At 71.0% G+C, this 56,245-nt stretch carries 54 protein-coding genes and 1 riboswitch; of the genes, 12 read left to right on the forward strand and 42 right to left on the reverse strand.

The features are described 5' to 3' along the window. Positions 1 to 33: 33 nt before the first annotated feature. Positions 34 to 1,473, reverse strand: a complete 1,440-nt coding sequence (locus ACFXAE_RS02560; protein ID WP_384706895.1) for a gamma-aminobutyraldehyde dehydrogenase — start codon at positions 1,471 to 1,473, stop codon at positions 34 to 36. A 207-nt stretch (positions 1,474 to 1,680) separates the two neighbouring features. Between ACFXAE_RS02560 and ACFXAE_RS02565 the strand changes: the two genes are divergently transcribed. The 7 genes from ACFXAE_RS02565 to ACFXAE_RS02595 all read left to right on the forward strand — a co-directional run bounded on the left by ACFXAE_RS02565 (position 1,681) and on the right by ACFXAE_RS02595 (position 8,342). After that, positions 1,681 to 2,199 carry an Lrp/AsnC family transcriptional regulator gene (locus tag ACFXAE_RS02565; protein WP_384706897.1) on the forward strand — a complete coding sequence of 173 codons (519 nt, stop codon included), beginning with the start codon at positions 1,681 to 1,683 and terminating at the stop codon, positions 2,197 to 2,199. Between the two features lie 2 nt (positions 2,200 to 2,201). Further along, positions 2,202 to 3,575 (forward strand): aspartate aminotransferase family protein, encoded by a 1,374-nt coding sequence (locus tag ACFXAE_RS02570; RefSeq protein ID WP_384706899.1) that lies wholly within the window; start codon positions 2,202 to 2,204, stop codon positions 3,573 to 3,575. Between the two features lie 218 nt (positions 3,576 to 3,793). Further along, positions 3,794 to 4,543 (forward strand): ABC transporter ATP-binding protein, encoded by a 750-nt coding sequence (locus tag ACFXAE_RS02575; protein WP_384706901.1) that lies wholly within the window; start codon positions 3,794 to 3,796, stop codon positions 4,541 to 4,543. Continuing rightward, the gene (locus ACFXAE_RS02580) at positions 4,525 to 5,832 is read left to right on the forward strand and encodes a hypothetical protein (RefSeq protein WP_384706903.1); all 1,308 of its coding nucleotides are present in this window, start codon (positions 4,525 to 4,527) and stop codon (positions 5,830 to 5,832) included. Before ACFXAE_RS02575 ends, ACFXAE_RS02580 begins: the two co-directional genes overlap by 19 nt. Before the next feature lie 111 nt (positions 5,833 to 5,943). Then, positions 5,944 to 6,351, forward strand: a complete 408-nt coding sequence (locus ACFXAE_RS02585; RefSeq protein ID WP_384707375.1) for a VOC family protein — start codon at positions 5,944 to 5,946, stop codon at positions 6,349 to 6,351. Between the two features lie 26 nt (positions 6,352 to 6,377). Continuing rightward, positions 6,378 to 7,499, forward strand: a complete 1,122-nt coding sequence (locus ACFXAE_RS02590; RefSeq protein WP_384706905.1) for an LOG family protein — start codon at positions 6,378 to 6,380, stop codon at positions 7,497 to 7,499. 147 nt (positions 7,500 to 7,646) lie between these two features. Next, positions 7,647 to 8,342, forward strand: a complete 696-nt coding sequence (locus tag ACFXAE_RS02595) for an LAETG motif-containing sortase-dependent surface protein (RefSeq protein ID WP_384706907.1) — start codon at positions 7,647 to 7,649, stop codon at positions 8,340 to 8,342. 65 nt (positions 8,343 to 8,407) lie between these two features. Here ACFXAE_RS02595 and ACFXAE_RS02600 read toward each other — a convergent pair whose 3' ends face one another. From ACFXAE_RS02600 to rpsB, 10 genes are all read right to left on the reverse strand, one after another. After that, on the reverse strand, positions 8,408 to 9,205 hold the full coding sequence (locus tag ACFXAE_RS02600) for a maleylpyruvate isomerase family mycothiol-dependent enzyme (RefSeq protein WP_384706909.1): 798 nt from the start codon (positions 9,203 to 9,205) through the stop codon (positions 8,408 to 8,410). Positions 9,206 to 9,229: 24 nt separating this feature from the next. Beyond that, complete coding sequence (locus tag ACFXAE_RS02605; protein WP_384706911.1) at positions 9,230 to 10,249, reverse strand: ABC transporter ATP-binding protein; 1,020 nt, start codon at positions 10,247 to 10,249, stop codon at positions 9,230 to 9,232. After that, entirely contained in the window at positions 10,250 to 11,923 is a 1,674-nt protein-coding gene (locus tag ACFXAE_RS02610) for an ABC transporter permease (RefSeq protein ID WP_384706913.1), read from the reverse strand. Next, entirely contained in the window at positions 11,899 to 12,981 is a 1,083-nt protein-coding gene (locus ACFXAE_RS02615) for a thiamine ABC transporter substrate binding subunit (RefSeq protein ID WP_384706915.1), read from the reverse strand. Before ACFXAE_RS02615 ends, ACFXAE_RS02610 begins: the two co-directional genes overlap by 25 nt. An 80-nt stretch (positions 12,982 to 13,061) precedes the next feature. Then, positions 13,062 to 13,167, reverse strand: a riboswitch (TPP riboswitch). 24 nt (positions 13,168 to 13,191) lie between these two features. Then, the gene (gene rlmN, locus ACFXAE_RS02620; protein ID WP_384706917.1) at positions 13,192 to 14,298 is read right to left on the reverse strand and encodes a 23S rRNA (adenine(2503)-C(2))-methyltransferase RlmN; all 1,107 of its coding nucleotides are present in this window, start codon (positions 14,296 to 14,298) and stop codon (positions 13,192 to 13,194) included. Between the two features lie 303 nt (positions 14,299 to 14,601). Next, positions 14,602 to 15,726 (reverse strand): phosphatidate cytidylyltransferase, encoded by a 1,125-nt coding sequence (locus ACFXAE_RS02625; protein WP_384706919.1) that lies wholly within the window; start codon positions 15,724 to 15,726, stop codon positions 14,602 to 14,604. Further along, positions 15,726 to 16,283, reverse strand: a complete 558-nt coding sequence (frr, locus tag ACFXAE_RS02630; RefSeq protein ID WP_384706921.1) for a ribosome recycling factor — start codon at positions 16,281 to 16,283, stop codon at positions 15,726 to 15,728. The genes ACFXAE_RS02625 and frr overlap by 1 nt, the downstream gene beginning before the upstream one ends. 121 nt (positions 16,284 to 16,404) lie before the next feature. After that, positions 16,405 to 17,163, reverse strand: coding sequence for a UMP kinase (gene pyrH / locus ACFXAE_RS02635; protein ID WP_361739044.1), 759 nt, complete (start codon positions 17,161 to 17,163; stop codon positions 16,405 to 16,407). A 190-nt stretch (positions 17,164 to 17,353) separates the two neighbouring features. Continuing rightward, positions 17,354 to 18,190, reverse strand: a complete 837-nt coding sequence (gene tsf / locus ACFXAE_RS02640; protein WP_384706924.1) for a translation elongation factor Ts — start codon at positions 18,188 to 18,190, stop codon at positions 17,354 to 17,356. Between the two features lie 156 nt (positions 18,191 to 18,346). Then, positions 18,347 to 19,264 carry a 30S ribosomal protein S2 gene (gene rpsB, locus ACFXAE_RS02645; RefSeq protein WP_384706926.1) on the reverse strand — a complete coding sequence of 306 codons (918 nt, stop codon included), beginning with the start codon at positions 19,262 to 19,264 and terminating at the stop codon, positions 18,347 to 18,349. Between the two features lie 282 nt (positions 19,265 to 19,546). On the opposite strand from rpsB, the gene ACFXAE_RS02650 reads away from it, so the two are divergent. Further along, positions 19,547 to 20,146 carry a M23 family metallopeptidase gene (locus ACFXAE_RS02650; protein WP_384706928.1) on the forward strand — a complete coding sequence of 200 codons (600 nt, stop codon included), beginning with the start codon at positions 19,547 to 19,549 and terminating at the stop codon, positions 20,144 to 20,146. 24 nt (positions 20,147 to 20,170) lie between these two features. Here ACFXAE_RS02650 and ACFXAE_RS02655 read toward each other — a convergent pair whose 3' ends face one another. The 17 genes from ACFXAE_RS02655 to ACFXAE_RS02735 form a co-directional block, all read right to left on the reverse strand. Continuing rightward, positions 20,171 to 20,728 carry a TetR/AcrR family transcriptional regulator gene (locus tag ACFXAE_RS02655; protein WP_384707378.1) on the reverse strand — a complete coding sequence of 186 codons (558 nt, stop codon included), beginning with the start codon at positions 20,726 to 20,728 and terminating at the stop codon, positions 20,171 to 20,173. Positions 20,729 to 20,819: 91 nt separating this feature from the next. After that, positions 20,820 to 21,662: an RNA polymerase sigma factor WhiG gene (gene whiG, locus ACFXAE_RS02660; RefSeq protein WP_384706930.1), complete on the reverse strand. Its 843-nt coding sequence runs from the start codon at positions 21,660 to 21,662 to the stop codon at positions 20,820 to 20,822. Positions 21,663 to 21,944: 282 nt separating this feature from the next. Further along, positions 21,945 to 23,105: a DNA-processing protein DprA gene (dprA, locus tag ACFXAE_RS02665; protein WP_384706932.1), complete on the reverse strand. Its 1,161-nt coding sequence runs from the start codon at positions 23,103 to 23,105 to the stop codon at positions 21,945 to 21,947. After that, on the reverse strand, positions 23,102 to 24,727 hold the full coding sequence (locus tag ACFXAE_RS02670) for a YifB family Mg chelatase-like AAA ATPase (protein WP_384706934.1): 1,626 nt from the start codon (positions 24,725 to 24,727) through the stop codon (positions 23,102 to 23,104). The genes dprA and ACFXAE_RS02670 overlap by 4 nt, the downstream gene beginning before the upstream one ends. A gap of 1 nt (position 24,728) precedes the next feature. Continuing rightward, positions 24,729 to 25,139: a YraN family protein gene (locus ACFXAE_RS02675; RefSeq protein ID WP_384706936.1), complete on the reverse strand. Its 411-nt coding sequence runs from the start codon at positions 25,137 to 25,139 to the stop codon at positions 24,729 to 24,731. Between the two features lie 79 nt (positions 25,140 to 25,218). Further along, positions 25,219 to 25,527, reverse strand: coding sequence for a DUF2469 domain-containing protein (locus tag ACFXAE_RS02680; protein WP_003965949.1), 309 nt, complete (start codon positions 25,525 to 25,527; stop codon positions 25,219 to 25,221). A gap of 53 nt (positions 25,528 to 25,580) precedes the next feature. Next, positions 25,581 to 26,108 carry an NUDIX hydrolase gene (locus ACFXAE_RS02685; RefSeq protein ID WP_384706938.1) on the reverse strand — a complete coding sequence of 176 codons (528 nt, stop codon included), beginning with the start codon at positions 26,106 to 26,108 and terminating at the stop codon, positions 25,581 to 25,583. Continuing rightward, positions 26,098 to 26,874, reverse strand: a complete 777-nt coding sequence (gene lepB, locus ACFXAE_RS02690) for a signal peptidase I (RefSeq protein WP_384706940.1) — start codon at positions 26,872 to 26,874, stop codon at positions 26,098 to 26,100. Before lepB (ACFXAE_RS02690) ends, ACFXAE_RS02685 begins: the two co-directional genes overlap by 11 nt. 33 nt (positions 26,875 to 26,907) lie before the next feature. Next, complete coding sequence (gene lepB, locus ACFXAE_RS02695) at positions 26,908 to 27,897, reverse strand: signal peptidase I (RefSeq protein ID WP_384706942.1); 990 nt, start codon at positions 27,895 to 27,897, stop codon at positions 26,908 to 26,910. Further along, positions 27,809 to 28,876, reverse strand: coding sequence for a signal peptidase I (gene lepB, locus ACFXAE_RS02700; protein ID WP_384706944.1), 1,068 nt, complete (start codon positions 28,874 to 28,876; stop codon positions 27,809 to 27,811). The genes lepB (ACFXAE_RS02695) and lepB (ACFXAE_RS02700) overlap by 89 nt, the downstream gene beginning before the upstream one ends. Continuing rightward, on the reverse strand, positions 28,869 to 29,600 hold the full coding sequence (lepB, locus tag ACFXAE_RS02705; protein ID WP_384706946.1) for a signal peptidase I: 732 nt from the start codon (positions 29,598 to 29,600) through the stop codon (positions 28,869 to 28,871). Before lepB (ACFXAE_RS02705) ends, lepB (ACFXAE_RS02700) begins: the two co-directional genes overlap by 8 nt. Before the next feature lie 45 nt (positions 29,601 to 29,645). Then, positions 29,646 to 29,996 (reverse strand): 50S ribosomal protein L19, encoded by a 351-nt coding sequence (gene rplS, locus ACFXAE_RS02710; RefSeq protein WP_190098062.1) that lies wholly within the window; start codon positions 29,994 to 29,996, stop codon positions 29,646 to 29,648. A gap of 133 nt (positions 29,997 to 30,129) precedes the next feature. Further along, positions 30,130 to 30,963, reverse strand: coding sequence for a tRNA (guanosine(37)-N1)-methyltransferase TrmD (trmD, locus tag ACFXAE_RS02715; RefSeq protein ID WP_384706948.1), 834 nt, complete (start codon positions 30,961 to 30,963; stop codon positions 30,130 to 30,132). Further along, a complete protein-coding gene (rimM, locus tag ACFXAE_RS02720) occupies positions 30,963 to 31,541 on the reverse strand; it encodes a ribosome maturation factor RimM (RefSeq protein WP_384706950.1) in 579 nt (192 codons plus the stop codon). The genes trmD and rimM overlap by 1 nt, the downstream gene beginning before the upstream one ends. Before the next feature lie 109 nt (positions 31,542 to 31,650). After that, positions 31,651 to 31,890: an RNA-binding protein gene (locus tag ACFXAE_RS02725; RefSeq protein WP_005479813.1), complete on the reverse strand. Its 240-nt coding sequence runs from the start codon at positions 31,888 to 31,890 to the stop codon at positions 31,651 to 31,653. A gap of 2 nt (positions 31,891 to 31,892) precedes the next feature. Further along, positions 31,893 to 32,312, reverse strand: a complete 420-nt coding sequence (gene rpsP, locus ACFXAE_RS02730) for a 30S ribosomal protein S16 (RefSeq protein ID WP_384706952.1) — start codon at positions 32,310 to 32,312, stop codon at positions 31,893 to 31,895. Positions 32,313 to 32,686: 374 nt separating this feature from the next. After that, positions 32,687 to 33,286, reverse strand: coding sequence for a hypothetical protein (locus ACFXAE_RS02735; RefSeq protein WP_073937032.1), 600 nt, complete (start codon positions 33,284 to 33,286; stop codon positions 32,687 to 32,689). 582 nt (positions 33,287 to 33,868) lie between these two features. Here ACFXAE_RS02735 and ACFXAE_RS02740 point away from each other — a divergent pair. Further along, the gene (locus ACFXAE_RS02740; RefSeq protein ID WP_384706954.1) at positions 33,869 to 34,723 is read left to right on the forward strand and encodes a methyltransferase domain-containing protein; all 855 of its coding nucleotides are present in this window, start codon (positions 33,869 to 33,871) and stop codon (positions 34,721 to 34,723) included. Between the two features lie 58 nt (positions 34,724 to 34,781). On the opposite strand, the gene ffh is transcribed toward ACFXAE_RS02740, so the two are convergent. The 5 genes from ffh to ACFXAE_RS02765 all read right to left on the reverse strand — a co-directional run bounded on the left by ffh (position 34,782) and on the right by ACFXAE_RS02765 (position 42,545). Beyond that, a complete protein-coding gene (gene ffh, locus ACFXAE_RS02745; protein WP_384706956.1) occupies positions 34,782 to 36,332 on the reverse strand; it encodes a signal recognition particle protein in 1,551 nt (516 codons plus the stop codon). A gap of 221 nt (positions 36,333 to 36,553) precedes the next feature. Beyond that, a complete protein-coding gene (locus ACFXAE_RS02750) occupies positions 36,554 to 38,980 on the reverse strand; it encodes a [protein-PII] uridylyltransferase (RefSeq protein ID WP_384706958.1) in 2,427 nt (808 codons plus the stop codon). A gap of 44 nt (positions 38,981 to 39,024) precedes the next feature. Continuing rightward, entirely contained in the window at positions 39,025 to 39,363 is a 339-nt protein-coding gene (locus ACFXAE_RS02755; RefSeq protein ID WP_384706960.1) for a P-II family nitrogen regulator, read from the reverse strand. Further along, entirely contained in the window at positions 39,360 to 40,700 is a 1,341-nt protein-coding gene (locus tag ACFXAE_RS02760) for an ammonium transporter (protein WP_384706962.1), read from the reverse strand. Before ACFXAE_RS02760 ends, ACFXAE_RS02755 begins: the two co-directional genes overlap by 4 nt. 348 nt (positions 40,701 to 41,048) lie before the next feature. Continuing rightward, positions 41,049 to 42,545 (reverse strand): hypothetical protein, encoded by a 1,497-nt coding sequence (locus tag ACFXAE_RS02765; protein WP_384706964.1) that lies wholly within the window; start codon positions 42,543 to 42,545, stop codon positions 41,049 to 41,051. Between the two features lie 447 nt (positions 42,546 to 42,992). On the opposite strand from ACFXAE_RS02765, the gene ACFXAE_RS02770 reads away from it, so the two are divergent. After that, on the forward strand, positions 42,993 to 43,661 hold the full coding sequence (locus tag ACFXAE_RS02770) for a bifunctional DNA primase/polymerase (protein ID WP_384706966.1): 669 nt from the start codon (positions 42,993 to 42,995) through the stop codon (positions 43,659 to 43,661). A 275-nt stretch (positions 43,662 to 43,936) separates the two neighbouring features. Here the strand turns inward: ACFXAE_RS02770 and ftsY are convergent, their stop codons facing one another. The 5 genes from ftsY to ACFXAE_RS02795 all read right to left on the reverse strand — a co-directional run bounded on the left by ftsY (position 43,937) and on the right by ACFXAE_RS02795 (position 51,739). Next, complete coding sequence (gene ftsY / locus ACFXAE_RS02775; RefSeq protein ID WP_384706968.1) at positions 43,937 to 45,139, reverse strand: signal recognition particle-docking protein FtsY; 1,203 nt, start codon at positions 45,137 to 45,139, stop codon at positions 43,937 to 43,939. Between the two features lie 200 nt (positions 45,140 to 45,339). Further along, positions 45,340 to 46,758, reverse strand: coding sequence for a sugar porter family MFS transporter (locus ACFXAE_RS02780; protein ID WP_384706970.1), 1,419 nt, complete (start codon positions 46,756 to 46,758; stop codon positions 45,340 to 45,342). A gap of 194 nt (positions 46,759 to 46,952) precedes the next feature. Next, positions 46,953 to 50,603: a chromosome segregation protein SMC gene (gene smc, locus ACFXAE_RS02785; protein WP_384706971.1), complete on the reverse strand. Its 3,651-nt coding sequence runs from the start codon at positions 50,601 to 50,603 to the stop codon at positions 46,953 to 46,955. Between the two features lie 273 nt (positions 50,604 to 50,876). Continuing rightward, entirely contained in the window at positions 50,877 to 51,080 is a 204-nt protein-coding gene (locus ACFXAE_RS02790; RefSeq protein ID WP_384706973.1) for a hypothetical protein, read from the reverse strand. A gap of 377 nt (positions 51,081 to 51,457) precedes the next feature. Beyond that, the gene (locus tag ACFXAE_RS02795) at positions 51,458 to 51,739 is read right to left on the reverse strand and encodes an acylphosphatase (RefSeq protein ID WP_351996008.1); all 282 of its coding nucleotides are present in this window, start codon (positions 51,737 to 51,739) and stop codon (positions 51,458 to 51,460) included. A 176-nt stretch (positions 51,740 to 51,915) separates the two neighbouring features. Between ACFXAE_RS02795 and ACFXAE_RS02800 the strand changes: the two genes are divergently transcribed. After that, positions 51,916 to 53,115, forward strand: coding sequence for a CAP domain-containing protein (locus tag ACFXAE_RS02800; RefSeq protein ID WP_384706975.1), 1,200 nt, complete (start codon positions 51,916 to 51,918; stop codon positions 53,113 to 53,115). Between the two features lie 53 nt (positions 53,116 to 53,168). Beyond that, complete coding sequence (locus tag ACFXAE_RS02805) at positions 53,169 to 53,567, forward strand: winged helix-turn-helix transcriptional regulator (protein WP_384706977.1); 399 nt, start codon at positions 53,169 to 53,171, stop codon at positions 53,565 to 53,567. Here ACFXAE_RS02805 and mutM read toward each other — a convergent pair. The 4 genes from mutM to ACFXAE_RS02825 all read right to left on the reverse strand — a co-directional run bounded on the left by mutM (position 53,540) and on the right by ACFXAE_RS02825 (position 56,138). Continuing rightward, positions 53,540 to 54,400: a bifunctional DNA-formamidopyrimidine glycosylase/DNA-(apurinic or apyrimidinic site) lyase gene (gene mutM / locus ACFXAE_RS02810; protein ID WP_384706979.1), complete on the reverse strand. Its 861-nt coding sequence runs from the start codon at positions 54,398 to 54,400 to the stop codon at positions 53,540 to 53,542. The two genes, ACFXAE_RS02805 and mutM, sit on opposite strands and share 28 nt — an antisense overlap. A 79-nt stretch (positions 54,401 to 54,479) precedes the next feature. Further along, positions 54,480 to 55,298, reverse strand: coding sequence for a ribonuclease III (rnc, locus tag ACFXAE_RS02815; protein WP_384707381.1), 819 nt, complete (start codon positions 55,296 to 55,298; stop codon positions 54,480 to 54,482). 19 nt (positions 55,299 to 55,317) lie between these two features. Beyond that, a complete protein-coding gene (gene rpmF, locus ACFXAE_RS02820) occupies positions 55,318 to 55,491 on the reverse strand; it encodes a 50S ribosomal protein L32 (protein ID WP_007493396.1) in 174 nt (57 codons plus the stop codon). Between the two features lie 2 nt (positions 55,492 to 55,493). Beyond that, entirely contained in the window at positions 55,494 to 56,138 is a 645-nt protein-coding gene (locus ACFXAE_RS02825) for a YceD family protein (protein ID WP_384706981.1), read from the reverse strand. Positions 56,139 to 56,245 lie beyond the last annotated feature (107 nt).

A 56,245-nucleotide genomic window follows, 5' to 3' on the forward strand; every position in this document is an offset into this window, starting at 1 on the left:
GTGGTTCACCGTCCGGGGCCGACGCTTCGACGCCTATCCGTCGAGGGACGTCATCACGTGCTTGATGCGCGTGTAGTCGTCGAAGCCGTACCCCGAGAGGTCCTTGCCGTAGCCCGACTTCTTGAAGCCGCCGTGCGGCATCTCCGCGACCAGCGGGATGTGGGTGTTGATCCACACGCAGCCGAAGTCCAGCTTCTTGGACATCCGCATCGCGCGGGAGTGGTCCTTGGTCCACACCGAGGAGGCCAGCGCGTACTCGACGCCGTTGGCGTACTCGACGGCCTGGTCCTCGTCGGTGAAGCGCTGGACGGTGATGACCGGGCCGAAGACCTCCTTCTGGACGATCTCGTCGTCCTGGTCGAGGCCGGAGACGACGGTCGGGGCGTAGAAGAAGCCCTTGTCGCCGACGCGCTTGCCGCCGGCGACCACGCGCGCGTGCGCCGGCAGCCGCTCGATGAAGCCCTCGACCTGCTTGAGCTGGTTGGGGTTGTTGAGCGGGCCGAAGAGGACGTCCTCGTCGTCGGGCATGCCGGTCTTCGTGTCGGCGGCGGCCTTGGCGAGCGCGGAGACGAACTCGTCGTGGATCGCCTCGTGGACCAGCACGCGCGTGGCGGCCGTGCAGTCCTGGCCGGCGTTGAAGAAGCCCGCGACGGAGATGCCCTCGACGGCCTTGGCGATGTCGGTGTCCTCGAAGACGACGACCGGAGCCTTGCCGCCCAGCTCCAGGTGGACCCGCTTGAGGTCCTTGGACGCGGACTCGGCGACGGACATGCCCGCGCGCACCGAACCGGTGATGGACGCCATCGCCGGGGTGGGGTGCTCGACCATGAGGCGGCCGGTGTCGCGGTCGCCGCAGATGACGTTGAAGACGCCCTTGGGCAGGATCGAGCCGAGGATCTCGGCGAGCAGGACCGTGGAGGCCGGGGTGGTGTCCGAGGGCTTCAGGACGACGGTGTTGCCCGCGGCGATCGCCGGGGCGAACTTCCACACGGCCATCATCATCGGGTAGTTCCAGGGCGCGACCTGCGCGCAGACGCCGACCGGCTCGCGGCGCACGATGGAGGTCAGGCCCTCCATGTACTCACCGGCCGACCGGCCCTCGAGCATCCGCGCCGCGCCCGCGAAGAAGCGGATCTGGTCCACCATCGGCGGGATCTCCTCGGTGCGGGTCAGCCCGATGGGCTTGCCCGTGTTCTCCACCTCGGCCGCGATGAGTTCCTCGGCGCGCTCCTCGAAGGCGTCCGCGATCTTCAGCAGGGCCTTCTGGCGCTCGGCCGGGGTGGTGTCGCGCCAGCCCGGAAACGCCTCGGCGGCGGCCGCCATCGCGGCGTCCACATCCGCCTGCCCGGACAGCGGAGCGGTCGCGTACGCCTCGCCCGTCGCGGGGTTGACCACCTCGGTGGTCCGGCCGTCGGCGGCGTCCCGGAACTCACCGCCGATGTAGTTGCGCAGACGACGCAGCTCGGTGCTCACTGCAGGCCCTCCTGGTGTTCCTCGTGGGTGTCCGAGGTGTCTGGGTTGTCGATGAATGTCGAGTGTCCAGCCTCTGAGACACCCACCCTAGACCGACAGCTGACGTTTTCAACACCCCCACCCGCCCTACTCCTGCGAAATCCGCAAGCAGAGGCGTCTCAGACAACGAAATTCATCGATTGAGCCTTGCAAAACTGCCGATACGTCGTGCACAGTGACCCCGTGGCCAGTCGAAGCGCAGACCCGAAGGACTCCCGCGAGTCCAAGAACGGCGGCGGTCCCCAGTTGGACGCCGTCTCCCTCGCCATCATCGAGCAGCTCCAGGAGGACGGCCGCCGGCCGTACGCCGCCATCGGCAAGGCCGTGGGCCTGTCGGAGGCCGCCGTGCGCCAGCGCGTCCAGAAGCTGCTCGACCAGGGCGTGATGCAGATCGTCGCCGTCACGGACCCGCTCACCGTGGGCTTCCGCCGCCAGGCCATGGTCGGGGTCAACGTCGAGGGCGACGTGGAGTCCGTGGCCGACGCGCTGACCGCCATGGACGAGTGCGAGTACGTGGTGATGACCGCGGGGTCCTTCGACCTCATGGTCGAGATCGTCTGCGAGGACGACGACCACCTTCTGGAGGTCATCAACGGACGCATCCGGGCCGTTCCCGGAGTGCGCTCCACCGAGAGTTTCGTCTACCTCAAGCTCAAGAAGCAGACCTACATGTGGGGAACCCGATAACCGTGAGCACCGACAGCACCGAGGATCTCAGCAAGTCCGCGTACGACCACCTGTGGATGCACTTCACCCGCATGTCCTCGTACGAGAACTCCCCCGTCCCCACCATCGTCCGCGGTGAGGGCACCCACATCTACGACGACAAGGGCAGGCGCTACCTCGACGGCCTCGCGGGCCTGTTCGTGGTGCAGGCGGGCCACGGCCGTACGGAACTCGCGGAGACCGCGTTCAAGCAGGCCCAGGAACTGGCCTTCTTCCCCGTGTGGTCCTACGCCCACCCCAAGGCCGTGGAGCTGGCGGAGCGGCTCGCGCACGAGGCGCCGGGCGACCTCAACAAGGTCTTCTTCACCACCGGCGGCGGCGAGGCGGTGGAGACCGCCTGGAAGCTCGCCAAGCAGTACTTCAAGCTCGTCGGCAAGCCGACCAAGTACAAGGTCATATCCCGCGCGGTGGCGTACCACGGCACCCCGCAGGGCGCCCTGTCCATCACCGGACTGCCGGCCCTGAAGGCCCCGTTCGAGCCCCTCGTCCCGGGCGCGCACAAGGTGCCCAACACCAACATCTACCGGGCGCCGATCCACGGCGACGACCCGGAGGCGTTCGGCCGCTGGGCCGCCGACCAGATCGAGCAGCAGATCCTCTTCGAGGGCCCGGACACCGTCGCGGCCGTCTTCCTGGAGCCCGTGCAGAACGCCGGCGGCTGCTTCCCGCCCCCGCCCGGCTACTTCCGGCGGGTGCGCGAGATCTGCGACCAGTACGACGTGCTGCTCGTCTCCGACGAGGTCATCTGCGCCTTCGGCCGGCTGGGCACGACGTTCGCCTGCGACAAGTTCGGCTACGTGCCGGACATGATCACCTGCGCCAAGGGCATGACCTCGGGCTACTCCCCCATCGGCGCGTGCATCGTCTCCGACCGCCTCGCCGAGCCGTTCTACAAGGGCGACAACACCTTCCTGCACGGCTACACCTTCGGCGGCCACCCGGTCTCCGCCGCGGTCGGCATCGCCAACCTCGACCTGTTCGAGCGCGAGGGCCTCAACCAGCACGTGCTCGACAACGAGGGCGCCTTCCGCGCGACCCTGGAGAAGCTGCACGACCTGCCGATCGTCGGCGACGTCCGCGGCAACGGCTTCTTCTACGGCATCGAACTGGTCAAGGACAAGAACACCAAGGAGTCCTTCGACGCGGACGAGACCGAGCGCGTGCTGTACGGCTTCCTGTCGAAGAAGCTCTTCGAGAACGGCCTGTACTGCCGGGCCGACGACCGCGGCGACCCGGTGATCCAGCTCGCCCCGCCGCTGATCTCCGACCAGGGGACCTTCGACGAGATCGAGCAGATCCTGCGCGCGACCCTCTCCGAGGCCTGGACCAAGCTGTAGGCCGTCCGAGGTTCCGATCTTCCTTCTGGATGATCAACACCGGTCCCGGTGCCGCCCGTTCGAGTGAGAAACGGGCGCCCGGGGCCGTGTGCTGTCCGGCCTCCCGCCGCGGCCTGCCTAGCGTTCCGAGTGACCGATCGGCCCTGCCTTCGTTCCCCCGGACGGGGGACTTACCCGAATAGCGCACGGCATTTCCGATCCGAACCGAGGTGTACGCCATGGTGGCCCCACCGGACAACGACGTGCTCTGGGCGCGAGCCCTGCACCACCGGTACGACGACGGCTCACCCGGGCTGAGCGGGGTCTCGCTCGGCGTCCGGGAGGGCGAGATCCTCGCCGTCGGCGGCCCGCGCGGCAGCGGCAAGACGACCCTGCTGCGCTGCCTGTCCGGGCTGCTGCCCGCCCGCAGCGGCGAGGTCTGGTTCAACAGCGTGCCCGTGCACACCATGAGCCCCGGCGCCCGTGAGCGGCTGCGCCGGGACCGCTTCGGCTGGATCGACCCGGCCCCGGTGCTGGTGCCCGAGCTGAACGTCTGGGAGAACACCGCGCTGCCCCTGATGCTGCGCGGCGCCGGCCGACGCCGGGCCAGGACGGCGGCCCTGGAGTGGCTGGAGCGCGTCGACATCGGTGACAGGGCCCGCAAGCACCCCGGGGAGCTGACGCAGGCCGAGCGGCAGCGGGTGTGCATCGCCCGTGCCCTCGCCCCGGCGCCCTCGGTGCTGTTCGCCGACGAGCCGACCGCCCCGCTGCACCGCGTCGACCGCGCCCACGTGCTGCGCACGCTCACCACGGCGGCCCGCTCGCACGGCATCACCGTGGTCCTCGCGACCCACGACGCGCAGACCGCGGCCCTCGCCGACCGCACGGTGTCGCTGCTCGACGGGCGGCGCGTGCGCACCGTACATCTGCCGCCGGTCGCCGGGGCGGCCGAGACGGAAGGCCGGGCGGCGTGCTCGCTCTCCGTCTGACCCGAGGCGCCCATCCCGCCGTCCAGCTGCGCCGTCTCCTGGTCGCGGCCGCGTCCGCGGGCACGGGCTTTCTGCTGCTCAGCGTCCTCGGCCACGCGCTGGGCCACCCCGACCCGCCCTCCTCGGCGCTCCGGCTGGCCTGGTGCGCGGTCCCGATGGCGGCCACGGTGCACTTCGCGGTCGCGGTCGCCCGCACCGATCCGGGCACCCGGCCCCGGCCCGGCCTGTCGGCGATCGGTCTCGGTCCCGTCCGGCTGATGGCGATCTCCGCGGCCACCACGGCGCTGTCCTGCGTGCTGGGCTCGGCGCTGGCCCTGCTGGTCTTCCTCCATCTGCGCGGCGACCTCACCGGCACGCCCTTCGACGGCGCCGCGACGGACTTCCTCGCCGCCGGCCGGCCGCTTCCGCTGCCGGCCGCCCTGACCCTGCTGGCGCTTGTGCCGCTGAGCGCGTCGGCGGCCGTGGCGGTGGCGCTGCGGCCGCGTGAGCCGGCGGCGGAGGCGGACCGCGCGGGGCGGGCGTACGGCCGGTTCGGCGCGTACCGGCGTACGGCGGCACACGAGTCCTTCGGGGCGTACGGACGGTTCGGCAAGCAGCTGGGGGCGGCGGCGCGGGGCCGGCGTACGGCCCGGGCGGCACCGGAGCCGGACGGGGGTGAGGACGGTCCCGAGAACTCCGCCGACGCCCGGCCCGCCGTGCCGCTCACGCCGCCGTCCGGGCTGCCGTGGGGGATCACGGTACTGGCGGTGGGTCTGGCCGTGGAGGCCTTCGCGAGCCGCACGGGCGGCGGGGGCGCGCCGGGTGACCGGCCCTCCGCGCTGCTCGGTCTGGCCCTGACCGCCGTCGGTCTCGCCCTGGCCGGTCCCGGCCTCACCCATCTGTGCGGCAGGCTGCTGCAGACGGTACGGCCCGGCGCGCTGCGCCTGCTGGCCGGGCGGGTCCTCATGACCGAGGCCACGCGCATCGGACGCCCGCTGGGCGTGGTCTGCGCGGTGCTGTCGGCCGCGTACGCCATGGCCTCGCTGCACGACCGCGAGGACGCCTCCACCGGCCCGCTCGTCGTGCTCGGGGCGCTGCTGGTGGCAGGCTGCACGACGGCGACACTGCTGACGGCCGCCGTCGAGGCCAGGCAGGCCCGCGCCGGCACCACCGCCGCGCTGCGGCGCCTCGGGGCGGCCACGGGGACGCTGCGCCGGGCCGCCGTGCTCCGCGCGGGTGCGCTGCTCGCCCTGTTCGGGCCGCTGACCCTGGTCGTGGCCGAGCTGTCGGCGTGGCCGCTGGCCCACTGACGGGCCCGGCGGAAAACCGGTCCGGAAAAATCTTCGCGGACCGATGAGTTCCACGCGGGCCCTCCGTCTACCCTCACGAACACCATGGAACCGAACGGGAGAGGCCCCGCCATGTACCAGCAGATGATCTTCGTGAACCTGGCCGTCGACGACCTCGACGCCTCGAAGAAGTTCTTCACGGAGCTCGGCTACTCGATCAACCCTCAGTTCAGCGACGAGACCGCCGCGTCGGTCGTGATCAGCGACACGATCATCGCGATGCTGCTGACCAAGGAGAAGTACGCGGGGTTCACCAAGAAGGAGATCGTGGACGCCACGAAGGGCAGCGAGGTGCTGCTGGGGCTGAGCGCGGAAAGCCGCGAGAAGGTCGACGAGCTGGTGGAGAAGGCCGTCGCGGCGGGCGGCTCGATCGCCGGCGAGACCCAGGATTACGGCTTCATGTACGGCCGCGCCTTCGACGACCTCGACGGCCACACCTGGGAGGTCATCTGGATGGACCCGGCCGCGGTGCAGGACTGACCAACGAGCGGGCCTAGCATGGGCGGGTGCAGACGAGTCCCGCCCATGCCGTCCATCACGGGGACCGCGAGATAGAGACGCTCGAGGAATTCGACGCGATCGTCTCGTCCCGCGGCACGCTCTCCGGATTCCGTGTCCAGTCCGTCGATCTGACCGATCGGACAAGGGAGTTGCTCACCACCGACACCGCCGGGGCCGTCTTCCTCGGCTGCCGGATGCGCCCCGACGCGGCGGAGAAGCTCCGCGCCGACGGCGCCCTGGTCCTCCCACCCGTCCCGGACCTGCCCTTCGACCCGTACCGAGGGCATCTCTACACGCCCGGCGACTTGTTCGCCTCGCTCGACAAGGGCTACGAGGCGACCCCGGACGCGCTGGCCTACGCCTGGTTCCAGCGGACCAAGACGGACGGCGACATCCTCGCCTCCATGCTGCGCGCGGTCCACGACGACTCCATGTCCGACGCCCTCGACGAACTCCTGCGCGGAGCGCGGGTCGTGGGCGTGATGGGCGGGCACGCGATGGCCCGTGGCACCGAGGAGTTCCGGGGCGCCGCCCGGCTCGGACGGGCGCTGACCCACGCCGGCTTCACGGTGGCGACGGGTGGCGGCCCGGGCGCGATGGAGGCGGCGAACCTCGGCGCCTACGCGGCTCCGTACGACGACGCCATGCTGGACGAGGCCTGCGAACTCCTCACGTCCGCCCCCTCGTTCACGCCATCGGTCACCGACTGGGCGCGTGCCGCCTTCGAGGTGCGCACCCGCTGGCCGAAGGGCAACCACTCGATCGGCATCCCCACCTGGTTCTACGGCCACGAGCCGCCGAACGCCTTCGCCTCGCACATCGCGAAGTACTTCGCCAACGCCACCCGTGAGGACGGGCTGCTGGCCCGCTGCAACGCGGGCGTGGTCTTCCTGCCGGGCGCCGCCGGCACCGTACAGGAGGTCTTCGACAACGCGACGCCGAACTACTACGAGTCGCGCGGTGAGCCCACGCCCATGGTGCTGGTGAACCGGGCCCACTGGACGGAGAAGCTGCCGGCCTGGCCGCTGCTGCGGTCGCTCGCCCGGGAGCGCTCGATGGAGGCCCGGATCGCTCTGGTCGACCGGATCGAGGAGGCTCCGGAGGCCTTGAAACGTCTGGGTGGTTAATAAGAAGGCAAAGTCCGGGGGCACTGTAGGCATATGCGTTGACACTACTTATGCGGCGCTTATAGACCTGGGAGCCGCATGGGAGTGCTGATGCTTCATCAACACTCCCTCAACCCCCCGCATTTACGCTCTCCGTAAAGGACAAACGTGGCAGTTCTGTCCGTATCCCGCCGTACCGTCACGCGCTCCGTGCGCGCCCTCGGTGTCGTCTCCGCGTCCGCCGCCCTCGTGCTCGGTGTCGCCGGCAGCGCGGCGGCCTGCAACATCAACGAGTTCTCGGCCGACGCCAAGTGCGTCGGCGACAAGGGCGTCATCACCGTCACCGACGTGGACCCGGCCGGCGTCCCCGCCACCATCACCGTGTTCCTGCAGGACAAGCAGGTCGGCGAGCAGGTGGTCAAGGGCTCCCGTGAGGGCACCACCATCACCTTCGAGGAGGACTGGAAGCCGAACGCCGAGTACCGCATCCACGTCGACGCGAAGCCTTACGTCGACGAGGACATCAAGCCGAACCTGGTCACTCCGGCGACGGCCTGCAAGACGGAAGAGGAGCCCCCGGCCGAGGAGGAGCCCACGCCGACCCCGTCGACGTCCTCCTCCACCCCGGCCGAGGAGCCCGGCTCTCCGACCCCGGCCCCGTCGGAGTCGGAGAGCGAGAGCACCCCTCCGGCGGACACCGCGAGCAACGCGCCGTCCCCGGCCGGTGGTGAGTCGAACCTCGCCGAGACCGGCGCCGACTCCAACACCGGTCTGATCGCCGGCGTCGCGGCCGCCCTGGTCGTGGCCGGCGGTGGCGCGGTCTTCTTCGGTATGCGCCGTCGCGGGGCGAACAGCCAGCGCTGACGCCTCACGCACACAGCGGTGGCCCGTCCCCTCCCCGGGGGCGGGCCACTTCCGTCGCCCTCCGCTCAGCCGAACGTCGCCCGCTCCAGCCAGAACTCCAGCAGCTCCCGGTCGCCGAGCACTTCGAGCCCGGGGGCGGCCGGCGGCAGCCGGCGGTAGAAGGCGAGGAGCACGGAAGTGAGCGGGCCGCGCAGGGCGACCGTGGCCTTCTCGTGGCCGTGGTGCCAGGAGAAACCGTCCTCGTCGAGCTCGATCACCCACTCCGCGTTGACCCCCGCCCCCGCGCCGGTGGCGTGCAGATGGATGGTCCGCCGGGGCCCACGCAGGTCATGCACCGTGTCGTCCGGCAGCGTCCGCTGCGCCCACTCCACGATCTCCAGCCACTCGTCGATCGCGTCCGCGGCGACCTCGGGCGCGACCTCATAGGGCAGCCCGGCGGCCAGGGTGGCGTCCGCGCGGTGGACGGTCACCTCGTGCGTCATACGACGGGCCCAGAACCCGGCGTTGTCGATCCCGGCCCAGCTCCACACCTTCGCGTCCGGCCCGGCCTCCCGCAGCGCGCCGACGACCAGTTCGCCGGACTCCGCCAGCCAGGCGTCCAGCGCGCCGGGATCGCCCCACGACTCGGGCCCGTCGAACCCCGGCACCCGATCCTCGGGGACGTCGTCCTCGGCCCCGGTCCGCACCATGACGTCCACCCAGCGCAGGGCGCCGCCGGTATGCCGTACGAGCTGCTCCAGGGACCAGTCGGGCGTGGTGGGCACGGTGCCGGACAGATCGGCGCCGGACGTCACGACCGTCCGCAACTGCCCTATCTGGTATGCGATTTCCTCGCAGTAGCGGTCATGCGCGAGTTGTGTCATGCCGTACACCCTAGGCAGCCGCGCTCATCCCAGCACGGCGATATCCGCCGCGTCGAACTCCACGCCCACCTCGTCCCCGACCTCCGGCGCGGCCCTGAGCGCGCAGGCCGCCTCCAGGCGGGGCGCGTCCTCGGGCTGGAGGTGGACGGTGACATGGGTGCCGCGGAAGGTGCGCGCGGCCACCGTGCAGCGCAGGCCCTCGCCGGCCGGGACCAGGCGGACACCGGCGGGGCGGACGAGGAGGGTTCGCGTGCCCCGCGGGGCGCCTTCCGGAACGGGGAGCCTGCCCCAGGGGGTCACCGCGACATCGTCGCCCACCGTCGCCCCGACGACGTTCTCGAAGCCGAGGAAGCGGGCCACGAACGCGTCGGCCGGACGCTGCCACACCTCGAGTGGCGTACCGGACTGGGCGATCCGCCCGTCCCGCATCACCACCACCCGGTCGGCCAGCGCGAACGCCTCACCCTGGTCGTGCGTCACGGCGAGCACCGTGGTACCCAACCGGCCGAACAGCTCGCGCAGTTCGACGACCAGCCGTTCCCTGAGCGACCGGTCGAGCTGCCCGAGCGGCTCGTCGAGCATCAGCAGCCGGGGGCTGGGGGCGAGAGCGCGGGCGAGCGCGACGCGCTGCTGCTCGCCGCCGGACAACGCGGCGACGGCGCGTCCGGCCGCGTCCGGCAGTCCCACGAGATCCAGCAACTCCTGTACGCGGTCCCCCTGTTCGCCCCGCGACGCGCCGTGCATGCGCAGGCCGAAGGCGACATTGCCGCCCACGTCCCGCTGCGGGAAGAGCTGGTGGTCCTGGAACATCAGTCCGACGCCGCGCCGGTGCGCCGGCACACCCGCCTGGTCGTGTCCGTCGAGCCGGATCCGCCCGGAGTCGAGCGGCTGCAGCCCGGCCACCGCCCGCAGCAGCGTGGACTTGCCGCTGCCGCTGGGGCCGAGCACACAGACGATCTCGTGCTCGGCGACCTCCAGGTCGACGGCGTCCAGCACCGCCCGCCCACCGAAGCGGACGGTCGCGGCCTGAAGGCTCAGCAGCATCTAGAACTCCCCGGTCCGGTCGGTCCGCAGCCGCTCCAGCACGAGCAGCGCCACCGCGCACACGATCATCAGAATCGTCGACAGGGCCATCGCCTGGCCGTAGTTGAGGTCCCCGGGCCGCCCCAGCAGCCGTGCCACGGCGACCGGCAGCGTCGGATTGTCCGGCCGCGCGATGAACACCGTCGCCCCGAACTCCCCGAGCGACACCGCGAAGGCGAACCCGGCCGCGATCAGCAGCGCCCGCCGCACCAACGGCAGGTCCACCTCCCGCCACGCCCGCCACGGCGACGCCCCGAGCACCGCCGCCGCCTCCCGCAGCCGTACGTCCACGGCCCGCAGCACCGGCAGCATGGTCCGTACGACGAAGGGGACGCCGACCAGCGCCTGCGCGAGCGGGACCAGGATCCAGGAGGCGCGGAGGTCCAGCGGCGGCTCGTCGAGGGCGATCAGGAAACCGAAGCCGACGGTCACCGCGGACACCCCGAGCGGCAGCATCAGCAGCGCGTCGAAGCCGCGCACCAGCCGTCCCGCGTCCCGCCGGGTCAGCGCCACGGCCGCGAGCCCTCCGATCACCACGGCGATGGCGGTGGCGGTGACGGCGTACTGCAGCGAGTTGCCGACCGCCTCGATCGGCGCGACGAGGAACACTCCCCCGTCGTCCTGGGTCAGCTCCCGGTAGTAGCCGAAATCGGCTGCTTCGAAGGAGCGTTCCACCAGTACGGCGAGCGGCAGCAGGAGCAGGACGGCGACGGTGGCGACGACCGAGCCCAGCAGTGCCCACTGTCCGGTGCCGCGCGGCCGGCGTGCGGTCGCCGAGGCGTCCACCAGCCGCAGCGCGGTCTCCCGCCGCCGTACGGTCCAGGCGTGCAGGGCGAGGATCGCGCCCACGGCGAAGAACTGGATCATCGTCAGGACGGCGGCCGTGGACAGGTCGAAGATCTCGGAGGTCTGCCGGTAGATCTCCACTTCGAGAGTGGAGAAGGTGGGCCCGCCCAGGATCTGCACCACGCCGAAGGAGGTGAAGGTGAACAGGAAGACCATCAGCGCGGCCGCCGCCACGGCGGGCGCGAGCGCGGGCAGGGTGACGGACCGCCAGGCCGCGAACCGTGAGGCGCCGAGCATCCGCGCGGCCTCCTCCTGCCGCGGGTCGAGCTGCGACCAGAGCCCGCCCACGGTGCGTACGACGACGGCGTAGTTGAAGAAGACGTGCGCGAGCAGGATCGCCCACACGGTGGTGTCCAGGCGCAGGCCCCACAGCTCGTCGAGGAGTCCGCCGCGTCCGACGAGCGCCATGAACGCCGTACCGACGACGACCGTGGGCAGCACGAACGGCACGGTGACCACGGCCCGCAGCACCTGCTTGCCGGGAAAGTCGAAGCGGGCGAGGACATACGCGCCGGGCAGGGCGACCAGCAGGGTGAGGGCGGTGGAGACGAGGGCCTGCCAGGTGGTGAACCACAGGACCTGACGGACGTCGGACTGCGCCAGTACGTCCCCGATCCGCCCGAGCTGCCAGGCCCCGTCGGCCTTCAGCCCGCGCGCGACGATCGCGGTGACGGGGTAGGCGAAGAAGACGGCGAAGAACGCGACGGGCACGGCCAGCAGACCGAGCCGCGCCGCGCTCCCGCGCCGTTTCGCCGCGGCTCGCGTCACTTCAGTACGAGCGAGGTCCACGACTTGACCCACTGGTCACGGTTGTCGGCGATCTTCGCCGGGTCCATGGTCTGCGGGTCCTTCGCCTGCGGCCCGAACTTCACGAACTCCTCGGGCACCTGGGCGGCCTCCCGCACCGGGTAGACGAACATGTTGAGCGGCATGTCGTCCTGGAACGTCTTGCTGATCAGGAAGTCGAGCAGCGCCTTGCCGCCCTCGGGGTTCTCGGCGTTGCTCAGCAGCCCCGCGTACTCGACCTGCCGGAAGCAGGTGCCCTCGGCGACGCCGGTGGGCGCGGTCTCCGGCTTCGGGTCGGCGTAGATGACCTCGGCGGGCGGCGAAGAGGCGTACGACACCACCAGCGGCCGGTCGGCCTTGGCCTGCTTGCCGCCCGCCGAGCCGGAGAACTCCTCGTTGTAGGCCTGCTCCCAGCCGTCGACCGCCTTCACGCCGTTGGCCTTGAGCTTCTTCCAGTAGTCCTGCCAGCCCTCGTCCCCGTACTTGGCGGCGGTGCCGAGCAGGAAGCCGAGGCCGGGCGAGGAGGTGGAGGCGTTCTCGACGACGAGGAGGTCCTTGTACGCGGGCTTGATCAGGTCGTCGAAGGTCTTCGGCGGGGTCAGGTCGTGCTCGCTGAACCACGCCTTGTCGTAGTTGACGCAGACGTCACCGGTGTCGACGGGGGTGACCCGGTGCTTGTCCTGGTCCACGCGGAACTCGTCCAGGATCAGGTCGGATCCCTTCGCCTCGTACGACTGGAACAGCCCGTTGTCGAGGGCGCGGGAGAGCAGGGTGTTGTCGACGCCGAAGAAGACGTCGCCCTGCGGGTTGTCCTTGGTCAGAACGGCCTTGTTCACGGCCTGCCCGGCGTCGCCGTCCTCGAGGACCCTGAGCTTGTATCCGGACTGCTTCTCGAAGGCGGCGACGACGTCCTTCGACACGGCCCACGAATTGTGGCTGACGAGGGTCACGGTCCTGGACCCGCCACCGCTCGCGCCGTCCCCGTCGGACGACCCGCACGCGGACAGCGTGACCAGCCCCAGCCCGACGGCCAGGACCGTGACCTTCTTGGTGATGCCCACTTGATTCCTCCTGGAGTGACCAGGAAGAGACGCGGCCCTGCCCGGGACCCCTGGGCGAGGTCCCGGGCAGGGCGCAACAGCTCGAGTGATGACCGATCTCCCTACCCAGAATGACCTGGGCCAGGTTCGGAGGGTCTGCGGCCGGTGCCGCACTCTCAGCGCTGTGGCGCTCCCCTGTCGGAATATGAAGATGTGCTTACGCGAGTCACATTACCTCTCGCTCGCGGCGAGCTGACCACACGCCCCGTCGATCTCCTGTCCACGGGTGTCCCGGACCGTCACCGGCACACCGTGCGCGGCGATCGCCTCCACGAACGCCTTCTCGTCCTCGGGCCGGGAGGCGGTCCACTTGGAGCCGGGCGTGGGGTTGAGCGGGATCAGGTTGACGTGCACAGGCCGACCCTTGAGCATCCGCCCGAGTCGGTCACCGCGCCAGGCCTGGTCGTTGATGTCCCGGATGAGCGCGTACTCGATGGACAGTCGCCGCCCGGACCTGGCCGCGTACTCGAACCCGGAGTCGAGCACCTCGCGCACCTTCCACCGCGTGTTCACGGGAACGAGGGTGTCGCGCAGTTCGTCGTCGGGGGCGTGCAGCGAGATGGCGAGCCGGCACTTGAAGCCCTCGTCGGAGAACCGGTGGATCGCCGGGACGAGACCGACGGTGGACACGGTGATCCCGCGCTGCGACAGCCCGAGCCCGTCCGGCTCGGGGTCGGTGAGCCGGCGGATCGCCCCGACCACCCGGTTGTAGTTGGCGAGCGGCTCCCCCATGCCCATGAACACGATGTTGCTGAGCCGCGCCGGGCCTCCCGGCACCTCGCCGTCCCTGAGCGCCCGCATGCCGTCCACAATCTGGTGCACGATCTCGGCGGTCGACAGGTTGCGGTCCAGCCCGGCCTGCCCGGTCGCGCAGAACGGGCAGTTCATACCGCAGCCCGCCTGGGAGCTGATGCACATGGTCACCCGGTCCGGGTAGCGCATCAGCACGGACTCGACGAGCGTGCCGTCGAACAGCTTCCACAGCGTCTTGCGGGTGGTGCCCTGGTCGGTCGACAGATGCCGTACGACCGTCATCAGCTCCGGAAGCAGCGCCTCCTGCAACGTGCCGCGGGAACCGGCGGGGATGTCGGTCCACTGCTCCGGTTCGTGCGCGTACCGCGCGAAGTAGTGCTGGGACAGCTGCTTGGCGCGGAACGGCTTCTCACCGACCGCGGCGACCGCCTCCTTGCGCTCGGCGGGCGTGAGATCGGCGAGGTGCCGCGGCGGCTTCTTGGCTCCGCGCGGCGCGACAAAGGTGAGTTCTCCGGGCTTAGGCATGGCTGTACCAGTGTCGCAGATCCACACGGGTGACCCGGTCGGGCTCGGAACAGGCCTGCGATCACCACGAAGAGAGGGGAGACGTAGCTCTTCGTGCGGTGCCACGGGCCGCAGCAGCGGCGCGGTCCGCGGCGGCCCTTCCGGTCGAGGAGCGCATCGCACCACCGGCAGGGCAGGGCACCGTGGTACCTGCCGTCGTCCCCCCGCCTCGCCTGCGCCGTGGAACGGCCTTGGCCCTCCCGGACAGCGGCGGGCCCCCGCCCGGAGAGGACGGGGGCCCGAATCCGGCCACGCGGGTACGGGTCAGCCGGAGCCGACGAACAGGACCAACAGCAGCCACACCACCGGTGCCGTCGGCAGCAGGGAGTCCAGGCGGTCCATGATGCCGCCGTGGCCGGGGAGCAGCGTGCCCATGTCCTTGATGCCCAGATCACGTTTGATCATGGACTCGCCCAGGTCGCCCAGTGTGGCGCTGGCCGCGACCGCGAGGCCCAGCAGCAGGCCCTGCCACCAGCTGCCGCCGTCGATCAGGAACTCCATGCACAGCGCGCCGACGGCCATCGCGAACGACACCGCGCCCAGCAGGCCCTCGCGGGTCTTTCCGGGACTGATGCGCGGGGCGAGCTTGGTCTTGCCGAAGCGCCAGCCGACCGCGTACGCGCCGGTGTCGCTGACGACCGTCAGCAGCAGGAAGGTCAGGACGCGCCACGCGCCGTCGCCCGCGGTGAGCATCATCGCGACGAAGGTCGCCAGGAACGGCACGTAGAACGCCGCGAAGACACCCGCCGTGACGTCCTTGAGGTAGCCCTCGGGCGGCGCCGCCATACGCCAGACCAGCACCGCCAGCGCGGTGAGCGCCATGGCGATCCACGCCCCCTCGGCCCCCCGGGCGTACCCGGCGGCGACCATGGCCGCACCGCCCAGCGCGAGCGGAACGAGGGGCGCCTTGATGCCCTTGCGCTCCCGCAGCCGCGACGTCAGCTCCCACAGGCCCACCACCACGGCGAGGGCGACCACGCCGACGAAGACCGCCTTGACGACGAACAGCGACGCGACGATCACCACGCCGAGTCCGACGCCGACGCCTATCGCGGCACCCAGGTCCCGCCCCGCGCTCTTCTTCTGCGGTGCGGGGGCCGGCTGCGGGGCGTCGGGCATGGGCTCCGGATTCTGCGGCACCTCCCCCGGAAGGGGGCGGGCCCGCGTCGGCTCGTCTCGGAACAAGGGGCCGCTCAGCCGAGCGGCCCCTTGTTCCACATCCTGGCCTCCGCCGTGTTCGGGTACGTCGGGCACGATGGGCATGGGACGCGTGTGCTGCGCGTTGTGCGCATCGTACGCGGGACCCGCCGGAGCGGCCCCCCAGCCCTGCCCGTGGTCGGACGGCCCCCAGTACCCGGTCTGCGGCGTCCCCCAGGAAGAGTCGTTCATCAGACCTCGAGCAGCTCCGCTTCCTTGTGCTTCAGGAGCTCGTCCACCTGGGCGACGTACTTCGCGGTGGTGTCGTCGAGCTCCTTCTCCGCACGGCGGCCCTCGTCCTCGCCGACCTCGCCGTCCTTGACCATCTTGTCGATGGCGTCCTTGGCCTTGCGGCGGACGGAGCGGATGGAGACCTTCGCGTCCTCGCCCTTGGTCTTGGCGACCTTGATGTAGTCACGGCGGCGCTCCTCGGTGAGCTCGGGGAACACCACCCGGATGATGTTGCCGTCGTTGCTCGGGTTGACGCCCAGGTCGGAGTCGCGGATCGCCTGCTCGATGTTGCGCAGCGCGCTCTTGTCGAACGGGGTCACCACGGCCATGCGCGGCTCGGGCACGGAGAACGAGGCCAGCTGGTTGATCGGCGTCAGCGCGCCGTAGTAGTCGGCCACGATCTTGTTGAACATCGCCGGGTGCGCACGGCCGGTGCGGATCGCGGCGAAGTCCTCCTTGGCGACCACGACGGCCTTCTCCATCTTCTCCTCGGCCTCGAGGAGGGTCTCTTCGATCACCACTTGCTCCTGCGTGTCTTGAGTAGGCCCGGCCACGGTTCCTTTTCAGGGACGGAGGCCGGCTGCGTCGCGTCTTCTTCCTGCACGGTTCCCGACCGGCAGGACATTGTCCATCCCCCGGTCAGCTGCGGCCGGCTTGGTCGCCCACCAGCGTGCCGATCTTCTCACCCTTGACGGCGCGGGCGATATTGCCCTCCTTCAGGAGCTCGAAGACGACGATCGGGAGGCTGTTGTCACGGCAGAGCGTGACGGCCGTGGCGTCGGCGACCTTCAGGTCCCGGGTGATGACCTCGCCGTAGCCGAGCGCGTCGAACTTCACGGCGTCCGGGTTGGTCTTCGGGTCGGAGTCGTAGACGCCGTCCACACCGTTCTTGCCCATGAGCAGCGCCTCGGCGTCGATCTCCAGGGCGCGCTGGGCGGCGGTGGTGTCGGTGGAGAAGTACGGCATGCCCATACCGGCGCCGAAGATGACCACGCGGCCCTTCTCCAGGTGCCGTACGGCGCGCAGCGGGATGTAGGGCTCGGCGACCTGCCCCATGGTGATGGCGGTCTGCACGCGGCAGTCGACGCCCTCCTTCTCCAGGAAGTCCTGGAGGGCGAGGCAGTTCATCACGGTGCCGAGCATGCCCATGTAGTCGGAGCGGGCGCGGTCCATGCCGCGCACCTGGAGCTCGGCGCCGCGGAAGAAGTTGCCGCCACCGATGACGATCGCAATCTGCGCGCCGTCCCGGACGACGGCCGCGATCTCACGCGCGATGGCGTGCACCACGTCGGGGTCGACGCCCAGTCCCCCGCCACCGGAGAAGGCCTCTCCGGACAGCTTCAGCAGAAACCGGCCGCGTACTTTGCCGTCGTCGCTCTTCTCAGCCTTGGTGGTCATCGGGGATCCCGCCTCTTTCGCGTGTTGCACATACGAAGAAGGCCATTGCCGGTGGGGCGTGGTTCGCATCCCATGCGGCAATGGCCTCCTCGTCAGATCTGCTGTCGCCCGGCACGCGCCGTCGCGTGGACGCGTGTCCGAACGACTGCTGTCGACCCTATCGGGGTCGCGCGCCCGTCGCGGTACGGACTCAGATGCCGACCTTGATGCGCGTGAAGCGCTTCAGGGTGACACCGGCCTCGTCCAGGACCTTCTGGACGGACTTCTTGTTGTCGAGCGCGTAGGGCTGGCCGAGCAGCGTGGCGTCCTTGAAGAAGCCGTTGAGGCGACCCTCGACGATCTTCGGCAGGGCGGCCTCGGGCTTGCCCTCGGCGCGGGTGGTCTCCTCGGCGACGCGGCGCTCGGACTCGACGACCTCGGCCGGCACGTCCTCCTTGGAGAGGTACTTCGGCGCGAAGGCGGCGATGTGCTGGGCGACGCCCTTGGCGATCTCGGCGTTCGGCTTGTCGAACTCGACCAGGACACCGATCTGCGGGGGCAGGTCGGGCATGGTGCGGTGCATGTACGCCGACACGTAGCCGTCGGCGAACTGGGCGAAGCGGTCCAGGACGATCTTCTCGCCCAGGTTGGCGTTGGCCTCGTCCACGAACGCCTGGACGGTCTTGCCCGCCTCGATCTCGGAGGCGAGCAGGGCCTCGAGGTCGGCCGGGGAGGTCTTGACGACGTGCTCGGCGATGGTGGCGGCCACGGCCTGGAACTTGTCGCCCTTGGCGACGAAGTCCGTCTCGCACTTCAGCTCGACGAGGACGCCGGAGGAGTTGTCGTCAGCGATGATCGAGACCACGGCGCCGTTCTCGGCGGAGCGGCCCTCGCGCTTGGCGACGCCCTTCTGGCCCTTGATGCGGAGCGCCTCGACGGCCTTCTCGACGTTGCCCTCGGCCTCGTCCAGCGCCTTCTTGCAGTCCATCATGCCGGCGCCGGTGAGCTCCCGGAGCTTCTTGACGTCGGCGGCGGTGTAGTTCGCCATGAGTCTGTGAGTCTTTCTCGAAGTCTGGAGGTTCGGAGATCTGCGGGATCAGGACCTACTCGAGGGCAGGTGTGCGACACGCCGCCGACCTACGGGTGAACGGCGGGAGCGGATCACTTGTCACCGCTCCCGCCGTCATCGCCTGTGACGGGGCGGTCAGGCCTGCTCGGCCTCGGCGGCCGGAGCGGCCTCCTCGGCAGCGGCCTCCTCGGCAGCGGGGGCCTCGACCGGCTGCTCGGCCTCGGCGGCCGGAGCGGCCTCCTCGGCCTTGTTCTCGTCGGCCTTGTTCTCGTCGGCCTTCTTCTCACCCGCGAGCAGGTCGCGCTCCCACTCGGCCAGCGGCTCGCCGGCGGCCTTCTCGCCCTTGCCGGCCTCGGCGGCACCGGAGCGGGACATCAGGCCCTCGGCGACGGCGTCGGCGATCACGCGGGTGAGCAGGGTGACGGAGCGGATCGCGTCGTCGTTGCCCGGGATCTTGTAGTCGACCTCGTCGGGGTCGCAGTTGGTGTCGAGGATGGCGACGACCGGGATGTTGAGCTTCCGGGCCTCGCCGACCGCGATGTGCTCCTTCTTGGTGTCCACGATCCAGACGGCGCTGGGCACCTTGGACATCTCGCGGATACCGCCGAGGGTCTTCTCCAGCTTGGCCTTCTCGCGGGAGAGGACCAGCAGCTCCTTCTTGGTGAGGCCGGAGGCGGCCACGTCCTCGAAGTCGATCTGCTCGAGCTCCTTCAGGCGCTGCAGGCGCTTGTAGACGGTCGAGAAGTTGGTGAGCATGCCGCCCAGCCAGCGCTGGTTGACGTAGGGCATGCCGACGCGGGTGGCCTGCTCGGCGATGGCCTCCTGCGCCTGCTTCTTCGTGCCGACGAACATGACCGTGCCGCCGTGGGCGACGGTCTCCTTGACGAACTCGTAGGCGCGGTCGATGTACGACAGCGACTGGAGCAGGTCGATGATGTAGATGCCGTTGCGCTCCGTGAAGATGAAGCGCTTCATCTTCGGGTTCCAACGACGGGTCTGGTGACCGAAGTGGACGCCGCTCTCCAGCAGCTCCCGCATCGTGACGACGGCCATGGCCGTATCTCCTTGAATTTCTCGGTTGTGCCGCGGATGCCGGACGGCTTCCGCGCCTGACGCCCACGACGCGCCGTTGCCACGAAGGACCGAGGGGCGCTGACATCCGGGTTCCGGCCGTGACCGGTCCTGATGTCGGGGCGTGCGAAGTCGACCCGGTGGCCCGGGTCGCCACCAGAAGTGTACGGGACCCGCGAGGCGCCGGGTGACGCCGCTGTCCACAAACGGCCGATGGTCCACAGGTCCGGGCGGTGATCACGGTTGTCCGGAAAGCTCTGCGGCATGCGAAAGAGTGCATTCACGAGAGCGTGTACGCGGCTGGTCCTTCTGGTGGTCCTGACCCTGGCGGCACTGCTGGCCCCGCCTCCACCGGGCCTGTCCGCGGCGGGGGCGGTGACCCCGGCGGGTGAGGACGCCGGGATGCCGGCCGTCGGACGGACGTGGCCGGTGGGGGTACGGCCGCGGGTGCTGCGCGGCTGGGAGCCGCCGGCGACGGTGTACGCCCGCGGGCACCGGGGTGTGGACCTGGCGGCTCCACCGGGGACGCCGGTACGGGCGGTGGCCGCGGGCCGGGTCTCCTTCGCGGGCCGGGTGGCCGGAAAGGGCGTCGTCTCGGTGGAGCTCACCGGCACGGGCGATCCCCCGTTGCGCACCACCTACGAACCGGTCCGCGCGTCGGTGACCGAGGACGACGAGGTGACGGCGGGCGAGGTGATCGGCACGGTGGCCCCCACGGGCTCCCACTGCACGGCCCCGTGCGTCCACTGGGGCCTGCTGAGGGGTGACACCTACCTGGATCCGCTCGCCCTGCTGCCCCCGTGGCTCCTGCGCAGAGGGCCGTCGAGACTGCTGCCGGTGCTGGGCGTGCCGGTGCCGGAGTGAGGGCCCTGCCCCGGAACGCGCCCGTCAGCCCCGTACGCCGCGGAGTGCCATCGAGACCGCCGCTTCCGTGATCGCGTCCGGGTGTTCCGCCGCACCCAGCTCGATGCGGCGTACGGCCGCGTCGACCACGCCCTGGAGGAGCATCGCCGCGAGGCGGGGCTCCGCGTGCCCCAGGCCGGCCAGGGCCTCGACGATCATCGCGATGAGGCCGCCGTGCGCGGCACGGATCTTCTCGCGCGCACCCGCGTCGAGCTCGCTCGCGGAGATCGCGACCACGGCGCGGTGCCGCCGGTCCCCGACCAGTTCCAGCTGCTTGCGGACGTACGCCTCGATCTTGGCCTCGGTCCCGTCGGCGGTCGCCATGGCCGCCTCGACCTCCGCCGCCCAGACCGGGAAGTCGACCTCGCACAACTCCTCGACCACGGCGGCCCGCGAGCGGAAGTACTCGTACACGGACGAACGCGCGAGACCCGTGCGCTCGGCGAGAGCCGGGAAGGTCAGCGCCTCCGTACCGCCCTCGGACAGCAGGGAGCGTGCCGCGTCCAGCAGGGCGGCTCGCTGCATCGACCGGTGCTCGGCCACGGAGGCCGCTCGAATCCTTGGCACGTCATCCACTTTACGGACGCCCCGCCCGCGGCGGCCAGAGGATCGGCCGGCTCTCCGCCGGAAGGGCTCAGCGGCCGAAACCCGCCAGCTTCGCGCGCAGCTGCAGCACGGACTTGGTGTGGATCTGACTGACCCGGCTCTCGGTCACGCCCAGCACATTGCCGATCTCGGCGAGGGTGAGTCCTTCGTAGTAGTACAGGGTGACCACCGTCTTCTCCCGCTCCGGCAGTGTGTTGATGGCCCGCGCCAGGAACCTCCGCAGCTCCCGGTCCTCGGCCACCTCCACCGGATTGTCGGCGGCGGTGTCCTCCAGGGTGTCCATGAAACTCAGCTGATCGCCACTGTCGCCCCCGGCGTGCAGCAGCTCCTCCAGGGCGACGACGTTCGCCAGCGACAACTGGCTGAAAACCGCGTGCAGCTCGGCCACCGTGATGTCCATCTCCTCGGCGACCTCGCTCTCGGAGGGGGTGCGCCGCAACCGCGCCTCCAGCGTGGCGTAGGCGCGCTCCACGTTGCGCGCCTTCTGCCGTACCGAGCGCGGGATCCAGTCCAGTGCCCGCAGCTCGTCGATCATCGCGCCCCGGATACGGGTGATCGCGTAGGTCTCGAACTTGATCTCGCGGTCGACGTCGAACTTCTCGATCGCGTCGATCAGCCCGAAGACCCCGGAGGAGACGAAGTCCGCCTGGTCGACATTGGGCGGCAGCCCCACACTGACCCGGCCGGCCACGTACTTCACCAACGGCGAGTAGTGCAGGATCAGCTGTTCCCGCAGCCGCTCGTCCCCCGTCGCCTTGTACGACCGCCACAGCTCGTCGAGCGTCGAGGGAGCGGGCGGCCGCACGCTGCCACCGTCGCGGGCGGCTGGGGGGATCGCCGCCCGGTCGGACCCGGAGGTGTGCTGGGGCATTCGTCGCCTTGTGCCGTTCTGCCGTGGACCGGTACTGCCTGGGTGCGCTGTCTGTCCGATGTCTGAGTGCCTGTCCTTGCCTGTCCGCGTCGGGACCCTCGTGAGCGTAGCGTGACTGCGGCGTCGCGGTGTGCGAAGGGGCGAGGTGGAACCGTGCGCAGATTCGTTCCGGGTGCCGTCCCGCCGGGGCACACCCGTCGCTCTGAGTGATCGACGGGGTAGCCCAACTGACGTAAATCCCAAGGGGTGTCGGGGTTCCCCCGGACGGCCGAACACGCTGTGTCAGCGAGGCTCGGGACCGTCCCGGACCGGGATCACCGCCTGGCGCGTCAACTTCCAGCCGTCGCCGTGTCGTTCGACGTAACCAAGTGCTCGTAGTTCGTACAGTCGCGCGATCACGTCGTCCGGGGTGGTCTGCGCGGCGGGCGCGATCTCCTCCGGCCGGGCCGTTCCGCGCCCCGGCAGCGCGGCGAGGACCTGCCGTCCGGCCGGGTCGAGCAGGTCCCGGGGCAGCACCGGCCCCCGGCGTTCCGGCGCGAGTTCGCCCATGTCGCCGACCAGTTCGACGACCTCGTCGGCGTCGGTGACCAGCACCGCGTCCTGCCGCAGCAGTTCGTGCACCCCGGCGGAGAGCCCGCTGGTGGCCGGCCCCGGTACTCCCATCGTGTGGCGTCCCAGACGGCGGGCCGCCCGGGCGGTCACCAGGGAGCCGCTGCGGTGGGCGGCCTCGACGACGACGGTGCCCCGGGTGAGCGCGGCGATCACTCTGTTGCGGAGGATGAATCTGCTCGGTGTCGGATGATCTCCGGGCGGCAGCTCGCCGATGACGAGGCCCTGTTCCGCGATTCTGCCGATCAGCCCGGTGTGGCCGCGCGGGTAGGGCCGGTCGACTCCGCAGGCGAGTACGGCGATGGTGGCACCGCTCGAGCCGAGGGCGCCGCGGTGGGCCGCGCCGTCGACCCCGTAGGCGCCGCCGGAGACCACGATCCAGCCGCGTTCGGCGAGGCCGGCGGAGAGGGTGGCGGCCATGTGCGCGCCGTACTCGGTGCAGGCTCGGGCGCCGACGACGGCGACCGAGCGCAGCGCCCACATCCGCAGGTCCGCTCCCCCGCGCACCCACAGCCCGAGCGGCCGGGCGTCGCCCAGGTCGTCGAGCTGTCCGGGCCATTGCGGGGCGCCGGGGCCCACGAAGCGCACTCCGGCGTCCCGCGCGACGGCGAGGTCCCTGCGCGGTTCGGCCTGCTCCGCCCGGGCCAGTAACCCGGCCCACCGCTTGCCGCTCGCCCCCGGCAGCGGATCCCCCCGTTTCCGCAGCCGTCGGACCACGGCGTCCACGCCGAGCTCCCGCACCCAGCGCCCGCCGGTCTCGTCACCGGGTTCGATGACCCGGGTGAGGAAGACCCGGCCGAGCAGTTCGTCACCGGCTCCGTCCACGGCGCTCACACCCCCGCCCCGATGGCCATGGGCACGCCGCGCGGGACGCCGGTGCGCAGTTGCAGGGCGAGGGCGACGTCCCCGGCGTCAGGCCGCTCGTGGCCGGTCAGGTCGGCGACGGTCCAGGCGACCCGCAGGACCCGGTCGAGTCCCCGGGCGGTGAGCACGCCCCGTTCCAGGCTGCGCTCGGCGTCGTCCATGGCGCCGGGGGCGGCGTGCCAGCGGCTGCGCAGCTCCCGTCCGGGGACCTCGCTGTTGGTGCGCCACGGAGTGCCGGTGAGTCGCGCCGCGGCGCGGTCCCGGGCCGTCCGCACCCGGTCGGCGACCGTGGCGGTGGTGTCGCCCCGGGCACCGCTCGCCGTCAGTTCGTCACGCGTGACGCGGTCGACCTCGACCCGCAGGTCGACCCGGTCGAGCAGCGGCCCGGACAGTCTGGCCTGGTAGCGGCGGATCGCCGAGGGAGGGCACTCGCACTGCTCGTTCGTCCGCGAGAAGCGCCCGCAGGGGCACGGGTTGGCGGCGAGGACCATCAGGAAGCGCGCGGGGAAGCGCACGACACCGGCGCTGCGCGCGATGATCACGTGCCCGGCCTCCAGCGGCTGCCGCAGCGCGTCCAGGGCCCGGCTGCTGAACTCCGGTGTCTCGTCCAGGAAGAGCACGCCCCGGTGCGAGAGGGACACCGCTCCCGGCCGGGCCGTACCGGGGCCGCCGCCGACGAGTGCCTGCATGGTGGCCGAGTGGTGCGGGGCGCAGTAGGGAGCCGTGTCGATCAGGGGTTTGCCCGGGGGCAGCAGTCCCGCCACCGAGTGCACGGCCGTCACCTCCAGTGAGGCCTGCCGGTCCAGCGGCGGCAGGATCGACGGCAGCCGCTCCGCGAGCATGGTCTTGCCGGCGCCCGGCGGTCCTTCCAGGAAGAGGTGGTGTCCGCCCGCCGCGGCCACCTCCACGGCCGTTCGCGCCGAGAGCTGGCCCACGACGTCCGCGAGGTCATGGCCCTGCTCGTGCGATGCCGCGCCGACGCCGTGCATCCCGGTGTCCGCTCCGGTGCCCGGGGCGCGCAGCCCCGCCAGCAGCGGGTCGGGCCGCGCCTGGTCCTCGGTGTCCTCCTCCGGTACGGGCTCGTCGGTGAGCACCGCGATCAGCTGGCGCAGACTGCGGATGCCCAGGACGGACACCCCCGGCACCAGTGAGGCCTCTGCGGCGGCGCACTCGGGCACCACCACCTGCTCGTATCCCGCGTCGGCCGCGGCCAGTACGGCCGGCAGGATGCCGCGCACCGGCCGCACCCGGCCGTCAAGGCCCAGCTCGCCGATCATGACGATGTCGCCGAGTACCCGCGGATCGATCCGTTCGGCGGCGCCGAGCACCGCGCAGGCGACCGCCAGATCGAAACCGCTGCCGGCCTTCGGGACCGATGCCGGGCTGAGTCCCACGGTGAGTTTCTTCTGCGGCCACTCGCCGCCGGAATTCACCACGGCCGCCCTGACCCGGTCCCTGCTCTCCGACAGGCTCTTGTCCGGCAGCCCCACCAGTGTGAAGGCCGCGACCCCGGGCTCCAGGTCGGCCTGGACCTCCACGACCACGCCCTCGACGCCCACCAGCGTCACCGAGCACGTGCGCGCGAACCCCATGTCAGGCCACCCCCCGGACGTGCTCGACCACGGGTGCGCCGCGGGCCGGCAGCAGCACGCCGACCAGGTCGATGCGGACCCCGCCGGGCGGCGCTCCCCCGTGTTCCCGGAGCCAGCGTTCGGCGAGGTCCCGCAGGCGGTCGGCCTTGGCCGTCGTGACCGCCTCCATGGGGTGCTGGAAGGGGCCTGCCCTGCGGGTCTTCACCTCGCAGACGACCAGGGCGTCCCCGTCCCGGGCCACGATGTCGATCTCGCCGGTCCTGCCGCAGCGCCAGTTGCGCTGCAGGACCGTCATCCCGGACTGGGTCAGCCGCCGTGCGGCCAGTGTCTCGCCGTACCTGCCGAGTGCGCTGCGTGCGCGATGTGCGTTCTGTGCGTTCATGTCGGCACCACCTCCGGCGCCAACGGTCACGCATCCCGCCCGACGGAGTGGATCTTGGTGCAGAACTCGGCGACTGTGGACAACTCCGTCACCCGCACGAGTACGCCGGTTACCCGCCCGGCAGCTCCAGATCGCTCTTGTTGAGCTCCTCGATGTTCACGTCCTTGAACGTCAGGACGCGTACCTGTTTCACGAACCGGGCCGGCCGGTACATGTCCCAGACCCAGGCGTCCGCCATCGACACCTCGAAGAACACCTCGCCCTGGACCGAGTGCACCTGCATCTCGTAGTCGTTGGTGAGATAGAAACGCCGCTCGGTCTCGATCACGTATTTGAACAGACCGACGACATCGCGGTACTCCCGGTAGAGCTTGAGCTCCATCTCGGTCTCGTACTTCTCGAGGTCCTCGGCGCTCATGGCATGTTCCCCTTCAGCCTTGCGATCCCACCATTGTGCGCCAGTCCCGGGAGTCACTGGACGATTTCGGTGTCCAGGGTCACGGGTCCGGCCGGGGGACCTTCGTCGAGCAGTACGCGCAGCAGCTCGGCGAGTCTGGTCGGATACACCGTCTCATGCGCCCGAGCGAGTTCCGGGCACGTCCACCAGCGTGCTCCGGCGACACTGCGCCGTTCCAGCTCGGTCAGCGCCGTGGCCGCGGTCGCGGTCTGGGTGGTGCGGGCGAGGTAGTACCACTCGTCCTGGTCCCAGCGGCGGCCGGCGAACGGGAAGGAGCACCTCCGCCGCCACAGCACGGGCCCGAGCTCGACCTCGGTGATGCCGGTCTCCTCGACGAGTTCCCGCAGGGCGGCCTGTTCACGGGTCTCGTCGCCCTCCACGCCGCCGCCGGGCGTGAACCACCAGTCGTCGGCCGGGTCGTCCGGCTCATGGCCGTGCAGCAGCAGGATGCGGTCCAGCGGGTCGAGCAGAACGACCCGGGCGACCCTGCGCAGCCCGCCCTCGTAGGAGCCCTCGACCGCCGGGACCGGCTCAGCGGACACCGGCGGCCCCCGTGCTCGCCCGGCCCCGGGACGCGGTCGCCCGCTTGGCGAAGGGACCGTACGCGGCCCCGCCGAGAACGAGCACGGCACCGGCGATCACCAGCGCGACGACGGTCCTGAGCGGTCCCGGAGAGGAGAGCGCACCGAGCTGTTCGAATCCGGTGGGTGCCTGGAGCATGCCGTTCATCGGCCAGACCACGGCGTCGACCCTGGCCTGGACCGTGTCGCGGGAGACGGTGCCGCCGGCGGCGTCGGTCAGATGGGCCGTGGAGTCCAGCGACCCGGAGCGCTCGTCACCGAGCAGGAACAGCCGCCCCTTCGGCACGGTCACCTCGGGGATGGCACCGAACCCGGCCGCCGCGCCCTCGGCGAGATACGGTTCGTCGATCTCCTTGCCGTTGACCTTCAGCTTGCCGTCCTGGCAGCAGGAGACCGTGTCACCGCCGACGGCGACCACCCGCTTCACCATGGGGGTGGTCGACCAGGTCGCGTCCGTGAAGACGATGACGTCACCGCGGCGGACGTCGCCGCCGTCGACGCGCTCGGCCAGCACCCGGTCACCGGCACCGATCGTCGGCGCCATCGACGGGGTGGGCACGGTGTACGGCCGGTACAGCAGCGCTCCCCAGACGAATCCGCCGAGGAACAGCACCATGCCCAGGGCCACGGCCAGCCCGGACAGCCGCTGCCCGGTCCGGCCACCCGCCCGGGCGGTGCCCGAGCCGGCGTTGCCGGGGACCGTACGCGTCGTGCTCTGACCACTCATGGGCGGCACCCTACCCGGCGGTACCGGAGCGGGTCAGCCCTCCCGCCGGCCCTCTCCGGCGCCGTACCGCCGGCGCCGCCAGAGCACCAGCGGCACCGCGCCCGCGAGCGCGAGTGTCTGGGGCGCGGCCGTCAGGACCGCGGCGGAGGAGGACCCGGCGGCCAGACCGGGCTGGTCGAAGGTGTCCGGGACGGGCAGGTTGTTCCAGCGGTTGACCGGCCAGGCGATGACGACGGCTCGGCCGACGACCTTGTCCACAGGGACGAAACCGTCGTTCCTGTCGGCCTGGTTGTACCGCGAGTCCCGGGAGTTCTGCCGGTGGTCGCCCATGACCCAGATGTGGTCCTCGGGGACCTTCACCTTGAACTGGCCGCCCTGGTCGTCCTGGCTGCACGGAGTGTTGCCGGGATACACATACGGCTCGTTCAGCGCCATGCCGTTGACCTTCAGCGGGCCGGTGCCCTTGCACTCGATCGTGTCACCGCCGACCCCGACGACCCGCTTGATCAGGTCCTTCTCCTCCGCGGACGGCATCAGACCGATCCAGCTGAGGACCTTCTGCAACGGGTTCGGGTCGGGGGTCGGCTCGCCCGCCAGCCAGTTGTCGGGGTCGTGGAAGACGACGACCTCACCGCGCTCGGGCTCGGAGCCGAACCAGGGGGTGAGCTTGTCGACGAGCACCCGGTCGCCCTGCTGGAGGGTGTTCTGCATCGAGTCGGAGGGGATGGAGAACGCCTGCACCAGGAACGTCTTGATCAGCAGCGCCAGCACCAGCGCGATGCCGATCAGGATCGGCAGCTCCTTCCAGAAGGAGCGGGGCTGCTTCGCCTGGGGGGTGCCGTCGCCCGAACCGCCTTGCGCCGTGGGGGGCTGATTGTCCCCGGGTCCGTCGCCGCCACCCGCCGGGGAGTCGTTCCCGGAGGTCATGAAGTCGTCAGCCGCCGGACCGGCCGCTTCCACGGGACGCCCGCGGTGCTCCTCGCCCTCGCGCCCGGACCGTGCGCCAACCGCCGCATCCCCCACGCCAACTCCTCACTCTCTGCCGCCGCCCGCGCCATGCCCGGCGCAGGCCCACCACTCCCATAACGAGCGGGAGTTCCGCAGGGCTCGGGAGCTGGACCATTCCATCGGGATCGTCCGGGGCAACCCTATGCGACAGCGGGGCGGCAGCGGTCGACCCAGGTGCCGAGTCCGACACGGACGCGTAGGTCGTCGGCTCCTCCAGCGTGCTCCAGTGGCCGAGCGGCCAGGCGATGACCATGGCCCGGCCCACCACCTCGTCCTCGGAGACGGTGCCGCCGTAGTCGGTGTCCTGGTGGGAACGGGAGTCGGCGGAGTTCGCCCGGTGGTCGCCCATCACCCACAGCCGCCCCTCGGGGACGGTGATGTCGAACGGAGTCGTGGACGGGGCGTTGCCGGGATACAGGTAGTCCTCGTTCAGGGGAACGCCGTTGACGGTGACCCGGCCCTGCTCGTCGCAGCACTGGACGCGGTCCCCGCCGACGCCGACGACCCGCTTGATGAGGTCCTTCTCGTTCTCGGACGGCAGCAGTCCGATGAAGGTGAGCCCGTCCTTGATCTGCTTGATCCCGACGGGGTCGTCCTTCTTCGGCGTGGTCCGCTCGTCCTGGAGCCAGCCGCCGGGGTCCTTGAACACGACGACGTCCCCGCGCTGCGGCTTGGAGCCGAACCACGGGGTGAGCTTGTCGACCAGCACCCGGTCACCGATCCGGATCGTCTGCTCCATGGAGCCCGACGGGATGACGAAGGCCTGGACGAGGAACGTCTTCAGCACCAGCGCTATCACGACGGCGACACCCACGAGGAGGGGGATCTCCTTGACGGCGCTGCGCCTGCGGCGCCGCTTGACCTTGCGCTGGAGCTTGCGCCGTTCGGCCCGGCTGCGTCCGGGGGCCGGGCCGGTCGCGCGGCGGGAGCCGGTGGGCAGCAGGTTCTCCGCTGCGCTGTCCGGGGCGCCGCGCGGTTTGCCGCGGTTACCCATGGGCGCCCTCCGCCGCGTTCGTCGCCGGGGCGGGCACGCGCGCGTAGGCGTCGGGCCGGTGCAGCCGGGCGGCGTGGCCGAAGGGCCAGACGATCCCGTCGGCGCGGCCGATCACGCTGTCCACCGGGATCATGCCGCCGCCGGGCGAGCCGAGGTGGTCACGGGAGTCGCTGGAGGCACTGCGGTGGTCCCCGAGGACGAACAGGCGCCCGTCGGGCACGACGACGTCGAAGGACACCGTGGAGGGGCTGTCGCCGGGGAACAGGAAGCCCGACTCGTCGACCGACCGGCCGTTCACCCGGATCCTCCCCTCCCCGTCACAGCAGACCACATGGTCCCCGCCCACCCCGACGACCCGTTTGACGTAGTCGGCGTCACCGAAATACCCGGTGCCGTCGAACACAATCACGTCGCCGCGCCGCGGCCCGGCGTCGAAGCGGTACGCCAACTTATTTACGAGCACGCGGTCCCCGACCCTCAATCCGTGTTCCATCGATCCGCTGGGGATCTGGAACGGCCGCGCCACGAACGTGCTCAGCGCCAGCGGGAACAGCAGGCAGAGCAGCAGGGTCAGGGTAATCCGCCCGCCGGGCAGCCATTGCGTGAGACGCGACACCAACGCGGAACGCGACCGCCCCTCCGGCCCCGCCGTCCCCGAGGTGTCCTCGGGTCCGGCCGGGGGGAGGGAGCGGTCGCGCTCCGTCGGCTGTGCTTCGGTGTCCATCGGGGCCAGATGCTATCCGGCCGCGATATGACGCCGGTAAAGCGCTCAGTTCTCGCGCTTCTCCTTGATCTTCGCCGCCTTGCCGCGCAGCTCGCGCAGGTAGTACAGCTTGGCGCGGCGCACGTCACCCTTGGTGACGAGCTCGATCTTCTCCACGATCGGGGTGTGCACCGGGAAGGTGCGCTCGACGCCGACGGAGAAGGAGACCTTGCGGACCGTGAAGGTCTCGCGCACGCCGGCGCCCTGGCGGCGGATGACCACGCCCTTGAACTGCTGCACACGGGAGCGGTTGCCCTCGATGACACGCACGTGGACGTTGACGGTGTCGCCGGGACGGAAGGCGGGGACGTCGCTGCGCAGCGACGCGGAGTCGACGGAGTCGAGCAGGTGAGACATTTCGTCTGCTTTCTTCGCTGATGCCGCAGGTCATCAACGGCAACTGGAGGCTGGGACCGGTGCCGTGCGGTTCGGGACGGGCGTCGTGTCCCCCTGCGGCAGGGGCGCACGCCGGACGACGCACAGCAGCGGCCTATTCTTCCACGCCGTCGGTCCTGCGCCAAAATCGGCCGTACGGCTCTCCGGCGGGGTCCGGTTCCCAGCCCAGGACGGACAGCATCTCGCGGTCCTTCTTGTCGAAGGCCTTCGGATCACAGCGCTCGATGAGGTCGGGCCGGTTGGCTGTGGTCCGGCGCAGCGCCTCGTCGCGCCGCCAGCGGGCGATCTTCCCGTGGTGGCCGCTGAGCAGCACGTCCGGGATGCCGCGTCCGCGCCACTGCGGCGGCTTGGTGTGGACGGGACCCTCCAGAAGGCTCGCCATGGCCCCGGGCGCGAAGGAGTCGTCGCGGTGCGACTCGGCGTTGCCGAGGACGCCGGGGAGCAGCCGTGCGACGGCCTCCGTGACGACGAGGACCGCCGCCTCGCCGCCGGCCAGCACGTAGTCGCCGATGGACACCTCGTACACGGGCATCCGGGTGGCGTATTCGTCGATGACACGGCGGTCGATGCCCTCGTAGCGGGCCGGGGTGAAGACCAGCCAGGGGCGCTCGGAGAGCTCGACGGCCAGTTCCTGGGTGAAGGGACGGCCGCTGGGAGTGGGAACGATCAGGGCCGGCTCGCGGGAGCCGGTCTCGTAACCGTCCGCCAGGACAGAGTCGAGCGCGTCGCCCCACGGCTCGGTCTTCATGACCATGCCGGGGCCACCACCGTACGGGGTGTCGTCGACGGTGTTGTGGCGGTCGTAGGTCCAGTCACGCAGATCGTGCACGTGGACGTTCAGCTGTCCGCGTGCGCGTGCCTTGCCGACGAGGGAGACGTTCAGCGGCTCGAGGTACTCGGGGAAGATCGTGACGACGTCGAGACGCATTACGCCTCTTCCCCGGCGGCGTCCGGCGCGGAGGCACTGTGTCCATCAACGACTTCGTCGCGGTCCGCGCGGTCGTCGATCAGGCCCGGCGGCGGGTCGATGACCGCGCGCTGCTCCTCCAGATCGATCTCGGTGACGATCTCCTCGACGAACGGCACGTACACCTCGGTGCCGTCGGGGCGCTCGACCACGAAGAGGTCCTGGCTGGGCAGGTGCGAGATCTCGGTGATCCGGCCGACCTGTTCGCCGTCCTTCGTGACGACGTCGAGGTCGATCAGCTGGTGGTCGTAGTACTCGTCCTCGTCCTCGGGCCGCTCGTCCGGGTCGACGTCGGCGATGAGGAGGGTGTTGCGCAGGGCCTCGGCGCCGTTGCGGTCGTGGACGCCCTCGAAGCGCAGCAGGAGACGGCCGCTGTGGACGCGGCCGGTCTCGATGGTGAGCGGCCCGGCGGAGGCGGGGTCGGTGGTCAGGACGGCGCCGGGCCCGAGCCTCAGCTCCGGTTCGTCGGTGCGGACCTCCACGGTGACTTCGCCCTTGATGCCATGGGCGCGGCCGATGCGAGCGACTACCAGCTGCACTGTGCTTGATCTCCTGTCGAACTGCGACGAGCCACTCACGGCTCATACGACTGCGGGCCGGGGACGGCCCAGTGGCCCTCCCCGGCCCGAGCCGGTGCTGCGTTCGGCGTCAGCGGACGTGGTCCACGTCGACGAGGTCGACGCGGACACCGCGGCCGCCGATGGCGCCCACGACGGTACGCAGAGCGCGTGCGGTGCGGCCGTTGCGGCCGATCACCTTGCCGAGGTCGTCCGGGTGGACCCGGACCTCGAGCACACGTCCACGGCGCAGGTCGCGCGAGGCGACCTGCACATCGTCAGGGTTGTCGACGATGCCCTTCACGAGGTGCTCGAGAGCCTCCTCGAGCATGCTCAGGCCTCGGTCGACGCGGACTCGGCCGGGGCCTCGTCCTTCTTCTCAGCCTTCTTCTTCTGGGTGATCGCCTCACCCTTGCCCTCGTCGTCGCCGCCGAGCGCCTCGAAGGACGGACGGGCCGACTTCTCGGCCGGCTGCAGCAGCGGAGCCGGGGCGGGCTCGCCCTTGAACTTCTGCCAGTCGCCGGTCTTCTTCAGGATGGCGAGCACGGGCTCGGTCGGCTGAGCGCCGACACCGAGCCAGTACGCCACGCGCTCGGCGTCGACCTCCATCACCGACGGGTTGTACGTCGGGTGGTACTTGCCGATCTCCTCGATGGCCCGGCCGTCACGGCGGGTACGGGAGTCGGCGACGACGATGCGGTAGTGAGGCGAACGGATCTTGCCCAGACGCTTCAGCTTGATCTTGACTGCCACGGGAGTGGGTTCTCCTGGTTTTGACGTGGTTGGGCACGGCGAGAGTTGCCGCGTGGGGTTGCGGTACCCGAGTGCCCGATGGACGCGTCAGCCGGAGGAGAGAGGGGTCCTGTGCGACTGTCGAGTACAGCTAGTCATTGTGCCACACCCTGTGGGGCGGGGGTGACCGAGGGGTGGGCGCGGTTGACGGGCGCCCGGCGCCGGTGCGGCACGGGGCACCCCGCGTCGGTGTTGGCCGGGAGGTTCGCGCAGCCCGGCGCCTACGGGGCGCCGTCGCGCCCACCCGCGCCGCCCCAGCGGCACGACTGCCCGCGAGGACGGCGCGAGAGCAACGGCGCCCCGCGTCTCCGGCACCCACGAGATGCCTGAGACGATCAGCTTGCCGCTGCTACCACTTCCGGGATCTGGAAGGGTTTGCCGCAGCCGCCGCAGACGATGGGGGCCTGGGCGAGGACCGAGGGAACGACACGGACGTTGCGGCCGCAGTCACAGACGGCCTTGACGCGGACGCCGCCCCCGGAGGAGCCGTGCCGCGCGGCCGGGCCGCGAAAGCTGCGGGCCGTGTCGCCCGCGGTCGCCGCGGAGTGGGCCTTCAGGGCGCGCTGGAGGCGTTCCGTCGTCGGGCGGTAGCGGCGCTTCGCCTCGGGAGTGAGCGTGACCAGTGAGAAGCCGCTGCTGGGGTGCGGTTCCTCGGGGTGGTCCAGGCCCAGTTCCTCGGCGATCGCGAGGAATCTGCGGTTGTGGTAGCGGCCGGCGCGGGATGTGTCGCGTACACCGCGCGCGGCGGCGACGCCGTGGACTGCCTCGTGCAGCAGTCGCTCGAAGGAGAGTTCGTGACCGCACGCGGACGACGACTCCCCGATCAGTGACTCGGGCGCGGCAAGATCGGGCAGCTCGGGGTGGTACCGCTGAATGTCGGCCCACGCCTGTGCCAGCTCTGCGGCGAGAACAGGTGGTGTCTGTGTCGTGCTCACGTAATGACAACGAGGCGGGGTGCCTCTGTGTTCCGATTCCGGGGCATCCCAAATAATTTGCACGTACCCGTCAGTTGCCGCTGATGCGTCCTGACGAGTACGGGTGCGCTGATCTGCGGAGAAGCCTCGCAGCTCACCTCAAGGTGGTGCGTAGGCTGACGTACGCCCCCGCGCGTAAGCGGTCTCCGCGCGCCGGTGCGCGTGAGGCTCGTGGATGCGCAAGAGACATTTCGGTCGCTCTCGCGGGGACACGGCGTCCGGCTCGGCGGGCACGCCACGGGCGCGACGTTACCGGGTCCGCCCTCGCAGCCGCGCACCGCCCCGCCACAAGTCGCTCCCGACTTCGTCGACCTTGGCCGGAATCGGCTACGGGTGCCTTCGCCATGGCGGATCGGGCGGCCCGGGATTACCGGAATGTGAATTCTTGCCACTGGCACAGGCGACTACCAAGCCGCCGCCGCATTCCACTGGACGACACGACGAGGGCGGAGTTTCCTGGCATACGGGGGGTGCGGGGCGCACTGCACGGGGGCCAGGGAATCAGGCACTGCGGCAACTCTCGGCTGATTGGGGCGCTTACCTATGACACCTACGCTCGTGCGGCAGCACCCGCCTCGTACGGGGGCCGTCCCCCGCGTGGACCTGCGTGCACGCGCGCGTGACTGGTCCGAGATCCAGGAGCGGATGCTCGTACCGCTCTACGAGGCCGTCTACGAGCGACTGGACGTGGGACCCGCGACACGACTGCTCGGTCTCGGCTGCGGTTCCGGGCTGGCCCTGCTGATGGCGGCCTCGCGCGGTGCCGCGGTCACCGGTGTCGACACCTGTGCCGACCGGCTGGCCCTCGCACGGGAGCGGTTGCTGCCCGACGAGCGGGACGCACGCGCGCGTGACGACACCCGGATCGTGCGGGGCTCGCCCGGGGAGGCCGCCCGCGCGGACGCGCCGGCGTACACCGTGGTGACCGCCTTCGAGCCGATCGGCTGCCGCGCGGGCGACGCGGAGAGACTGGGCGATCTGCTCACCGAGGCGGTGCCGCTCGCCGGGCGCGGAGCGGCCGTGGTGCTGGCCGGCTGGGGTCCGCCGGAGCGGTGCGCCACGGCGTCCGTGCTCCGAGTGGCGACCAAGCCGGCGGAGCCGCTGCGCGGAGCGTGCACCTGGCGTCCCACGGACCGCGACGACCTGGAGCGGGTCGCCGCGCGGGCGGGGTTGCGGCCGGACGGCTCCGGGCGGGTGGCCTGTCCGTTCGGCTACGCCGACGCGGACAGCGCGGTACGGGGCCTGAAGTCGACCGGGCTGTTCGACCCGGCGGTCACGGCCACGGACCAGGCGCAGGTCGACAAGGAGCTGGCGGAGGCCCTGCATCCGTACCAGCGGCAGGACGGAACCGTGTGGATGCCGAACGTGTTCCGGTACCTCGTCGCGCGCACACCCTGACACGTCGTTGGGGCGCCCTTCGCGTGAGGGGCGCCCCAGTGACGTACCGGCGTAGGTCTCAGCCCATGAACTTCTTGAACTCGTCGGGCAGCTCGAAGTCCTTGCCGCCCTGCTGCGGCAGCCCGAAGGCGCCCGCGCCCTCCGCGGCGGCGGCGCGGCGCGCGGCCTCCTCCTGCTCCTGCTGCTTGCGCTTCATCGGGTTGCCGGAGCGCTGCTTGCCCTTGGCCTGCTTCTGCTTCTTCTTCGTCCGGCCCGGACCGCCGCCCATGCCCGGCATCCCGGGCATCCCCGGCATGCCGCCGCCCTGAGCCATGCGGGACATCATCTTCCGGGCCTCGAAGAACCGCTCGACCAGGCCCTTCACGGCGCTGACCTCGACACCGGAACCCTTGGCGATACGGGCACGGCGCGAGCCGTTGATGATCGTCGGCTCCTGGCGCTCGGCCGGGGTCATCGACTTGATGATCGCGGCGGTGCGGTCGACGTCGCGCTCGTCGAGGTTGTTGATCTGGTCCTTGATCTGGCCCATGCCGGGGAGCATGCCGAGCAGCTTGCTGATGCTGCCCATCTTCCGGACCTGCTCCATCTGGGCCAGGAAGTCGTCCAGGGTGAAGTCCTGGCCCTTCTTCGACGCCAGCTTGGAGGCCATCTTCTCGGCCTCTTCCTGACTGAACGTCTTCTCCGCCTGCTCGATCAGGGTGAGCAGGTCACCCATGTCGAGGATGCGGGAGGCCATCCGGTCCGGGTGGAAGGCGTCGAACTCGTCGAGCTTCTCACCGTTGGACGCGAACATGATCGGCTTGCCGGTGACCTGGCGGATCGACAGGGCGGCACCACCGCGGGCGTCGCCGTCGAGCTTGGAGAGCACCACACCGTCGAAGCCGACGCCGTCGCGGAACGCCTCGGCGGTGTTGACGGCGTCCTGACCGATCATGGCGTCGACGACGAACAGGATCTCGTCGGGCCGGACGGCGTCGCGGATGTCCGCGGCCTGCTGCATCATCTCCTGGTCGATGCCCAGGCGGCCGGCGGTGTCCACGATCACGATGTCGTGGACCTTGGTCCGCGCGAAGTCGATGGAGTCCTTGGCGACCTTCACCGGGTCGCCCACGCCGTTGCCCGGCTCGGGCGCGTAGACGGCGACGCCCGCGCGCTCGGCGACGACGCTGAGCTGGTTGACCGCGTTCGGGCGCTGGAGGTCGGCGGCGACCAGCACCGGCGAGTGGCCCTGCTCCTTGAGCCAGTGGCCGAGCTTGCCCGCGAGGGTGGTCTTACCCGCACCCTGCAGACCGGCGAGCATGATCACGGTCGGCGGCTGCTTGGCGAAGCGCAGCCGGCGGGTCTCACCGCCCAGGATCGTGACGAGCTCGTCGTTCACGATCTTCAGCACCTGCTGGGCGGGGTTCAGCGCCTTGGAGACCTCGACGCCGAGCGCGCGCTCCTTGACGTTCTTGATGAACGTGCGGACCACGGGCAGGGCCACGTCCGCTTCCAGGAGAGCGATGCGGATCTCACGCGCCGTGGCGTCGATGTCCGCTTCGCTCAGCCGGCCTTTTCCGCGGAGATTTTTGAAGGTCGCGCTGAGGCGGTCGGAGAGAGTATCGAACACGGCGGCGTCGGTCCTCGGGGTCGGGGGTGGAACTGGGCTGCCCTCCAGGGTATCCGGCCCGGCAAGCGAATCGCCCCCGCCCGCTGGAGGACCAGTGGACGGGGGCGGATACCCGCGTGTGCGGGGAGCACATCCGGGACGCCGTCTCACGGACGACATCCTCGGACCGTCCCCGCGTCCGCGGAGAGCACACCCGGTCAACGCGGGGAACGATCGCAAGGTCACGCCCGCAACGTCTCCTCCAGCTTCCGGGCCACCGACACCGCCTCGTCACTTGGCAGAGGCGTGCCCTCCGGGGTCGTCACGTAGAAGGCATCCACCGCGTTCGCCCCCAGCGTGCTCACATGCGCACTCCTCACCCACACCCCCGCGTCCTCCAGCGCCCGCCCGATCCGGAACAGCAGCCCCGGCGCGTCCTGCGCGCGGACCTCTATCACGGTGGCGTGCCGGGAGGCGGCCGGGGCGACCGTCACGCGCGGGGGCGGGGCCACCACGCCCCGGCGGCGCGGGTAGGCGGCGTCCCGCTCGGCGAGGCGGGCGGCGATGTCCAGGCTGCCGTCCAGGACGCGTACGAGGTCCGCGCGGAGCCGGGCGGCCTGGGGCAGGGAGCCGTACTCGGCGGCGACTCGCCAGTCCAGCAGCAGCACGGAGCCGTCCACGCCGTCCGGAAGGTCCAGGGCCCGCAGTTCGGCCGTGCGGACGGTCAGCCGGTGCATGGCGAGCACTCCGGCCACGGCGGGCAGCACGCCCGCCTGGTCGGGCACGGCGATACGCAGTTCCACGCCCAGCGGCTCGGGGTCGCCGGAGGGCTCGGCGGACAGCTCGGCCCGGGCCCGCAGGGACAGCACCGGCGCGCCCGTGGCGACGGCCTCGATCGCGAGACGCTCCTGTTCCGCGGTGGGCGCGGCTTCCTCGGGCCCGTCCGGGGCGTCTCCGGACAGCATGGCGGAGACCCTTTTGACCAGGTCGGCGACGAGCGAGGCGCGCCAGGACGACCAGGCGGCAGGACCGGTGGCGAGGGCGTCCGCCTCGGTGAGGGCGTGCAGCAGTTCGAGGGTGCCCTGGGCTCCGACGGCGTCGGCGACCGCGCGTACGGTGGCGGGGTCCTCCAGGTCGCGCCGGGTGGCGGTCTCGACGAGCAGCAGATGGTGGCGTACGAGTGCGGCGATCACCGTGACGTCGTGCTGGTCGAAGCCGATGCGGGCGGCCACGTCCCTGGCGATGACCTCGCCGGCCACCGAGTGGTCGCCGGGCCAGCCCTTGCCGATGTCGTGCAGCAACGCGGCGACCAGCAGCAGGTCGGGGCGGCTGACGCGGCGGGTGAACGCGGAGGCGCGTACGGCGGTCTCGATGAGGTGCCGGTCGACGGTCCACAGGTGCACGGCGTTGCGCTGCGGGCGGCAGCGCACCCGGTCCCAGTCCGGCAGCAGCAGGCTGACCAGGCCCTCCGCCTCCAGCGCCTCCCAGACCTCGACGGTGGGGCGGCCGGAGCCCAGCAGGGTCACGAGTTGTTCCCGCGCCTCGGCGGGCCACGGTGTGGGCAGAGGGCGCGCACCGGTCGCCATGCGCCGTGCGGCGTGCAGGGAGAGCGGGAGCCCGGCCTGGGCGGCGGCGGCCGCGGCACGCAGGGGGAGCACGGGGTCGCGGTCAGGGCGCGCGGCGCGGGCGAGTACCACCTCGCCGTCCTGCTCCACGACCCCTTCGGCCAGCGGGGATCGCTCGGCGGCCGGTTTCCCGCCGCCCAGCATGGCGCGCAGCCGGGGCCGTACCGCGCGGGAGCGCAGGACGCGTCCCACTTCGCGCCAGGTGACGTCACCGGCGTAGGCGATGACCCGCGCGGCCTCGTAGACCTGCCGCAGCAGCGCGTCCGCGTCGAGCACGCCCAGTTCGGCCGCGACCTGGTCCTGCTCCTGGAGCGCGAGCCGGTCGGTGGCACGTCCGGTCGTCAGATGCAGGGCGTCCCGTACGTCGAGGAGCCGGCGGCGGGCGTCGGCGAGGCCCTCGCGCGGGGCGTCGGCGAGCCAGGAGGCGGCCACCGCGCGCAGCGCGGTGGCGTCGCGCAGTCCGCCGCGGGCCTCCTTGAGGTCGGGTTCCAGGAGGTACTGCAGCTCGCCCTGGCGTTCGGCGCGTTCCTCGCACAGTTCCCGGAGGGCGGGGAGACGTTTCGGCGCCTGGTTGCGCCAGTCGGCGAGGACCGCCGTGCGCAGTGCGGTGGTGAGGCCGAGGTCGCCGGCGATGTGCCGGGCGTCCAGGAGTCCGAGCTGCACCTTGAGGTCCTCGCCCGCGGTCTTGCGGGCCTCGGCCGGGGTGCGGACGGAGTGGTCGAGGGCGAGGCCCAGGTCCCAGACGGGGTACCAGAGGCGGTCCGCGAGGGCGGCGACCGCCTCGGGGGCGCCGCCCTCGTGCAGCAGGAGGAGGTCGAGGTCGCTGCGTGGGGAGAGTTCCGCGCGCCCGTAGCCGCCCACGGCGACCAGGGACACTCCGCGCGCCCCTTCGGCGCCGGCCGCGAACAGCCCGGTGAGCCACTGGTCCGTGAGGTCCGCGAGGGCGGCACGGCGCGGCGGCCCGGACCGCGCCTTCTCGTTGAGAAGGTGCAGCCGGGCCGCCGCGTAGCCGCTGGGTCCCGAGTCCTCTGCCTCGCCTCGCATGTCCATCCCCGTCACCCAGCGACTCCTGTTCTGTCCGTCTGCTGTCAGAGCGCGTCCGGGCCGCGCTCGCCGGTCCGTACCCGTACGGCCGTCTCGACCGGGATCGACCAGACCTTGCCGTCGCCGATCTTGCCGGTGCGGGCCGCCTTGACCACGACGTCGACCAGCTGCTCGGCGTCGTCGTCCTCGACCAGTACCTCGATGCGGATCTTGGGCACCAGGTCGACGGTGTACTCGGCGCCGCGGTAGACCTCGGTGTGGCCGCGCTGACGGCCGTAGCCGCTGGCCTCGGTGACCGTCAGACCGTGCACTCCGAAGGCCTGCAGGGCCTCCTTGATCTCGTCGAGCCGGTGCGGCTTGACGACGGCGGTGATGAGCTTCATGCGTCCACCTTCTTGCTCTCGGCCGGGGCGACGGGGGCGGTCACGGCGGTGCGGGCCGCGCCGCCGCCGGCGCCGCTGAAGTCGTATGCGGTCTCGGCGTGCTCGGCCTGGTCGATGCCGGCCACCTCGTCGTCCTCGGAGACTCGCATACCGATGGTCTTGTCGAGGAGGAAGGCGAGGACCGCGGAGACGGCCAGGGAGTAGGCGAGGACGCCGAAGACCCCGGCGCACTGCTTCCAGAACTGGTCCAGGCCGCCGCCGTAGAAGAGGCCCGCGACGTCGGACTGGCCCTTGCCGGTGGCGAAGAAGCCGATGAGCAGGGAGCCGAGGATGCCGCCGACGAGGTGGACGCCGACGACGTCGAGGGAGTCGTCGTAGCCGAGCTTGTACTTCAGGCCGACGGCCATGGCGCACAGCACACCGGCGATGACGCCGACGGCGATCGCGCCGAGCGGGGAGACCGCGCCGCCGGCCGGGGTGATGGCGACCAGGCCGGAGACGGCGCCGGAGGCTGCGCCCAGGGTGGTGAACGCGCCGTGGCGGATCTTCTCGTAGGCGAGCCAGCCGAGGACCGCGGCGCCGGTGGCGACCTGGGTGTTGACGAACATCAGCGCGCCGACGCCGTCGTCGTTGCCGAGCCAGGAGCCGGCGTTGAAGCCGAACCAGCCGAACCACAGGAGCCCTGCGCCGAGCATGACCAGCGGGAGGCTGTGCGGGCGCATCGGGTCCTTCTTGAAGCCGATGCGCTTGCCGATCACCAGGATCACACCGAGCGCGGCGGCACCGGCGTTGATGTGGACCGCCGTACCGCCGGCGAAGTCGATGACGCCCAGCTCGAAGGCCCAGCCGCCGGCGCCCCAGACCCAGTGCGCGACCGGGAAGTAGACGATGGTGGCCCACAGGGCGACGAACAGCGCCCACGCGGTGAACTTCACGCGGTCCGCGAGCGCTCCGCTGATCAGCGCGGGCGTGAGGACGGCGAACATCAGCTGGAAGACCAGGAAGACGAAGACCGGGATGGTGTAGCCGTCCCAGAGTTCCGTCAGACCGATGTCGCTGAGGCCGACCCAGTCGGAGTTCCAGCCGATGATGCCCCCGGAGTCGGTGCCGAACGCCATGGAGAAGCCGTACAGCACCCACAGGACGGTGACGATTCCCAGGCTGATGAAGCTCATCATCAGCATGTTCAGCGTGCTCTTGACGCGGACCATGCCTCCGTAGAAGAAGGCCAGACCCGGGGTCATGAGCATCACCAGGGCGGAACAGATGAGCATGAACCCTGTGTTGGCGGCGGACAGCGTGGGCGCGTCTGCCGCCAGGGTGATGGCTGGTGCCATCGGCGTCTCCTCGTCGTTGGTACGGCCCCGTGCGGGCGAAGCCTTGAGCGGATTGAGGGGTGGGCCGGTTATGCGCCATGAGATTGGCGCAGCGCCGTTTCGGTGGAAGCCCCTCGTTGTTTCGCCGCCGTGACGAAGGCACCCGGCGTGTTACGGGTCGATGAACTGCCGGATCCGGGGCGCGCCGATCGTTATCGTGACGCAACCTTCGGTGCCCGGCGGTGAGCCGTGGCCGGGAGACACACGACCGGCCGCGGCCGGCCTCCGAATGACCTGGCATGGGGGGAGCCGAGTCGGGCAGTTCGGGAGGGCCGGCCGCGGCCGGGGCCTAGCGGTACCTCGGGGGTGTCAGACCGCGTCCGCGGTCTCGGGCAGCTCGATCGCGAGCCGCTCGCTGAGTTCGACGACTTCGGCGAGGTCCCCGAAGTCGCGCACGGCGGTGTCGACCGTCTTTCGGATACGAGTGTTGACGCGCTCGGAACGGACCTTCTTGGCCGCCTTGATGGCGTCGGTGGCGAGAACCGCGCTCTGCTCGGGCTCGCTCTGCAGCAGATGGACGGTGGCCATGCCGACCAGGTTGAGGGCGTAGGAACGCTGGTGTTCGCCGCCCTCCCGGCCGAACAGCTCCACGGCCCGCCGCATCAGCGGCTCGGCGAGCGAGGCGTAGGTGGGGCTGCGGCCGGCGACGTAGGCGAGGTCGCGGAAGGAGTGGGCGTTCTCCGCGTACAGCTCGGCCTCGGAGAAGAAGTGGATCCAGTCGGGGTCGGGCTCGTCCCACTCGTCGGCCTCGGCGAAGGTGTCCTCGGCCATCCGGACGGCCCGCTTGCACCGGCCGGGCTGGCCCATGTTGGCGTAGGCGCGGGCCTCCATCGCATACAGCATCGACTGGGCGCGCGGGCTGGCGCAGTCCCGGCTGCCGTACTGCGCGAGGTGGATCAGCTCCAGGGCGTCCTCCGGCCGGCCGAGGTGGATCATCTGCCGGCTCATGCTGGACAGCACGTACGAGCCGAGCGGCCGGTCGTCGGCTTCCTTGGCGGAGTGCAGGGCGAGCACGAAGTACTTCTGCGCGGTGGGCTGGAGTCCGACGTCGTACGACATCCAGCCGGCCAGTTCGGCGAGTTCGGCGGCGACCTTGAACAGGCGTCGGGCGGTGGCCTCGGGCTGGGGTTCCTGGAGCAGGTCGGTCACCTCGTGCAGCTGTCCGACGACCGCCTTGCGGCGCAGGCCGCCACCGCACTGGGCGTCCCACTGCCGGAACATCACGGTGGTGGTCTCCAGCAGGTCCAGCTCCGGCTTGGACAGCCGGCCGCGGGCGCGCGCGGAGGAGGACACCGGGTCGGCCTCGGGCCGCGGCAGCGGGGCGGACGGGGAGGGGACGAGCCAGCGCTGCATGGGCTCGATGAGGGACGGGCCCGCGGAGAGGGCCAGCGAGCTCCCGAGGAAGCCGCGCCGCGCCAGCATCAGGTCGCTGCGCGAGAACTCGCTGAGCAGGGCCACGGTCTGCGGGCCCGTCCAGGGCAGATCGACGCCGGTCGCGGAGGGTGCCGGGCGGGTGGTGCGCAGACCCAGGTCCTCGACGGAGACGACGACGCCGAAGCGTTCGGAGAACAGTTCGGACAGGATTCTGGGGATCGGCTCGCGCGGGTTCTCACCGTCCAGCCAGCGGCGCACGCGCGAGGTGTCGGTGGAGATGTGGTTGGCGCCCAACTGGCGTGCCCTGCGGTTGACCTGGCGGGCGAGCTCGCCCTTGGACCAGCCGCTGCGGACGAACCACGACGCGAGCAGCTCGTTCGGGCGTTTCTCCGCACTCGCAGTGTTCGTCCCGCCACCGCCGTTGCCGCTCACTGGAACGCCCCCATTCCCTGAAGACCACTTGTCGCCGAGTGCGCCAAGCCCTATCAGAATGCCGGTTGTCGGGGCCGCCCGTCCGAGGGTTGTCACCCTTCGAACGGAAAGCCGAGTTGCCTCCGGCATACCCACGAGTGCATGTGCCCCAAGAAGCCGTGCACACAAAGTAACCCTACGATCACCCGTCTCACCATGACGGAACCGCAATCGCCACCATTCGCCACCCCTTCGAATGAACTCACCGTGGCCATCCCACGATTCACTTGACACAGGACGGCCAAAAGCGGATGCAGCGATGCACCGAGGGGCGCGCATCGCCGGACGTACCACCCCTGGCGCTTCAGCGCGCCGGTTGAGTGGAGCGACACCGGGAAGTTGGAAACAGAGAGTCACACTCCGCGTTCGCTGCGTAACCGTCGGTATGTCGGACCCGTTGGAGGGGGCATGGGCTTCACGATCGGCATCAGCCGGGGCATCCGCGACATCCGGTCCGGCTCGCGTCGCCGGAGCCGCTCCTCGGACGGCACCGTCGTGGCGGAGTACACCGGCCTGTGGGGCTGGGACGTGGTGCCGGGCGTCCGGGCCGCCGCGGGCGCCTGTTCCTGCGGACGCGCCGGCTGCCGGGCACCGGGCGCGCATCCGCTGGACCACGCGCCGGTGATCCGCGCCGGGGCCCCGCTGGACGAGGTGACCGCGGTCTGGTCGGAGTTCCCGGGGGCCTCGCTGATGCTGCCGGTCGGGCGGGCGTTCGACGTGATCGAGGTCGCGGAGGCCGCGGGACGTCACGCCCTGGCCCGGCTGGAGCGCATGGGCCTGCCGGTCGGCCCGGTCGCCGCCGTCCCGGACGGCCGCGCCCACTTCTTCGTCGCCCCCGGCGCCGCCGCCGCACTGCCCGAGCTGCTCTACCGCATGGGCTGGGACGATCCGGCCGCCCTGGACCTGCACGGCCTCGGACCCGGTACGCACATCACGGCACCGCCGTCCGACCGGGGCGACCTGGGCCCGGTGCGCTGGCTCCGTTCCCCCGCCCTGGACTCGGCGTCCCGCCGCCCGCCCGAGGCCCGCCTGCTGCTGGGCACGCTGGCGTACGTGGCGCACCGGTCGGGTGCGTAGCCACACGGGTTTCCGCCGCCCCGCGATCCGCGGGCAGTCGTGCCTCCCCCAGTGACTCAAGAGCCTGTGAGGTACCCCCCAGGGCGATGGGGATCCCCCCGCTCGAGCAGAGCCGAGAGCAGGAGAGGCATCCCGCAAGCGCCGGGCAGCGCGATCCACCCCCGGCCCACGCCGACGCCGCACACCCCCGGACACGGCGAAGCGCCCGTCCCCCGGTCTGCTCGGGGGCGGGCGCTTCTTCGCGTCTGCCGCGGATCCGTCCGAGGGAGCCGGGGTCACTCCCCGATGAGGGCGTCCACGAACGCGTCCGGTTCGAACGGCGCCAGATCGTCCGCGCCCTCGCCGAGCCCGATCAGCTTGACCGGCACGCCCAGCTCGCGCTGCACGGCGATCACGATGCCGCCCTTGGCCGTGCCGTCCAACTTGGTGAGCACGATGCCGGTGATGTCGACGACCTCGGCGAAGACCCGGGCCTGCACCAGACCGTTCTGACCGGTGGTGGCGTCGAGCACGAGCAGCACCTCGTCCAGCGGGGCCTGCTTCTCCACGACCCGCTTGACCTTGCCGAGCTCGTCCATGAGGCCGGTCTTGGTGTGCAGCCGGCCGGCGGTGTCGATGAGCACGGCGTCGGCGGTCATCTCCTTGCCCTCCTTGACCGCGTCGAACGCGACGGAGGCGGGGTCACCGCCCTCCGGGCCGCGCACGGTGTGGGCGCCGACCCGCTCGCCCCAGGTCTGCAGCTGGTCGGCGGCGGCGGCACGGAAGGTGTCGGCGGCACCGAGCACGACGGTGTTGCCGTCGGCGACCAGGACGCGGGCGAGCTTGCCGGTGGTGGTGGTCTTGCCGGTGCCGTTGACGCCGACGACCATCACGACGCCGGGGCCACCGGCCGCGTTCTCGGTGTGCACGGTGCGGTCCATCCCGGGACCGACCAGCGTGATCAGCTCCTCGCGGAGCAGTCCGCGCAGCTCCTCGGGGGTGCGGGTGCCGAGCACCTTCACACGCTCGCGCAGCCGCTCGACCAGCTCCTGGGTGGGCTGCACACCGACGTCGGCGGTGAGCAGGGTGTCCTCGATCTCCTCCCAGGTGTCCTCGTCGAGGTGCTCGCGGGACAGCAGGACGAGCAGGCCCTTGCCCAGGGCGTTCTGCGAACGGGAGAGACGGGCGCGCAGCCGGACCAGACGGCCGGCGGTGGGCTCCGGGATCTCGATCTCGGGAGCCTCGGCGGCGGGCGGTTCCTCGATGACGACGGGACCTGCGCCCGCCGGAAGATCAACCTCCTCTATGGTGCGCCGCGGTTCCTCCCGCGGCGTCTCGGCCTCTTCGCCGACGTGCGGCTCGGCCGGAGGGGCGGTGATGTCGGGCGCGGCGGGCGGCGGCGGGGGCAGCGGCTTCCTGCGCCGGCTGCCGACGATGAGCCCGCCGAGCGCGCCGAGCACGACCACGGCGATGACTACAGCAAGGATGACGATGTCCATAACAGCCCCAGTATGGCGTGACCTCCCGCGAGGCCGTTCGTTGTACGCGCGGCGTCCGCGAAGGCGCACGCCCGGTGCCCGGTCCCCGGGGAGAACACACCACCGCCCCTGCCCGGGCGACCCGGGCGAGGGCGGCGGTAAAGGTACGGGGAGAGGGGCAGCGGGGACTTGAGCCCTTCCCCCCGGACTTGGGGGGCTGCTCAGCCCATCTCCTCCAGCGACTTGCCCTTCGTCTCCTTCACGAACTTGAGGACGAACGGGATGGAGAGCGCGGCGAAGAGGGTGTAGATCACGTAGGTGACCGACAGGTTCCAGTCGGCCAGCGAGGGGAAGCTCGCGGTGATGGCCCAGTTGGCGATCCACTGCGCGGCGGCGGCGACACCGAGGGCGGCGGCGCGGATCCGGTTGGGGAACATCTCGCCGAGCATGACCCAGACGACCACACCCCACGACAGGGCGAAGAAGAGGACGAAGACGTGCGCGGCGATCAGGGCCACCCAGCCCTGGGTGGCGGGCAGCTGTCCGTCGACGAGGTCGGCGGAGAAGGCCCAGGCCTCGAGGGCGAGGCCGATCACCATGCCGACGGAGCCGATGATCGCGAGCGGCCTGCGGCCGATGCGGTCGACGAAGATCATCGCGATGACGGTGCCGACGATGTTGATGATCGACGTGGTGAACGAGTAGAAGAACGAGTCCGTCGGGTCGACGCCGACCGACTGCCACAGCGTCGAGGAGTAGTAGAACGCGACGTTGATGCCGACGAACTGCTGGAACACCGACAGGCCGATGCCGATCCAGACGATCGGCTTGAAGAAGAAGCTGCCACCGAGCAGGTCCTTGAAGCTGGACTTCTCCTCGCGGTGCATCGCCGACTCGATCTCGGTGACGCGGGCGGTCAGGTCGATGTCCTTGCCCTCGACCTCTTCGAGGATCTGCCGGGCGCGCTCGTGCTTGCCGACGGAGATCAGGTAGCGCGGGGACTCGGGGATGGCGAAGGAGAGCAGGCCGTAGAGGACGGCCGGGACGACCATGACGCCGAGCATGACCTGCCAGGCTTCCAGGCCCATCAGCTCACCGCGCTGGTCACCGTCGGCGGCGTTGAGGATGCCCCAGTTGACCAGCTGCGAGACGGCGATGCCGACGACGATCGCGGCCTGCTGGAAGGAGCCGAGCCGGCCGCGGTAGGCGGGCGGGGCGACCTCGGCGATGTAGGCCGGGCCGATGACGGAGGCCATGCCGATCGCGAAGCCGCCGACGACCCGCCAGAAGGCGAGGTCCCACAGCGAGAAGGGCAGCGCGGAGCCGACGGCGCTGATGGTGAACAGGACCGCGGCGATCTGCATGCACCGGATGCGGCCGATGCGGTCGGCTATGCGGCCGGCGGTCGCGGCGCCGATGGCACAACCGATCAGGGCGACGGCGATGACCTGCGCGAGCGCGGCGGAGCCGATGTCATAACGGTCGCGGATGGCCTCGACGGCACCGTTGATCACGGAACTGTCGTAGCCGAAGAGGAAACCGCCCATGGCGGCCGCCGCCGCGATGAAGATGACGTGCCCGAGATGTTCGGGGTGAGCCGCCTTGGCTCCTGGCTGTTGTGCCTGCGATGTGCTGGTCACGTTGTACTCCTCGGGCCACCGGCAACATCGCCGGATGGGGGTCAGCCCTTCGAGGTCCAACTGAAGGTACCTGAAGGTAAAAGCAACATTGCAGAGAATATGTCTTCAACTTTTGAAGTCAATAGGGGGTGCGGTGTGAGTTTGGAGACGCAGGAAAGGAAGGGATGTTCAGAAGTTGAAGGCTTGGTGTCGCTCTAGCGCAGGCGTTGGCTGATGACCTTGGATACGCCGTCGCCCTGCATGGAGACGCCGTACAGCGCGTCGGCGACCTCCATGGTGCGCTTCTGGTGCGTGATCACGATCAGCTGCGAGGCCTCCTGCAGCTCCTGCATGATCCGGATCAGCCGCTGGAGGTTGGTGTCGTCGAGGGCGGCCTCGACCTCGTCCATGACATAGAACGGACTGGGCCGCGCCTTGAAGATCGACACGAGCATCGCCACGGCGGTCAGCGACCGCTCGCCGCCCGAGAGCAGGGAGAGGCGCTTGACCTTCTTGCCGGGCGGACGCGCCTCGACGTCCACGCCCGTGGTGAGCATGTTGTCGGGGTCGGTCAGCACCAGGCGCCCCTCACCACCCGGGAACAGCCGGGAGAAGACACCCTCGAACTCGCGCGCGGTGTCCCGGTATGCCTCGGTGAAGACCTGTTCGACGCGTTCGTCGACCTCCTTGACGACCTGGAGCAGGTCCGCGCGGGTCTTCCTCAGGTCCTCCAGCTGCTCACTGAGGAACTGGTGGCGTTCCTCGAGCGCCGCGTACTCCTCCAGGGCGAGCGGGTTCACCTTGCCGAGCTGCTGGTAGGCGCGCTCGGCGGCCTTCAGGCGCTTCTCCTGTTCGGCCCGTACGAAGGGACGGGGCCTGTTGCCCGGGTGCTCCCCCGCGGCGGAGCCGCTGTGGGAATCAGCCTCCGGCAGCTGTTCGCCCTCGGCGGGGGGCGAGGGCGGCACCGGCTGGTGCGGGCCGTACTCCGACACCAGCCCGGCCGGTTCCACACCCAGTTCCTCCAGCGCCCTGGTCTCCAGCTGCTCCATCCGCAGCCGTTTCTCGGCGCCGAGTACCTCGCCCCGGTGAACTGAATCCGTCAACTTGTCGAGTTCCGCCTTGAGATCGCGTCCCTCGGTGCGGGCACGGGCGAGTTCCTGCTCGCGGCGGGCCCTGGCCGCGTCGGCGGCGGTGCGTTCCTCGTCGGCGCGGGCGAGGGAGACCTCGACGTGCGCGAGGAGCTGTCGGGCGCCGGAGGCGACGGCGCCGGCGACGGCCGCCTCGTGGCGCAGCCGGGCACGGCGGTGTTCGGCACGCGCGCGTGCCTCGCGTTCCGCGCGGGCGGCGCGGTCCAGTGAGTCGGCCCGTCCGGCGAGTCCCTTGACCCGTTCCTCGTGGGTGCGGGCCTGGAGGCGGGCCTCCATCTCGGTCTGGCGGGCATTGGCCCCGTCGGCGGCGAGCCGGTCGCGCACGGAGGTGTCGGGCTCCTCCTCGTACGGCATCTCCTCGGCGACCTCGAGTCGTTCGGCGAGTTCCTCGACGTCGGTGAGCGCCGTGTCGAGGGCTCCCTGCGCCCGGGCCGCGGCGGCGCCGGCCCGCTCGGCCTCCCCGGCGGCACCGCGCGCCTGTCCCGCGAGCCGGCCGAGCTGCTGGGCGACGGAGGACTTCTCCCGGTCCGCGGCCCGGCGCCGCTCCCCCAGGTCCTCGACGAGGGCCGCGCACTCCCGGCGACGCCCGGCCGCCGCCTCCTGCGCCTCGGCCAGTTCCGCGCACCGCACGGCCAGCTCCTCCAGCTCGGCGGCGGCCTCGTCCACGGATGCCTGTACTTCCAGCAGGCTGGGGGCGCCTGCGGAGCCGCCCTGCGCGAAGTGGGCGCCGAGGAGGTCGCCTTCGGCGGTGACGGCGGTGAGGCCGGGGTGGGCGGCGACGAGTTCCTCGGCGTCCTCCAGGGTGTCGACGACGACGATGCGGTGCAGGAGCCGTCGTACGGCCGGCATGAGGTCGGCGGGTCCGCTCACGAGGCGCTCGGCGGGGAGGGCGGAGACGGGCGGTTCGGCGGCTGCGGGTTCGTTGTGGCCGGTCGCGCGGTTCCCCGCGGGCCCGCCGGCCAGGCCGGCGGAGGGAGGGGGGACCGAGTTCCCCTCCGGTGCTCCTGCCAGGAGCAGGGCCGCCCGGCCCGCGTCCTGTGTGCGCAGGAGACGGATCGCACCGGCCGCGGCGGACGGTGAGGTCACCGCGAGGGCGTCCGCGGCCGTGCCGAACGCGGCCGCGAGCGGTACCTCGTAGCCGGCCGTCACCGTCAGCAGTTCCGCCGCCGGGCCCAGCAGCCCCGTGAGGCGGTCCTTCGCACCCAGCAGGGCGCCGGTGCCGTCCTTGCGACGCAGGCCGAGCGCGAGGGCCTCGTGGCGGGCCTGGGTTGCGGCGTGCTTTCGTTCCGCGGCGGTGACCGCCTCGCGGGCGGCGGTGAGGGCGGTCTCGGTCTCCGCGAGCCGCCGCTTGGCGTCCTCGTGCCGCTCGGCGAGTTCGGCGTCGCCCGCGTCGAGGCCGTCGACCTCGGCCTTGAGGGCCTCGTACTCCTCCTGCGCGGCGACGGCCCGCTCCCGGGCCTCGTCACGGGCGGCGGCCAGTCGCTCGATCTCGGCCTGGGCGGCGGCGGCACGCGAACGGGCCGCGCCCACCTGCCCCTTGAGCCGGGCGAGCCCTTCGCGCCGGTCGGCGATGGCCCGCGCGGCGTCCTTCAGCCGCCGTTCCTCCTGGGCGAGTTCGCGTTCCAGCTCCGCGCGGTGGGCGACCGTGTCCTCCAGTGCGCGTTCGGCCGCCTCCAGGGCGGCCTCCAGTTCGGCCTCCTGCTCGCGGACGCGGGCGGCCTCGCGCTCCATGTCCTCCGGGTCCCGGCCACGCCGCTCCTCGGGGGGCGCGGAGGTCGCGCTCTTCACGCGCGCGTCGGCCAGCGAGATCGTGCCGCGCACCCGCTCGGCGAGCTGGGAGAGCTCGTACCAGGTCTGCTGGGCGCTTTGCAGCCGCGGGGTGAGCCGGCGCACCTCGTCCTCCAGGTGGGCCTCGCGCTGGAGGGCCTTCCTCAGCTCGGCCTCGGCTGCCTCCTTGCGCTCCTTGAGGGCGGCCTCGTCGGCGATCTCGGCCTGCAGCGCCTCGCGCAGTCGTACGAGGTCGTCGGCGAGCAGACGCAGCCGGGCGTCGCGCAGGTCGGCCTGGATGACGGTGGCCCGCCGCGCGACGGCGGCCTGGCGGCCGAGCGGCTTGAGCTGGCGCCGCAGCTCCTCGGTGAGGTCCTGCACCCGTGCGAGGTTGGCCTGCATCGCGTCCAGCTTCCGCAGCGCCTTCTCCTTGCGCTTGCGGTGCTTGAGGACGCCGGCGGCCTCCTCGATGAAGGCGCGGCGGCCCGTGGGGTCGGCGTGCAGTACGGAGTCGAGCCGGCCCTGACCGACGATGACGTGCATCTCCCGGCCGATGCCGGAGTCGGAGAGCAGCTCCTGGATGTCGAGGAGCCGGCAGGTGTCGCCGTTGATCTGGTACTCGCTGCCGCCGTTGCGGAACATGATCCGCGTGATGGTGACCTCGGCGTACTCGATGGGGAGGGCGCCGTCGGAGTTGTCGATGGTCAGGGACACCTCGGCACGGCCCAGCGGGGGACGGCCGGTGGTGCCGGCGAAGATGACGTCCTCCATCTTGCCGCCGCGCAGCGATTTGGCGCCCTGCTCGCCCATGACCCAGCTGAGCGCGTCCACGACATTGGACTTGCCCGAGCCGTTCGGACCCACGACGCACGTGATCCCCGGCTCGAAGCGGAGCGTGGTCGCGGAGGCGAACGACTTGAAGCCACGGAGGGTCAGGGCCTTGAGGTGCACGCCGCCGGACTCTACCCGCCGGTCAGGTCTCACTCCATGAACGCACGGTTTCGCGGGTGAACGCGCAGGGCACATCAGACGTTGAAGACGGTGAAAGGATGCGCGGGACAACGAGCACGGGGCGCGGGGGCAGGGGCGAGGTCGCGGAGGCGGGAAAGAAAGAAGGGACGCCGGGGCGTCCCTTGCAATTCTGACTGCTTGGCGGTGATGACGGGCGGGCCCGACCACTGCTGTGCTGTTCGTACAGCGGTGAAGTGATCAGCGGTGCAGTGATCAGGTGAGCGCAGGCTCCGCCTGGTGTGCGTCAACGCTCTCCATGATCCTGTCGTGAGAAGCGGCAGCCGCCAGCGCGTCCTTCTCCGCCTGGATCCGTACGAGCTCGGATTCCAGGTCCTGGACGCGCTGCTGGAGCCGTCGCATCTCGGAGAGGAGTCGCGGGTCGGAGCCGCCGACGTAACCGAGAAGCGCCTTTGCCATGATGGATGGGCCTCCACACTGAGTGACCGACCGATGCGGTGTGGGTCGTGAGGGATTCGCACCCGCGGTGCTTGGCAGGCCTGGAGTTGTGCTGCCGTTCAGCCATGCCAAACAGCTAAGGTGCGCGGGGCTTTCAGCGTCTCACCAAAAAGTTTGAGGGTCAACACGATCACGCCCCGTATTGGCGGACAACCGGGTGCGCACGGCCGGCGAACGGCGGCGGCGCGCGTCTCACGGGTCCTCGGGACGTGGCGATCATCTTGGCGGTCGGCGCCGCCCGCGGCAAGCCCTTCTCGGCAATCACCAGGACTTTTTCGCCCGGGAGGGCTCGTCGCGCGGACCGTTCATGGCGCTCGGGGCCGCCGGGGCGGGCGGGATCAGCGGATGGCGAAGCCCTCGTAGCCCCCGCGCGGTGTGTCCCAGATCTCGGTGACTCCGTCCACATGCCCGGGCGTGTCGCCGGCCTGGAGCCAGTCGAGCAGTCCCTCGCAGCGTTCACGGGCGCCCTCGGCGACCACTTGGACCCTGCCGTCGCCCAGATTGAGAGCAAAACCACTCAGGCCGCCGATCTCCAGCGCCTTGGCCCGGGTGAACCAGCGGAAACCCACACCTTGGACACGTCCGCGTACCCAGGCGACCAGTCGCACATCCTCGCTCATGGCTGCAACCTAACCGGACAAAGCCACTTGGGGCACACCTTGCCCTTGCGCCATGCGGTAGCGTCCCCACCCATGAATCTCATATGAAACTCACTCGTTGGTGTGAGTTTCGTGATCATCGGGTTTCGGGTTGGTCGCCAGCACGAGTCGACCGCGAGGACGAGGAAGGCCAGGACATGGGACGCCACCGACGCTCCGCCGCCGGCCGCGCCGCCACGGGCCGCGCCACCGGGATCACTCACGACGCCCTCCACGACGGCGGCCCGCTTCCGCGGGGCGACCGGGGGGACGGTCCGCCCACGATGGGCACCGCGCCGTATCTGAACCCGCAGGCGTACGCCGAGACGTACGCGAAGAGCGAGGCCTATCTCTACGCGGCGGACGACTCCGGAACCCCCGCGGGGGGCGGCGACTTCACCCGCGGCGGCTTCCCGGGCGCCGGCTTCTCGACGGGCCCGGACCGGATCGGCCACGCCTTCGCCGGTGACGGCCTCGCGCCCGACGACGACGCGCCCCGCACCGGCGGGCACCGGCGCCGGAAGAAAAAGGCCGCGACCCCGGTCCGTACCGGCCTGCTCGGCGTCTCCGCCGCGGTGGCCCTCGGCACGGTGGCGGTGGCCACGGGCGCGGTGCCCGGTCTGGAGAACTACCGGCTCGGCGGCGACAGCACCTCCGGTGACAGCGTGCAGGCCGGGGACCTGCCCACCAACTCGCCCAGTGAGCAGGGCGGCACGTCCGGCGGTCTGGAGAGCCCGAGCCGCGACGCCGGCACCCCGGCGAGCCGCGACGCCGAGCGCTCCACCTCGCCCGAGCCGTCCGCGTCGACCTCGACGCCGGCCGAGCCGACGAAGACCCCGGGGAAGAAGACCCCGGAGAAGAGGACTCCAGAGAAGAAGGAGACCGCGGCGGCCCCGGAGAAGACCGCGGAGGAGACGCCGTCCCGCAAGGCGGCGCCGGAGCCGGAGAAGGAGACGAGCAGTCCGGTGACCGGGTCGGCGGAGGCCGTCGCCGGTGCCGAGGTGCTCCGGCTGGTCAACGTCGAGCGGGCCAAGGTGGGTTGCAGCCCGGTCACCGCGGACGGCGCGCTGACCGATCTGGCCACGGCGTTCAGCGACGACATGGCCGACCGGGGCTTCTTCGACCACACCGACCCCGACGGCGACACCCCGTGGGACAGGGCCAAGACGGCCGGCATAAGCAACCTGGGCGGCGAGAACATCGCCCGGGGCCAGGCCGACGCCGAAGCCGTGATGCAGGCCTGGATGGACAGCCCCGGCCACAAGGCGAACATACTGAACTGCGACTTCAAGACGCTGGGCGTGGGTGTCCGCATGGGGTCGGGCGGTCCGTGGTGGACCCAGAACTTCGGGTACTGACTTCTGGTTAGCGCAATCCGATGGCCAGCGCTGCTCTGGCGTAGGCTTGCCTCATGACGACCGTGCGGCGCCCGGAGGAGCAGGAGCTCCCCTTCAACGTGTTCGCCAAGGCGTGCCCGTCCCGCGGCACGCTGGAGCATGTGACCGGACGCTGGGGCGCGCTGACCCTCGGCGCGCTCCACGAGGGCTCGCTCCGGTTCAACGAGCTGCGCCGCCGGGTCGACGGGGTGAGCGAGAAGATGCTCTCCCAGACGCTGCACGCGCTGGAGCGCGACGGGCTGGTGCACCGCGAGGCCCAGCCGACCAACCCGCCCCGCGTGGACTACGAACTGACCCCGCTGGGTTACGAAGTCGCCCGGCGTCTGCTGTCCCTCATCCAGTGCGTCGAGGGCAGCATGGACGCCGTGCTCGAGGCCCGTGAGCGCTACGACGGGACGCGCGGCGCCCGCTGACACCTCGGGCAGAAGTAGCTGGAGCGGTTCATCCACGCCCGCCGGCGCATCGGCGTGCCGCAGCGGCGGCAGGGCAGACCCTCGCGGCCGTACGCGTCCAGGGACCGGTCGAAGTAGCCGGACTCCCCGTTGACGTTGACGTAGAGACTGTCGAAGCTGGTGCCGCCCACCGCGAGCGCCGCGTTCATGACGTCCCGGACGTGGCCCAGCAGGAGCAGGGTGCGCGGGCGGGTGAAGCCGGCCGTCGGGCGTTCGTAGTGGATGCGGGCCCGCCACAGCGCCTCGTCGGCGTAGATGTTGCCGACGCCGCTGATCAGTGACTGGTCGAGCAGGGCCCGCTTGATCGTGGTCCGCTTGCGGCGCAGCGCCTGGTGGAACGCCTCCTCGTCGAAGAGCGGGTCGAGGGGGTCCCGGGCGATGTGCGCGATGACGTCGGGCAGGCCGTCGGGGGTGTTCTCGTGCAGTGACAGCCCGCCGAAGGTGCGCTGGTCGACGAAGCGGAGTTCGGTGTCCGCCGCGTCGGTGAAGCGGACGCGGACGCGCAGGTGCTTCTCGTCCGGCGCCGTGTGCGGCCGCACCAGCAGCTGGCCGCTCATGCCGAGGTGGGCCAGGACCGACTGGCCGGTGTCCTCCAGGGGCAGCCACAGGTACTTGCCCCGGCGGCTGGGGACACCGATGCGGTGCCCCTCGAGCCGGTGCGCGAAGTCGTCGGCGCCGGTGACATGACGGCGTACCGCGCGCGGGTGCAGCACCTCGGCGTCGGCGACGGTCCGGTGGGCGACCCACCGCTCGAGTCCGCGCCGTACGACCTCGACCTCGGGCAGCTCGGGCATGGCGTCTCCTCCCAGGACCGGTGGACGAGCACCGAGCGCCCGCCCCGGTGCGGGGCGGGCGCTCGGGTCGCGTTGTTCGTCAGGCGGAGGCCGACGGGGCGTCGGCGCTCTTCCCGGAGGCATCGGCTTCGGCGACCCGGACGGTCTCCTCCGCCTCCGCCGCCGCCTTGGCGCGCTCGTCCGCCGCGGCCCGGATGGCGCGCCACGCGGACTCGGCGGCCTGCTGCTCCGCCTCCTTCTTGCTGCGGCCGGTGCCGGTGCCGTACGAGACGCCTCCGACGCGGGCGGCAGCAGTGAAGGTCTTCTCGTGGTCGGGGCCGGTCTCCGTGACCAGGTACTCGGGCACGCCGAGTCCTTCGGTCGCGGTGAGCTCCTGGAGACTGGTCTTCCAGTCCAGGCCGGCACCGAGGTTCGAGGACTTCTCGATCAACGGGTCGAACAGGCGGTGCACCAGCTCCGCCGCCGAGTCCAGGCCCTGGTCGAGATAGACGGCGCCGATCACCGCTTCGAGGGTGTCGGCGAGGATGGATGCCTTGTCCCGGCCGCCCGTGCCCTCTTCACCGCGGCCGAGCCGGATGAAGGAGCCCAGTTCGAGCCCACGGCCCACCTCCGCCAGCGCACGCGAGTTGACCACCGCGGCCCGCAGCTTGGCCAGCTGGCCTTCGGGCAGGTCGGGGTGGATGCGGTACAGCGTGTCCGTGACGACGAGGCCGAGCACGGAGTCCCCGAGGAACTCCAGCCGCTCGTTCGTCGGCAGACCGCCGTTCTCGTACGCGTACGAACGGTGGGTCAGCGCACGCACCAGAAGGGCGGACTCGAGCCGATAGCCGAGCCGCCCTTCCAGAAGCGTGTGGGACGAGGCCTGGTTGTCCGCTGAGTTCTTCTTCGGCGTCGACACAGTGCCTCTCACCAGCCGCTCAGACCTCGAGGACCTGGCGCTTGTTGTAAGTGCCGCAAGACGGGCACGCGATGTGCTGCAGCTTGGGCTCGTGGCAGCGCTCGCACGCAACCAGGGTGGGGACCGCAGCCTTCCACTGCGACCGGCGGTGGCGCGTGTTGCTGCGCGACATCTTCCGCTTCGGAACAGCCACGGCTACTTCTCCTGCTTCTCGTCGACGCCAGGTTCGGCGCCGCTCATCTCGTCCTTCTCGCCGTCTCCGAGTGAGCCGGCGAGTCCCTGCAAAGCCGCCCAACGGATGTCGACGGCGTCATGGTGGTGGTCCGGGTCGTCGGCGAGCCGTGCTCCGCACTCGGAACACAGACCCGGGCAGTCTTCCCGGCACACCGGCTGCATCGGCAGTGCGAGCACCACCGCATCGCGCAGCACGGGCTCGAGGTCGAACATGCCGTCCTCGAGAAAGAGCCTGTCCTCGTCGTCCTCGGCGTCGTCGCCCGGTTCCGCGATCACGCGGCCCCGGTCGTCGGCGTCAGGGTACGAGAACATCTCCTGGAAGTCCGCTTCGAGCTCCTGCTCCAGCGGCTCCAGACACCTTACGCACTCCCCCTCGGCCTTGGCACGGGCGGTGCCTGTGACGAGCACACCTTCCATGACCGACTCGAGTCGGAGCTCCAGCTCCACCGGGGCGCCTTCCGGCACTCCGATGACGTCCTTGAGCCCGAGGTCCTGGGGAGCGTCGACCGTGCGGGTCAGGCGCTGCAGCGCACCGGGCCGCCGCCCCAGCTCGTGCGTGTCGAACACGAGGGGGTTGCGGTGGTCGAGGCGGGCGTTCAGGGCCATTCCTGCTTTCGGTCTTCGAGCTCAGAGGTACCACTGCCGTGCGATGTTCCCGGGCAGCGTGGATCGCGGACATAAGCGCGACCGAAGAGCCAGGATACTGGACCTTT

It is taken from the genome of Streptomyces sp. NPDC059454 (assembly GCF_042749965.1).
Taxonomy (GTDB): Bacteria; Actinomycetota; Actinomycetes; order Streptomycetales; family Streptomycetaceae; genus Streptomyces.

What these genes read in the sequence shown, in the direction of transcription:
- ACFXAE_RS02790 (WP_384706973.1), bottom strand. Translation starts at nt 51,080, where the DNA reads ATGGCAAAGGCGCTTCTCGGTTACGTCGGCGGCTCCGACCCGCGACTC.
- whiG (WP_384706930.1), bottom strand. Translation starts at nt 21,662, where the DNA reads ATGCCCCAGCACACCTCCGGGTCCGACCGGGCGGCGATCCCCCCAGCC.
- ACFXAE_RS02585 (WP_384707375.1), top strand. Translation starts at nt 5,944, where the DNA reads ATGTACCAGCAGATGATCTTCGTGAACCTGGCCGTCGACGACCTCGAC.
- ftsY (WP_384706968.1), bottom strand. Translation starts at nt 45,139, where the DNA reads ATGGACATCGTCATCCTTGCTGTAGTCATCGCCGTGGTCGTGCTCGGC.
- ACFXAE_RS02600 (WP_384706909.1), bottom strand. Translation starts at nt 9,205, where the DNA reads ATGACACAACTCGCGCATGACCGCTACTGCGAGGAAATCGCATACCAG.
- rlmN (WP_384706917.1), bottom strand. Translation starts at nt 14,298, where the DNA reads ATGCCTAAGCCCGGAGAACTCACCTTTGTCGCGCCGCGCGGAGCCAAG.
- lepB (WP_384706944.1), bottom strand. Translation starts at nt 28,876, where the DNA reads ATGGGTAACCGCGGCAAACCGCGCGGCGCCCCGGACAGCGCAGCGGAG.
- ACFXAE_RS02800 (WP_384706975.1), top strand. Translation starts at nt 51,916, where the DNA reads ATGGGACGCCACCGACGCTCCGCCGCCGGCCGCGCCGCCACGGGCCGC.
- ACFXAE_RS02770 (WP_384706966.1), top strand. Translation starts at nt 42,993, where the DNA reads ATGGGCTTCACGATCGGCATCAGCCGGGGCATCCGCGACATCCGGTCC.
- ACFXAE_RS02650 (WP_384706928.1), top strand. Translation starts at nt 19,547, where the DNA reads ATGCGAAAGAGTGCATTCACGAGAGCGTGTACGCGGCTGGTCCTTCTG.
- ACFXAE_RS02625 (WP_384706919.1), bottom strand. Translation starts at nt 15,726, where the DNA reads ATGAACGACTCTTCCTGGGGGACGCCGCAGACCGGGTACTGGGGGCCG.
- mutM (WP_384706979.1), bottom strand. Translation starts at nt 54,400, where the DNA reads ATGCCCGAGCTGCCCGAGGTCGAGGTCGTACGGCGCGGACTCGAGCGG.
- ACFXAE_RS02605 (WP_384706911.1), bottom strand. Translation starts at nt 10,249, where the DNA reads ATGCTGCTGAGCCTTCAGGCCGCGACCGTCCGCTTCGGTGGGCGGGCG.
- lepB (WP_384706946.1), bottom strand. Translation starts at nt 29,600, where the DNA reads ATGGACACCGAAGCACAGCCGACGGAGCGCGACCGCTCCCTCCCCCCG.
- ACFXAE_RS02725 (WP_005479813.1), bottom strand. Translation starts at nt 31,890, where the DNA reads ATGCTCGAGGAGGCTCTCGAGCACCTCGTGAAGGGCATCGTCGACAAC.
- rplS (WP_190098062.1), bottom strand. Translation starts at nt 29,996, where the DNA reads ATGTCTCACCTGCTCGACTCCGTCGACTCCGCGTCGCTGCGCAGCGAC.
- ACFXAE_RS02680 (WP_003965949.1), bottom strand. Translation starts at nt 25,527, where the DNA reads ATGAGCGCCGAGGACCTCGAGAAGTACGAGACCGAGATGGAGCTCAAG.
- ACFXAE_RS02755 (WP_384706960.1), bottom strand. Translation starts at nt 39,363, where the DNA reads ATGAAGCTCATCACCGCCGTCGTCAAGCCGCACCGGCTCGACGAGATC.
- ACFXAE_RS02760 (WP_384706962.1), bottom strand. Translation starts at nt 40,700, where the DNA reads ATGGCACCAGCCATCACCCTGGCGGCAGACGCGCCCACGCTGTCCGCC.
- lepB (WP_384706940.1), bottom strand. Translation starts at nt 26,874, where the DNA reads ATGAGTGGTCAGAGCACGACGCGTACGGTCCCCGGCAACGCCGGCTCG.
- ACFXAE_RS02750 (WP_384706958.1), bottom strand. Translation starts at nt 38,980, where the DNA reads ATGCGAGGCGAGGCAGAGGACTCGGGACCCAGCGGCTACGCGGCGGCC.
- ACFXAE_RS02805 (WP_384706977.1), top strand. Translation starts at nt 53,169, where the DNA reads ATGACGACCGTGCGGCGCCCGGAGGAGCAGGAGCTCCCCTTCAACGTG.
- tsf (WP_384706924.1), bottom strand. Translation starts at nt 18,190, where the DNA reads ATGGCGAACTACACCGCCGCCGACGTCAAGAAGCTCCGGGAGCTCACC.
- ACFXAE_RS02740 (WP_384706954.1), top strand. Translation starts at nt 33,869, where the DNA reads ATGACACCTACGCTCGTGCGGCAGCACCCGCCTCGTACGGGGGCCGTC.
- ACFXAE_RS02795 (WP_351996008.1), bottom strand. Translation starts at nt 51,739, where the DNA reads ATGAGCGAGGATGTGCGACTGGTCGCCTGGGTACGCGGACGTGTCCAA.
- ACFXAE_RS02575 (WP_384706901.1), top strand. Translation starts at nt 3,794, where the DNA reads ATGGTGGCCCCACCGGACAACGACGTGCTCTGGGCGCGAGCCCTGCAC.
- ACFXAE_RS02670 (WP_384706934.1), bottom strand. Translation starts at nt 24,727, where the DNA reads ATGGGGTTCGCGCGCACGTGCTCGGTGACGCTGGTGGGCGTCGAGGGC.
- pyrH (WP_361739044.1), bottom strand. Translation starts at nt 17,163, where the DNA reads ATGACCACCAAGGCTGAGAAGAGCGACGACGGCAAAGTACGCGGCCGG.
- rpsB (WP_384706926.1), bottom strand. Translation starts at nt 19,264, where the DNA reads ATGGCCGTCGTCACGATGCGGGAGCTGCTGGAGAGCGGCGTCCACTTC.
- ACFXAE_RS02825 (WP_384706981.1), bottom strand. Translation starts at nt 56,138, where the DNA reads ATGGCCCTGAACGCCCGCCTCGACCACCGCAACCCCCTCGTGTTCGAC.
- trmD (WP_384706948.1), bottom strand. Translation starts at nt 30,963, where the DNA reads ATGCGTCTCGACGTCGTCACGATCTTCCCCGAGTACCTCGAGCCGCTG.